The sequence below is a fragment of the Paenibacillus shunpengii genome, from assembly GCF_042684905.1.
GTDB classification, from domain to species: Bacteria; Bacillota; Bacilli; order Paenibacillales; family Paenibacillaceae; genus Paenibacillus; species Paenibacillus shunpengii.
Genome location: NZ_JBHUMJ010000007.1, coordinates 57,672 through 115,342 on the forward strand (window position 1 = coordinate 57,672; position 57,671 = coordinate 115,342).

General features: G+C 46.1%; 49 protein-coding genes (2 of these 49 cut by a window edge). 42 read left to right on the forward strand and 7 right to left on the reverse strand.

Translation table 11 applies throughout. The features are described from left to right. The 4 genes in view from ACFSVM_RS19650 to ACFSVM_RS19665 are tightly spaced (at most 24 nt apart) and all read left to right on the forward strand, a layout consistent with a single transcriptional unit that may run on beyond the window. Positions 1–563, forward strand: partial view of a GerAB/ArcD/ProY family transporter gene (locus ACFSVM_RS19650; RefSeq protein WP_379264033.1) — the 3' portion only. 562 nt of this gene lie to the left of the window's left edge; 563 of the gene's 1,125 nt are visible here — the last part of the coding sequence; its start codon lies off the left edge, out of view; it ends in the stop codon at positions 561–563. Next, the gene (locus tag ACFSVM_RS19655) at positions 547–1,737 is read left to right on the forward strand and encodes a Ger(x)C family spore germination protein (protein ID WP_083656217.1); all 1,191 of its coding nucleotides are present in this window, start codon (positions 547–549) and stop codon (positions 1,735–1,737) included. Before ACFSVM_RS19650 ends, ACFSVM_RS19655 begins: the two co-directional genes overlap by 17 nt. A 24-nt stretch (positions 1,738–1,761) precedes the next feature. After that, entirely contained in the window at positions 1,762–3,351 is a 1,590-nt protein-coding gene (locus tag ACFSVM_RS19660) for a spore germination protein (protein ID WP_379264122.1), read from the forward strand. Between the two features lie 18 nt (positions 3,352–3,369). Continuing rightward, on the forward strand, positions 3,370–4,584 hold the full coding sequence (locus ACFSVM_RS19665; RefSeq protein WP_379264036.1) for a Ger(x)C family spore germination protein: 1,215 nt from the start codon (positions 3,370–3,372) through the stop codon (positions 4,582–4,584). Between the two features lie 19 nt (positions 4,585–4,603). Here the strand turns inward: ACFSVM_RS19665 and ACFSVM_RS19670 are convergent, their stop codons facing one another. Continuing rightward, complete coding sequence (locus ACFSVM_RS19670) at positions 4,604–5,704, reverse strand: GerAB/ArcD/ProY family transporter (RefSeq protein WP_090727447.1); 1,101 nt, start codon at positions 5,702–5,704, stop codon at positions 4,604–4,606. A 129-nt stretch (positions 5,705–5,833) separates the two neighbouring features. Next, complete coding sequence (locus ACFSVM_RS19675) at positions 5,834–7,225, reverse strand: phosphodiester glycosidase family protein (protein ID WP_379264039.1); 1,392 nt, start codon at positions 7,223–7,225, stop codon at positions 5,834–5,836. A 176-nt stretch (positions 7,226–7,401) separates the two neighbouring features. Here ACFSVM_RS19675 and ACFSVM_RS19680 point away from each other — a divergent pair, with 176 nt between their 5' ends. Together ACFSVM_RS19680 and ACFSVM_RS19685 are read left to right on the forward strand one after the other, a co-directional pair. Further along, positions 7,402–8,121 carry a DsbA family oxidoreductase gene (locus ACFSVM_RS19680; RefSeq protein WP_379264041.1) on the forward strand — a complete coding sequence of 240 codons (720 nt, stop codon included), beginning with the start codon at positions 7,402–7,404 and terminating at the stop codon, positions 8,119–8,121. A 224-nt stretch (positions 8,122–8,345) separates the two neighbouring features. Beyond that, on the forward strand, positions 8,346–8,525 hold the full coding sequence (locus ACFSVM_RS19685; protein WP_379264043.1) for a GapA-binding peptide SR1P: 180 nt from the start codon (positions 8,346–8,348) through the stop codon (positions 8,523–8,525). A gap of 91 nt (positions 8,526–8,616) precedes the next feature. On the opposite strand, the gene ACFSVM_RS19690 is transcribed toward ACFSVM_RS19685, so the two are convergent. Beyond that, entirely contained in the window at positions 8,617–9,783 is a 1,167-nt protein-coding gene (locus tag ACFSVM_RS19690; protein WP_076315342.1) for a cation:proton antiporter, read from the reverse strand. Between the two features lie 428 nt (positions 9,784–10,211). On the opposite strand from ACFSVM_RS19690, the gene ACFSVM_RS19695 reads away from it, so the two are divergent. From ACFSVM_RS19695 to ACFSVM_RS19705, 3 genes are all read left to right on the forward strand, one after another. Continuing rightward, positions 10,212–10,775 (forward strand): DUF420 domain-containing protein, encoded by a 564-nt coding sequence (locus tag ACFSVM_RS19695; RefSeq protein ID WP_076315343.1) that lies wholly within the window; start codon positions 10,212–10,214, stop codon positions 10,773–10,775. 129 nt (positions 10,776–10,904) lie between these two features. Next, positions 10,905–11,813: an aldo/keto reductase gene (locus ACFSVM_RS19700; protein ID WP_379264046.1), complete on the forward strand. Its 909-nt coding sequence runs from the start codon at positions 10,905–10,907 to the stop codon at positions 11,811–11,813. Between the two features lie 51 nt (positions 11,814–11,864). Then, positions 11,865–12,191 carry a thioredoxin family protein gene (locus tag ACFSVM_RS19705; protein ID WP_076315345.1) on the forward strand — a complete coding sequence of 109 codons (327 nt, stop codon included), beginning with the start codon at positions 11,865–11,867 and terminating at the stop codon, positions 12,189–12,191. A 69-nt stretch (positions 12,192–12,260) separates the two neighbouring features. Here ACFSVM_RS19705 and ACFSVM_RS19710 read toward each other — a convergent pair whose 3' ends face one another. Next, positions 12,261–13,034 carry an undecaprenyl-diphosphate phosphatase gene (locus tag ACFSVM_RS19710; protein WP_379264124.1) on the reverse strand — a complete coding sequence of 258 codons (774 nt, stop codon included), beginning with the start codon at positions 13,032–13,034 and terminating at the stop codon, positions 12,261–12,263. 299 nt (positions 13,035–13,333) lie between these two features. Here ACFSVM_RS19710 and ACFSVM_RS19715 point away from each other — a divergent pair, with 299 nt between their 5' ends. From ACFSVM_RS19715 to ACFSVM_RS19835, 25 genes are all read left to right on the forward strand, one after another. Next, positions 13,334–15,070 carry a sensor histidine kinase gene (locus ACFSVM_RS19715; RefSeq protein ID WP_379264126.1) on the forward strand — a complete coding sequence of 579 codons (1,737 nt, stop codon included), beginning with the start codon at positions 13,334–13,336 and terminating at the stop codon, positions 15,068–15,070. Continuing rightward, a complete protein-coding gene (locus ACFSVM_RS19720; RefSeq protein WP_076315347.1) occupies positions 15,063–16,601 on the forward strand; it encodes a response regulator transcription factor in 1,539 nt (512 codons plus the stop codon). Before ACFSVM_RS19715 ends, ACFSVM_RS19720 begins: the two co-directional genes overlap by 8 nt. A 207-nt stretch (positions 16,602–16,808) precedes the next feature. Further along, positions 16,809–17,792, forward strand: a complete 984-nt coding sequence (locus ACFSVM_RS19725; protein WP_076315348.1) for an ABC transporter permease — start codon at positions 16,809–16,811, stop codon at positions 17,790–17,792. Positions 17,793–17,808: 16 nt separating this feature from the next. Beyond that, positions 17,809–18,717 (forward strand): carbohydrate ABC transporter permease, encoded by a 909-nt coding sequence (locus ACFSVM_RS19730; protein ID WP_076315349.1) that lies wholly within the window; start codon positions 17,809–17,811, stop codon positions 18,715–18,717. 245 nt (positions 18,718–18,962) lie between these two features. Beyond that, complete coding sequence (locus ACFSVM_RS19735; protein ID WP_379264050.1) at positions 18,963–20,666, forward strand: ABC transporter substrate-binding protein; 1,704 nt, start codon at positions 18,963–18,965, stop codon at positions 20,664–20,666. Positions 20,667–21,298: 632 nt separating this feature from the next. Further along, entirely contained in the window at positions 21,299–22,999 is a 1,701-nt protein-coding gene (locus ACFSVM_RS19740) for an ABC transporter substrate-binding protein (RefSeq protein WP_076315351.1), read from the forward strand. A 271-nt stretch (positions 23,000–23,270) separates the two neighbouring features. Next, positions 23,271–24,620 (forward strand): GH1 family beta-glucosidase, encoded by a 1,350-nt coding sequence (locus tag ACFSVM_RS19745; RefSeq protein WP_076315352.1) that lies wholly within the window; start codon positions 23,271–23,273, stop codon positions 24,618–24,620. Positions 24,621–24,986: 366 nt separating this feature from the next. Beyond that, positions 24,987–25,259, forward strand: coding sequence for a hypothetical protein (locus tag ACFSVM_RS19750; protein WP_047913704.1), 273 nt, complete (start codon positions 24,987–24,989; stop codon positions 25,257–25,259). A gap of 275 nt (positions 25,260–25,534) precedes the next feature. Next, positions 25,535–26,446 (forward strand): COX aromatic rich motif-containing protein, encoded by a 912-nt coding sequence (locus ACFSVM_RS19755; RefSeq protein WP_076315353.1) that lies wholly within the window; start codon positions 25,535–25,537, stop codon positions 26,444–26,446. 29 nt (positions 26,447–26,475) lie between these two features. After that, the gene (locus tag ACFSVM_RS19760; protein ID WP_076315354.1) at positions 26,476–28,458 is read left to right on the forward strand and encodes a cbb3-type cytochrome c oxidase subunit I; all 1,983 of its coding nucleotides are present in this window, start codon (positions 26,476–26,478) and stop codon (positions 28,456–28,458) included. After that, positions 28,458–29,075 (forward strand): cytochrome (ubi)quinol oxidase subunit III, encoded by a 618-nt coding sequence (locus tag ACFSVM_RS19765; protein ID WP_047913707.1) that lies wholly within the window; start codon positions 28,458–28,460, stop codon positions 29,073–29,075. Before ACFSVM_RS19760 ends, ACFSVM_RS19765 begins: the two co-directional genes overlap by 1 nt. Position 29,076: 1 nt before the next feature. Next, on the forward strand, positions 29,077–29,412 hold the full coding sequence (cyoD, locus tag ACFSVM_RS19770; protein ID WP_047913708.1) for a cytochrome o ubiquinol oxidase subunit IV: 336 nt from the start codon (positions 29,077–29,079) through the stop codon (positions 29,410–29,412). Between the two features lie 192 nt (positions 29,413–29,604). Further along, entirely contained in the window at positions 29,605–30,282 is a 678-nt protein-coding gene (deoC, locus tag ACFSVM_RS19775; protein ID WP_379264056.1) for a deoxyribose-phosphate aldolase, read from the forward strand. 168 nt (positions 30,283–30,450) lie between these two features. Then, on the forward strand, positions 30,451–31,281 hold the full coding sequence (kduI, locus tag ACFSVM_RS19780) for a 5-dehydro-4-deoxy-D-glucuronate isomerase (protein WP_047913710.1): 831 nt from the start codon (positions 30,451–30,453) through the stop codon (positions 31,279–31,281). Positions 31,282–31,301: 20 nt separating this feature from the next. Continuing rightward, positions 31,302–32,054, forward strand: a complete 753-nt coding sequence (locus ACFSVM_RS19785; protein ID WP_090727428.1) for a DeoR/GlpR family DNA-binding transcription regulator — start codon at positions 31,302–31,304, stop codon at positions 32,052–32,054. A gap of 18 nt (positions 32,055–32,072) precedes the next feature. Beyond that, positions 32,073–32,825 carry a 2-dehydro-3-deoxy-D-gluconate 5-dehydrogenase KduD gene (gene kduD / locus ACFSVM_RS19790; RefSeq protein WP_076315357.1) on the forward strand — a complete coding sequence of 251 codons (753 nt, stop codon included), beginning with the start codon at positions 32,073–32,075 and terminating at the stop codon, positions 32,823–32,825. A gap of 29 nt (positions 32,826–32,854) precedes the next feature. Beyond that, the gene (locus ACFSVM_RS19795; protein WP_379264059.1) at positions 32,855–33,697 is read left to right on the forward strand and encodes a sugar phosphate isomerase/epimerase family protein; all 843 of its coding nucleotides are present in this window, start codon (positions 32,855–32,857) and stop codon (positions 33,695–33,697) included. A gap of 164 nt (positions 33,698–33,861) precedes the next feature. Next, the gene (locus ACFSVM_RS19800; RefSeq protein ID WP_076315359.1) at positions 33,862–34,728 is read left to right on the forward strand and encodes an ABC transporter ATP-binding protein; all 867 of its coding nucleotides are present in this window, start codon (positions 33,862–33,864) and stop codon (positions 34,726–34,728) included. Next, positions 34,721–36,952 (forward strand): ABC transporter permease, encoded by a 2,232-nt coding sequence (locus ACFSVM_RS19805; protein WP_379264062.1) that lies wholly within the window; start codon positions 34,721–34,723, stop codon positions 36,950–36,952. Before ACFSVM_RS19800 ends, ACFSVM_RS19805 begins: the two co-directional genes overlap by 8 nt. Beyond that, positions 36,945–37,670, forward strand: a complete 726-nt coding sequence (locus tag ACFSVM_RS19810) for a hypothetical protein (RefSeq protein ID WP_076315361.1) — start codon at positions 36,945–36,947, stop codon at positions 37,668–37,670. Before ACFSVM_RS19805 ends, ACFSVM_RS19810 begins: the two co-directional genes overlap by 8 nt. A 28-nt stretch (positions 37,671–37,698) precedes the next feature. Then, entirely contained in the window at positions 37,699–38,319 is a 621-nt protein-coding gene (locus tag ACFSVM_RS19815; protein ID WP_076315362.1) for an RNA polymerase sigma factor, read from the forward strand. Then, a complete protein-coding gene (locus ACFSVM_RS19820) occupies positions 38,303–39,202 on the forward strand; it encodes a hypothetical protein (protein WP_177178837.1) in 900 nt (299 codons plus the stop codon). The genes ACFSVM_RS19815 and ACFSVM_RS19820 overlap by 17 nt, the downstream gene beginning before the upstream one ends. After that, on the forward strand, positions 39,199–40,065 hold the full coding sequence (locus tag ACFSVM_RS19825; protein ID WP_379264065.1) for an ATP-binding cassette domain-containing protein: 867 nt from the start codon (positions 39,199–39,201) through the stop codon (positions 40,063–40,065). Before ACFSVM_RS19820 ends, ACFSVM_RS19825 begins: the two co-directional genes overlap by 4 nt. A gap of 104 nt (positions 40,066–40,169) precedes the next feature. After that, the gene (locus ACFSVM_RS19830) at positions 40,170–41,552 is read left to right on the forward strand and encodes a homocysteine synthase (RefSeq protein ID WP_256703047.1); all 1,383 of its coding nucleotides are present in this window, start codon (positions 40,170–40,172) and stop codon (positions 41,550–41,552) included. A gap of 346 nt (positions 41,553–41,898) precedes the next feature. After that, complete coding sequence (locus ACFSVM_RS19835; RefSeq protein WP_076315366.1) at positions 41,899–43,851, forward strand: heavy metal translocating P-type ATPase; 1,953 nt, start codon at positions 41,899–41,901, stop codon at positions 43,849–43,851. 126 nt (positions 43,852–43,977) lie between these two features. On the opposite strand, the gene ACFSVM_RS19840 is transcribed toward ACFSVM_RS19835, so the two are convergent. Beyond that, complete coding sequence (locus ACFSVM_RS19840; protein WP_076315367.1) at positions 43,978–44,709, reverse strand: ZIP family metal transporter; 732 nt, start codon at positions 44,707–44,709, stop codon at positions 43,978–43,980. Between the two features lie 332 nt (positions 44,710–45,041). Here ACFSVM_RS19840 and trxB point away from each other — a divergent pair, with 332 nt between their 5' ends. The 3 genes from trxB (at position 45,042) to nagZ (ending at position 47,898) form a co-directional block, all read left to right on the forward strand. Then, the gene (trxB, locus tag ACFSVM_RS19845; protein WP_379264068.1) at positions 45,042–45,983 is read left to right on the forward strand and encodes a thioredoxin-disulfide reductase; all 942 of its coding nucleotides are present in this window, start codon (positions 45,042–45,044) and stop codon (positions 45,981–45,983) included. 53 nt (positions 45,984–46,036) lie between these two features. Next, positions 46,037–46,273, forward strand: coding sequence for a glutaredoxin family protein (locus ACFSVM_RS19850; RefSeq protein ID WP_047913722.1), 237 nt, complete (start codon positions 46,037–46,039; stop codon positions 46,271–46,273). Positions 46,274–46,497: 224 nt separating this feature from the next. Then, the gene (gene nagZ, locus ACFSVM_RS19855) at positions 46,498–47,898 is read left to right on the forward strand and encodes a beta-N-acetylhexosaminidase (RefSeq protein ID WP_379264071.1); all 1,401 of its coding nucleotides are present in this window, start codon (positions 46,498–46,500) and stop codon (positions 47,896–47,898) included. 112 nt (positions 47,899–48,010) lie between these two features. Here the strand turns inward: nagZ and ACFSVM_RS19860 are convergent, their stop codons facing one another. Further along, a complete protein-coding gene (locus ACFSVM_RS19860; protein WP_076315368.1) occupies positions 48,011–48,208 on the reverse strand; it encodes a hypothetical protein in 198 nt (65 codons plus the stop codon). A gap of 195 nt (positions 48,209–48,403) precedes the next feature. Then, positions 48,404–49,564 (reverse strand): ROK family transcriptional regulator, encoded by a 1,161-nt coding sequence (locus ACFSVM_RS19865; RefSeq protein ID WP_379264073.1) that lies wholly within the window; start codon positions 49,562–49,564, stop codon positions 48,404–48,406. A 167-nt stretch (positions 49,565–49,731) separates the two neighbouring features. Here ACFSVM_RS19865 and xylA point away from each other — a divergent pair, with 167 nt between their 5' ends. The 5 genes from xylA to ACFSVM_RS19890 form a co-directional block, all read left to right on the forward strand. After that, on the forward strand, positions 49,732–51,048 hold the full coding sequence (gene xylA / locus ACFSVM_RS19870) for a xylose isomerase (RefSeq protein ID WP_379264075.1): 1,317 nt from the start codon (positions 49,732–49,734) through the stop codon (positions 51,046–51,048). Positions 51,049–51,192: 144 nt separating this feature from the next. Beyond that, the gene (xylB, locus tag ACFSVM_RS19875) at positions 51,193–52,689 is read left to right on the forward strand and encodes a xylulokinase (RefSeq protein WP_379264077.1); all 1,497 of its coding nucleotides are present in this window, start codon (positions 51,193–51,195) and stop codon (positions 52,687–52,689) included. Positions 52,690–52,928: 239 nt separating this feature from the next. After that, positions 52,929–53,639: a glycosyltransferase gene (locus tag ACFSVM_RS19880; RefSeq protein ID WP_076315372.1), complete on the forward strand. Its 711-nt coding sequence runs from the start codon at positions 52,929–52,931 to the stop codon at positions 53,637–53,639. Between the two features lie 1,113 nt (positions 53,640–54,752). After that, positions 54,753–55,817, forward strand: coding sequence for a glycosyltransferase (locus tag ACFSVM_RS19885; protein WP_379264129.1), 1,065 nt, complete (start codon positions 54,753–54,755; stop codon positions 55,815–55,817). Positions 55,818–56,067: 250 nt separating this feature from the next. Then, positions 56,068–57,671, forward strand: partial view of a YcdB/YcdC domain-containing protein gene (locus tag ACFSVM_RS19890; protein ID WP_379264080.1) — the 5' portion only. The gene runs 709 nt beyond the window's last position; only the first 1,604 of its 2,313 coding nucleotides appear in the window; its start codon is at positions 56,068–56,070; its stop codon lies off the right edge, out of view.

Sequence of the window (57,671 nt, forward strand, 5' to 3'; positions counted from 1 at the left end):
CGGTCATTAAGGGGATCAAGCCCTCATTGCTTTCATTTACCGGATTTGAAGCCATGTTAGTCGTCGCGGCCTATATGAAGCATCCAAATAAGGGAGTAAAAGCAGTCGTTTATGGCATATCAGTACCGCTGGTCGTATACTTGATTACCGTCATTATGGTCATTGGCGGCTTGTCGCTGGATGGCACTTTAACCAAAACCTGGCCCACGCTTGATCTGCTGCGCAGTTTTGAAACCGAAGGTCTTATCTTTGAGAGGTTCGAATCACTACTGCTCGTTATTTGGATCATGCAGATTTTCTCTACGTTTACCATTACACATTATGCTGCCTCCCTTGGCGGTGCCCAGCTGTTTAAAGGTCGTAAAATTACACCTTTTCTACTGCTGCTTTTGCCCGTCAACTATATCATCGCGATGCTGCCGAAGGACATTAATGAAACGTTCATCCTTGGTGATATTCTGGGCAATTTCTCACTGGTGCTGTTCTGCGGACTTCCGTTAATGCTTCTCATCATAAGTCTCATACGAAAGAAAGGAGGGAAGCGAAGTGAACAACCTGCGTAAAACATTCAAGCTGATGGCCATATTTATCCTGACCGTCTGCTTGTCGGGATGCTGGAGCAGCCGGGAGATCGAGGATTTGAGAGTATACGTTGGGGTCGGACTGGATGTGGCGGATGAAACGAAATTTGAAGAAGAGGTCAACAAGCGCGGAGGACATTATCCTAAGAAGAATGTGATAACAGCTACGGTGCAAATTGTGCCGGGAACGAAATCTCAGACATCTCAGGGACAGAGCGGCCAGGCAGGTGAATCCTACCTTAACGAAAGACTCACGGGAGATTCCCTGCTGCAAATATTCAGGCAATTCTCGCTAAGAAGAGATCGCCCTCTCATCGGCCATCATTTGAAAGTTATCGTCATCTCTAGTGAATTGGCAACGAAATATAGCTTGGAGCAGCTGCTAGATTTTATATTGCGTGATAATGATATCCGGCCCAGTGCCCTAGTCTTGATCAGCCAGCAAAAAGCGATTGATGTGCTGAGTGCCAGTCAGCCAGGTGAAGTTCCAGCCTTTAATTTGAGAGGCCTGGTCCGCAATCGGCAGCGTACGAACCGGATTCTGCCTGCTGTTTCACTTGGGAAGCTGGAAGGATTAATGCAGTCCAGACAAAGCTTTGTATTGCAGAATGTCATCATGGCAGAGAATGAATTGAAATTTGTCGGCGGTGCGCTTTTTGAAGGGGATACGAATAAATATATTGGCAGACTGAATCAAGTAGATATTGAAGCCATTTCCTGGATAGAAGGGAGCCCGGGCGGGTTGCTGAAGACTTATTCGAACAAAGGCGATACGATCGTATATGAGATTGCTTCAATTAGCAGCAAGATTACGCCTAAGCTGGAAGGAGACGAGCTCTCTATTCATCTTGATGTGAGATCAAAGGGAAGATTGATTGAGGATTGGAGTTATCCCGAGGAGCCCACTGATTCAGAATACATTGCAGAGCAGGAAAAGAAATTCAATGAAACTGTAAAAAATGAAATCAAAGTACTGCTGGACAAGCTGCAGCATACATATCATGCCGATGTAGTCGGTTTTGGTAAGGAAGTCCGTATTAAATACCCGGGATATTACAACAAGGTAAAGGAACGATGGGATGAAGTCTTTAGCGAAATTCCTGTCACTTACGATGTGGATTTGGAGATTGTGGATTACGGATCAACACTGGAATGACGAGAAGGAGTGAAGAGGATGAATCTGCTGAAGAAGCTGGTACGAAGGGTCATTTTAGGGAAGGGGTCTCAACACCAACAGCAAACAGGTGCTTCAGATAATACACAAGGGGATAGTTCATCTTATACTCATCAAAAGCTGGAGAGGGAGCTGTTCACGAACGAACAACAGCTTCGCCAGTCCTTCTCCCAATGCTCTGATGTAGTGTTTCGGAAGATTCCTCTTCCGAATATGAGTGAGATCCTAATTGTATTTATTGATGGATTGGTTGATACGAAGATGATCGATGAGAGTGTCTTAAATCCAATCATCCTTGGCGGCTCGAAGGAAGGGGGGGAGGCATCGAACCCGGAACAGCTGATCCTCACCCAGCGAATTCCTGCGTCAAATATGAAGAAGGCAGTCAGCTTTACGGAAGTGGAGAAAGGACTGCTGAGCGGGAATGCCGCCATTTTGGTGGACAAGGTACCTTCAGCACTCATGATTGATATGAAGGGAGGAGCAAGCCGAAGCATTGAAGAGCCGACCTCGGAAGGGGGCATTCGGGGCCCGAGAGAAGGGTTTACGGAAATGCTGAGACAAAATACGGCCATGGTACGGCGCAAGATAAAGAGCCCTAAGCTCAAAATGGAGTCCTTGGTCATCGGTGAATATACACAGACGGATATCGTGATCTCCTACATAGAAGGCATTGCGGAGGAGGCCGTGCTGCAGGAAGTCAGAAGCAGGCTAAAGGATATCCAGATCGACGCCATTCTTGAATCAGGTTATATAGAGGAGTTTATTCAGGATGCGCCATATTCGCCTTTCTCTACGGTTCAGAATACAGAGAGACCGGACACCGTGGCGGCAAGTCTTCTGGAAGGAAGAGTCGCTATCTTTATAGATGGCACACCGTTTGTGCTAATCGTTCCGTTTACCTTTTGGGCCGGCGTGCAGGCAGCAGAGGACTTCTACAATCCTTATCTGTACGCCACGGCTACCCGGCTTATCCGAATTATCTTCTTGATGGCTTCTCTGTTTCTCCCTTCCGTCTTTATTGCGATTGTCAATTTCCATCCGCAGATGCTGCCGACGAGCCTTGCACTCAGCTTTACCCAGGCGAGAGAGGCTTCTCCATTTCCCATGGTGATCGAGGCCTTCATTATGGAAGGCGTATTTGAGGGGCTTAGGGAAGCAGGGATTCGTCTGCCGAAGGCGATCGGTTCAGCGGTCAGCATCGTCGGTGCGCTCGTTATCGGTCAAGCTGCCGTTCAGGCGGGCATCATATCTGCCCCTATTGTTATCGTCGTGGCCGGTACAGGAATTGCCTCCTTTACCGCGCCTCGCTACAATGTCGGGTATGCCTTTCGGATGCTGCGCTTCCCACTTCTTCTCTGTGCGGGGGTGTTCGGATTGTTCGGCATAACCATCGGCACGTTGGCAATTCTGCTTCATATGGTTAGTCTTCGCTCCTTTGGTGTCCCTTATATGAGCCCATTGGCACCGGTTGCTTCGGTGAATATGCAGGATATGATATGGCGCAATCCACACTGGGCGATGAATAAAAGACCGAATCTTATTGGATCTCGGAACCCGACACGTACTCCAAAGGGTCAGAAGCCCAAACCGTAAGCTAGGAGGCAAATTGATATGAGATTAGCATTTAGATGGTCCGCGGTCCTTACGATGCTCATATTGTTAACAGGATGCTGGGACAGCAGAGAGCTGAATGACCAGGCATTTGCTTTGGGTGGAGGCGTAGACTATATCCCGGAGAAGGGGTATAAGGTTACCAACCAGTTCGCGCTGATCTCAGGGGGAGGTGCGGAAGGGGGAGACAAGCAGCAGGACTATACAGAAGAAGGAGAACCCAAGAGCACCATTTACGAAGCTTCCAGCTTTGTCCAGAATAAAGTGTCCCGCATTATTAACAGAGGACATCGAAGGACACTGGTAATGGGTGAAGAGCTTGCCAAGATTGGTGTGAAGGATGTTATTGATATTTATAGCCGATATCCGGAAACGCCACTTCGGTCAGATATATTTGTTGTAAAGGGAGGTCTTGCGTCTGATTTTCTGAAGAGCAAAACTCCGTATGGAAATCAGGCCATTAGAGAGTATTACAAGCTGCATCAATCGCATCGCGAAGTGGCAGATATTACGTTTCTTAATTTGCTCCGATCCGTAAATTCCGACTCCATGGGGGGAGCTGTTCTTCCTGCGGTCGAAAAAGTTGCGGATGCCGAAGGGAAAAAGGAAAAGACAGTGATGCCCTATCAATACATCGGCAATGCGGTGTTTGATAATCAAATGAAGCTAAGAGGATATTTGGACAACAAAGAGGTTGGGTACTTAATGTGGTTTCTCATGAGAGAACGAAGCGTTTCGGTTACGGATTTGACCAGTGACATCGGCGGTGAGGGAGCGATAAGTACAGAGATTAGAAATTTGAAGAGTAAATATCGTCCCAGCTTCGAAAATGACCATGTAGCGATGCATTTCATATTGACAGGGGATGCTCATTTAAATGAGAATAATTCTGGACTTGATCTGTATAATGCCGAAGTCATCCGGCGGATGGAGCGTGAAATTGCGGATGAGATCGTCAAGGATGAACAGCGGGTCATTCGCAAAATACAGAAGGAGTTCAGAGCCGATGTTTTAAATGTTGGAGATTATTTATTTCGCAACCATCCCGGAGAGTGGCGGAAGCTGCAGCCGCGCTGGGAAGAGATTTTTCCTGAGATGAAGATTGATGTAGAAGCACATGTTACCATTAAGAGCTTTGGCGTTACCGGTGCTTCTCCCCAGTTAAAAGAAGAGGAAGTGAAGCAGAAGGGAATCGGAAGCGAGAATGCTTCATAAATAAACATGAAATCGGCCCTTAGCGGGCCGATTTTATTTTATGTCGGATCAGGCTGACGATGAAGAGCAGAAGTGGAAGTCCAATATATAGAGGGATCCAAACATAAGGCGTAACAACCTGAAAACTGACTACACTTATATGCTCCGTCACATTGTTATCCAGTGACATGCCGAGAATAATGATCACAAGTATCGCCGGCAGAATAAGCCTGCGGCCCTTCTTGAGACGCAGCAGGAATTGAATTCCTGTCAGCGCAGCATACATTTTGATGACCAGTTTAAAATACGCTGTGCTGATCATAGTCACAACTGCAAAAGGATTTAGATTCGTAATAAAGCCCTGAATGTTGACCATGCCTGACAGGGAGTAAAAAGGGTAGACCAGACGTTGAAACAACACATCACCAAACACCGTAATTGAGTAAATATCCAGCAGCAGGATCAGAAAGAAGACAAATGCAGTAGAAAATAAAGTCGCCTTCCATACCTTGCTTTTCTTATCCGTCATCACCCATATCATGGCGAGGGCAATACTTTCTCCATAAGTTTGCGTAATGCCTTGAAGAATCGTTGTCTTAAAAACAGGGTCCCATCCCTTCCACAAGACAGGCTTCAGCAATTCCCAGTTGATAATGTCGGAGAACAGAAGGAAGATCAGTTCAAGGAAAAACAGACCCAGTAAGATGGGAAGCAGAATCTGTCCGAGCCTGGAGATGTTTTCTATGCCAAGGATCAACCCATATAGGGCGAGTGCGCTGAACACAAGGATAAGTACGATAGGAGGTGTGTTCGGCAGGATTGTAGCCGGCACCAGATCTCTCAAATCACCGATAATACGAGCGGCATCCAGTAGAAATACACAGGGATACAGCAGAGCGATCGGAATCCCGATCCATTTGCCGAATTGGCGGGGGAACCATTCAACCAGTGTCAGTCCGGGGTTAAGCTGCATAATCCCCAGATACATGGCAATAAGTATGATCCCGATCAGAAAAGAGAGTACGGTAACAATCCAGGCATCTCTCCCAACTGTCGCTTCAAAGGCATAGATGATGGTTGTGCCGAACTGAAACAGAAATGTAATGGAGAACAACTGGTATCCTGAGATTTTAGTCTTCATGTGGTAAGCTCCAGACTTCAAATATATATTTCTATTATGTACATTAGAAGCTGGCTGTAATCTTGTTCTATGAAAAAGAACCCCTTGCCATTTGGCAAGGAGCTACTACGCCTTCATTTGCGTTTAAGGCTACCACTTTAGAGAGCTTCCGAATACGAGACCATTACTAATCAGTCTGCCGGGTGTAGTGATCGTCCTACCATTGGCATACATACCTGAGGAAGTGCCGCCGTCCATATTCATGGCTTGATAAGCTCCCAGCTTCAGCATAATATTGCCCCACTGTTTGATCGTGGCACCAGGCACGGTTGCCAGCACAATCGTTCCGTCCTTCTGGATGGCAATTCCGCTTCTCGCACCGCCATCCGTTAGAATTTTGGAGCTGCTGAATCCTTCCGCTGCCGGATTTACGGCAAGCCTTCCGTCTTTTACAAGTCTCGGACCCGCACCGATAGCCGTATGGACATTGGACCAGTTGATATCTTTGTTATCTTCATTATAATAACTGATGCTGTAGTCTACATAGCTTCCTTTTTTGAAGCGTGCAGCAAGCATGTCCTCCTCCTTGCCTGTAAATACAAGCACATATCCGTCACTTGGAATGGCTGCATTTGTATTTGGAGCGACTTTGGTGACGATTCCCTTGCGAACGGTAATCGCAGTTCCGTAGGAGAAGCCAACATTTGCACCACGCGTTGGTGTAAACATGACAGCGGACGTTTTCCCTTTGGTCGGTGTGCGGTTAACAAAATAAACATACCAGCTCTGTGCTCGCTCCTCGGTAGTCTTGACGGTGCCGCGAACTCGAACACGAAGTGTATCCATAACAGCAGAGCCATCCCACTTGAAACCGATGGTTGTACCTGTATTGCCAATATGCTCAATAATCCCATCCTTGATGATCATGCCATAAGGATCGGGAACACCACCGTAAGCTTCAAAATAAGTTCCATTTATAGCAGCAGATGCGTTATATGCTCCGGCAATGGAAGACAGCGATTTGACCGCGCCTACTCTATGATTGGCAAGACCGGCAGTGACGGGTGTTCCTTTTGGCAAGGTGACGGTCTTCACGCTGAAGGTTCTGCCCGACACACTGACTTTTTTCGTCGCATAGACGGCCTTGGCCTTGGAGGCTCCTTTTGTGATGGTCACAGGCAGCTTGAGCTGACCTTTGTAACCTGGAGTGATGACCTGGATCAGAATATTCGTAGACCCCTGCTTTACAGGGATAACAACACCTTCCTGATTGACAAGGGCAATGGCTTTGTTACCTGAAGCATATACGACCTGCACTTTTTTCGACATGTTAAGCTTAGTTTGAATCGGCTCACGCTTATCCAAGGATAGAGTAATGGATTTGGATGGATAAGTTAGGGTCACAGCTGTTGTCTGACTGCTTACGGCTTGTGCTATTCCCGAATAAGAGATGCCCGAGGAGACGGGCAAAGCCAGAGCAAATGCAGCCGTAAGCAGAATAGCAGCTAATTTTTTGATGTGTGCTTTGGTAAAACTTTTCATGATGCAGATATTTCCCCCTTATGTTGAAAAATAGGTATGCTACTACGTTGTTATCGGTAAAGACCTCCAAAAAACTTACATATTCTTCAAAATGGCAGAAAGTTGTGCATACGACCTCTGTATGCTATGATTTGGTTACCAATAGTAAGTAACAGAATATTAGGAGGTATAACAGCATGATAGTAGAAATTTGGTCGGACTTTATGTGTCCTTTTTGTTATATAGGTAAACGTCGTTTTGAGGAGGCACTTGAGTCTCTTCCGTTCCGTGAATCCGTAGAAGTGGTATATCGCAGCTTCGAACTGAATCCGAATGAAGCAGTGGACACGGATCAGACAACGTATGAATCGCTGGCAAGCAAATATGGAACAACGGTTGAGCAGGCCAAAGCGATGACAGCGAATGTGGTAGAGCAGGCGAGAACAGTAGGATTGGACTATAATTTTGACCGGATTAAACCGACGAATTCATTTGATGCCCATCGTCTGGCCCACTATGCAGCAAGTAAGGGCAAAGATAAGGAAATGGTGGAGCGGCTCCTTGCTGCTTATTTTGTAGAAGCACAGCATGTGGGCAGTAAGGAAGTGCTCGTGAAGCTGGCCGCAGAGATTGGACTGGATGGAGAGGAAGTCAGAGCAGTCCTGGAAGGGAATCAATACAGCGATGAAGTCCGCGCGGACGAGAAAGAAGGGGCGAAGCTTGGCATTCAAGGGGTTCCATTCTTCGTTATTGACCGTAAGTATGGCATCTCCGGCGCACAGCCGCTTTCTGTGTTTAGTCAGGCACTCACTCAGGCTTGGTCCGAAGGCCAGCCGCTGCAGGTGATCGGGAACACCGAGGATGCTGCTGTATGTACCGATGATTCCTGTGTGATGCCTGGAGATGAGAACAAATAAACAAGAACCACTGATCCAGCGATTCGGGCTCTTTCTAGAGCTCGGATCGCTTTTTTTGTGGCTGGTAAAACAGAGTGAACCAAAATTAACAGGCATAAATCCTGATAACGCTTACTATATATAATGGTGTAAGAGGTTATGCTACACTCCGGTAGCTGTCAGGAGCACTTGTTACTTGGAGGAACCGCATCAATCCTCACCTTACAATCAAGGAGGTACTTGTAGTGGAGAACAATAAGGGCTCAATTCCGCTGGGTGTTATTTTATGCCGGGACTGCCACAATGAGCTTGGCGTACAGGAAACAAATCGTGTACAGGTTTTTTATTCGAACTGCGGATCAGTCCACTGTAAGGAGAAGCGATTGAATTCCGAATATGAGCAGTATCTTGACGACAATCCTTAAATCATCATTCATAGTGATCTCACTATAAAATACGCGGGTTATAAAAGAGCAGAGGACGCATAAAATGCGAACCCTCTGCTCTTTTATATTTTTAAACGGAAGAAACTTCTTTTTTGCTCTCTCGTTTCTCTGAGAACATGATTTTAAGCAGCGGCGGAGTTACCAGGGTTGTCACGATCACCATGATAATAACCGAGGTGTAATACTCGGCAGCAAGCAGACCCGAGCTGAGACCTGTTCCTGCGATGATGAGAGCAACTTCTCCCCTGGAGATCATGCCTGTTCCTACAGCAAAGGAAGAATGTCGGTTGAACCCGGTCAGACCAGCACCCAGCGCGCCGCCTAGCAGCTTGGTTATAATCGCAATCACACTGATGACGATAATAAATCCAATCTGAGATCCGACGCCTTCAAAGTTGACATTAAGCCCGATATTTACAAAAAACACAGGGACGAACAAGCTGTAGGCGATGGGCTCCAGTTTGTTCTCCACCGTATGCTTGTAGTCGGTTTGCGAGATGGCGATACCTGCAGCGAAGGCTCCAATAATCCCCGCAACGCCCATCCACTCAGCGAAATAGGAGAAGGCAAGTGCGATAATGACACCGGCAGAGATGACCGTTTCAGCCACCTTCAGCTTCGACAGCCATTTCATAAGAAGTGGAACAGCCCAGATGGATGCTGCAATAATAACGACAAAGAACAGAACCTTCTTGCCGATCAGTGTCCCGATGCTGACGGATTCTCCGGCTCCAAGTACACTCATCATGACAGCTAAGAGGACAACGACGAGAATATCGTCTACAACGGCAGCACCAAGAATCGTCGTACCTTCTCTGGAGTTAAGCTTGTTCATCTCCTTAAGCGTTTGTACAGAAATGCTGACGGAGGTTGCACAGAAGAGCAATCCGAAGAACAGCGCATGATGCTGATCCATGCCGAAGGCGACAGCTGATCCATAGCCGCCAAAGAAGGGGATGATAACCCCGCCGACCGCAACGGCAAACGCCGCCTTCCAGTTTTTTCGCAGCTGATCAAGATCCGTTTCCAGACCTGCGATGAACATGAGGATGAGTACTCCAATCTCCGCAAATTCTTGTATGAATGAAGTCTGATGCACCCATCCAAGTACTGCGGGTCCGAGGATAACCCCGGCGATCAATTCCCCCAGTACAGATGGCTGTCCCAGCTTCACGGACAGATGCCCTGCCAGTTTGGTGAAGATAAGAATGAGTACAAGATGCAGAATAAACTCCATAGTGATCTCCTTTCTAAGTTCAATTGTAGAGTCTGCGAGCGAATCACAACGAAGTTATCATAAAGATATATTGTCCGGACAGCACGGGTTGTAATCCAATCCAGGACAAGAAAAAAGACATATCTGGCGTAAGGAGCCGTTGATATGCCTCAAAAAAGACAGAGAGATACCTGGTGTGCCAGACTCCCCCTATAAATAAAACTACGTATGTGATTGTGAGCAATAACTCAGCTTATTATACTGCTTGCAATCGAGATTGAAAAGACATGTTTTTTCGGAAGGACGATTATATAGTATAAATCTATGCTATGAAACAGAAGCTAGAACCCGTATAGAGTGATTGTTCGAAGTGTTGTCACTTAACACCTAGAGTATGGCAGTATATAATTAGAAATAGCATTTACTCACAGAGGAGGATACACGTAAGTATGGGCAAAAATCTCGGGGAAGGCGGATACGTCCCGACGAGCAAAAAGAATTTCGCGGGAATTATTTTAACCGTTTCCCTTATCGCAAATATTATTATTTTGGTACTATTCTTCGGTCCCGTCGGCTATAGTGGTGAAATCAGCTTTGATTATACGATTCTTCCAAGAATCAATGCGGTCCTGAACAGCTTTACTTTTATTTTTCTGGTCGCAGCCCTGATTGCCATCATGAAGAAGAATATTAGAATTCACAAGGGCTTTATTCTTGCTGCATTTACTTCCACACTATTGTTTTTGGTAACCTATTTAACGTTTCACTATATATCGCCTGAGTCTGCCAAGTTCGGGGGAGAAGGGATCATTCGCCCTATATACTTTACGATTCTGATTACCCACAGCTTCCTGGCGGCTGTAATCGTCCCTCTAGCCTTGTTCTCCCTGGTATGGGGCTGGACGATGCAGGTGGAGAAGCATAAGAAGATTGCACGCTGGACGATGCCGATCTGGCTCTATGTAAGTATTACTGGGGTTATCGTTTATCTGTTTATGGCACCTTACTATTAATAAAGAATATGAAGAGGCCGGAATTTCCTTCTGTCTGGAAGGAGATTCCGGTCCATTTTTTGTTTAATGTTAAGGACATGCTACAATAGAATCTCATTGATATTTCGTCATAGAGGAGGGAAATGCACCGTGAAGAAGAACAGACTCGGTTCATCAGATCTTTTTGTAAGTGAGATTGGACTAGGCTGCATGTCGCTCGGGACAGATGAGAATCAAGCGGTATCGCTTATTCATGAAGCACTCGATCGCGGCGTTAATTTTCTGGATACAGCGGATATTTATGATGATGGACGAAATGAAGAAATCGTAGGCAGTGCACTGAAAGGCCGCAGACAGGATATTATTCTGGCTACCAAGGCAGGGAACGTTCGTGTCCCCGGACAGTCCGGTTTAACCTGGGATCCAAGCAAACAGCACATCCTGTCCGCGGTCAAAGAGAGCCTGCGAAGATTAAAGACGGATTATATCGATTTGTACCAGCTGCACGGAGGTACGTTAGAAGATAACTTGGAAGAAACGATTGAGGCGTTCGAACAATTGAAGCGGGAAGGCGTTATCCGTTATTACGGAATATCCTCGATTCGGCCTAACGTAATCAGAGAGTATGTTCAGCGTGCTCAGATCGTCAGTGTCATGAGCCAATACAGCCTGCTGGATCGCCGTGGTGAAGAGGAGGTATATCCTCTGCTGGATGAACATGAAATCAGCGTAATTGCGAGAGGACCGGTTGCGAGTGGGGCGCTTGCCGATGGCAGAGATGACAAAGCGGCGAAGGGTTTCCTGGATTATTCAGGGGCTCAGATTACCGATATTCGTCATCAGCTTCGTCCTTTAGTGAGTGAACAGCGAAGCATGTCTCAAACGGCTATTCGTTATGCACTTCATCATCCAGCGGTGGCGACTGTCATTCCTGGTGCAAGCTCGCGTACTCAGCTGCTTGAGAATATCGGTGCAGCAGAGGCCCCTTCGCTCACAGAGGCGGAATACGAACTGCTTCGAGAAATGACCAAAGCTAACCTATATACGCAGCACCGTTAAGGGTCAGCTGATATATTATATAACTAGAACCATAAGAGAGGAATTTGCAAAATGGAGAGAATACAAACAGAAGAACAATACAGAGAGCTTATTCAAGGGGATAAGCTGACCGTTATCAAATTTGATACCACATGGTGCCCGGATTGCAAAAATATGGACCGATTCATTGGCGATGTCATCGACCAGCATCAAGATAAAGAATTCTACGCTATAGATGCAGAGAAGCTTATGCCGGTGGCTGACGAGAACCAGGTCCGGGGTATTCCAAGCCTGCTCGTATTCAAGAACGGAGAGAAGATTGCTCATCTGCATAGTAAATGGGCAAAGACCCCTGCCCAAGTGTCGGAATATCTTGAAACACTAGAATCTAAGCTGTAAAATAGCTGATTTTTATGCCCTGACGAGGTGCCCTCCCTGCTGTCCGATTGAACAGCAGGGAGGGCTTTTTTACAATACGAAAACAAAGATGACCAGAGCAAGTCCAAAACGATAATAGGCAAAGGTAGACAGCTTGAGTCTTTTTAATAAATGAAGAAAGGTTCTTATGGCGAGCATACCTACAGCAAAAGAGGTGATCAGTCCGACTGCAAAATAAGGAATATCGCTGACAGCTAAGTAGGATGCGCTCTTCATGAGATCGAGCAGTGTTGCAGCAAACATGATCGGTACAGATACGAGAAAGGTGAACTCAGCGGCCGCCGTATGGCTGACTCTGGCTAGCAGCCCGCCGGATATCGTTGAACCAGATCTTGAGAAACCAGGCCATAATGCGAGAATTTGGAATAATCCGATTGTAAATGCCTGCTTGTAGGTAATATCGTCGATCGTAACCGCAGTGGGCTTTTTGTGCCATTTCTCAGCAGCGATCATCAGCAGTCCCCCGGCAACTAAGCTGTATACGACCGTTTCGGGTCCGAACAAGTACGCTTTGATGACATCGCGCAGGAGCACGGCGGCAACACCAGCAGGCACCATCGCAAGAAAAATATGGAGCAGGTTCAGTCGCGGAACCGTGCGGTCTAACGGTTTGATTTTGAATAAATCAATAAAGGTGTGCCAATATAATACGACAACAGCAAGCACTGCACCAAGCTGGACAACAACCTCGAAGGTTTTTACACTTTCCTCATCGGTAGATAAGCCAAGCAAGTGAGCAGTCAGGATCATATGTCCGGTTGAAGACACAGGTAAGAATTCAGTCAGGCCTTCAATAATCCCCATAATAATGGAAGATAAAATATCCACGGCATGTCCTCCTTAAGTCACTTGGGATGTGTGATTCCGTGCTCCCAGCAGGAATTGATCTTTTATATACTACTCGTCTTACCGGGAAGACAGAACCAGTAGTAATTGTTGAATTATGTCGAAACTAGTCACTTTGCAGGTCGTCTTTTTGTGATATGATAGGTGAAGCAAGCTCTCTTTTGTGTAAGCGCTTAGAATTAGATATAGGGGTGAATCCTTTGCTGTCATGGCTTGTACGGCTTAATAATAATACGAAGCTTAAGCACAAGCTTCTGATGAGTTACGTTCTTGTCGTCATGATTCCTGTGCTGATCATCGGTATAGGGGTGACTTATTATTTTCGGCAGCAGGCGATGGACCAAGCGATAGAGCAAGCTCGAAACAACGTTGACCGGATTAAAAATCAGGCTTCCACATTTCTCAGAGTGCCGACAGATATATCAAATCTCCTGCTGTTCAACAAGGAGCTGGAAACTGTTGTGAATACGGAATACTCCAGCATCCTCGAACTGACAAAGACCTATCATGCCTTCGATCTGTTCAATGAGTATCTTCAGCAATACCGGGAGCTGTCTGCGATCCGATTCTTCACCTATAATCCCACTCTCGTGAACAATCTGGAGTTTATCCCGGTGACGGATCAGATTGAGGAAACCCGGTGGTTTGATCAAGCGATTCATGCAAGAAGCATCGGTTGGTTCTATGTTCCGTCGACACCTGATAATCCGGCAGATGCCCTGGCGTTGGTCAGAAGGGTGCACTTTCCTGAATATCAAAGTCAGGGTGTGCTGATGGTGCTCATTAATCGTTATGAGATCAACAACATATTAAGCCAGGAACCCTTTGACACAATGATTGTAGACAGTCAGGGATACATTGTCGCAGCCAAAGATATAAGCCTGGTGGGACGAACCTTTGACTCTCTGGATATTGGAGTGAATCTTAGCAGCCAAGTGACGGGGATTATTGATACGGATGTAAAGAACGAGCCTTCCAAAATTATAGTCGATGAGCTGCTTCCCGCTTCCAGCATGAACGGATTTCAAATTGTCTCAGTCTTCTCCAACAAGAGCATCGTTAATGATGCGAACAAGATCAGCCTGATTGGTATGCTTTTTATCGGCTTGGTGCTGCTGGTGGCGCTGGCATTTGTCTACGTTATTTCGTTCTTAACGACAAAGCGCATGCTTGGATTAAGCCGACAGATCAACCGGGTCGCCCTTGGGGATTTGAAAGTCGTATCCAACATTGACGGAAATGATGAGATAGGTCAGTTGTCACGACAATTTAATTCCATGGTATCGAGCATTGATCAATTGATGACTCAAGTCGTGGAGACCAGCGAGCAGAACAACCGGCTCGAGATCGCTCAGAAGGAAATCAAGCTCAAAATGATGGCAAGCCAGATCAATCCGCATTTTCTCTTTAATGCGCTGGAGTCCATACGGATGAAAGCCCATATTAAAGGTGAGGTCGAAATCGCGAATATCGTTCGGCTGCTCGGAAAGCTGATGCGCAAAAACTTGGAGATCGGCAGTGGACTTACAACGGTCAAAGCCGAGATGGAGATTGTTCAATCCTATCTGCAGATTCAGAAATTCCGTTATGAAGATCGCCTGGATTTCGAATTGCGGCTGGACAAGTCTGCTGATAAAATATACATCCCTCCGCTGATCATCCAGCCTCTCGTTGAGAATGCGATTGTACATGGACTCGAGAATCAGGAAGAGGGCGTTAAAGTGGAGGTCGAGATTCAAAATTTGGACGAGAAGCTGCTTAGAATATGCGTAAAAGATAATGGCGTCGGCATAACCGAGGAACGGCTTGCGGAAGTACTTACTTCCATTGCAGGTCCTGATGAGGAAGAAAAAAGCCGTATTGGCCTAAGAAATGTTCATCAGCGATTAACATTGTCTTATGGCGAAGAGCACGGATTAAATATTTATAGCGAATATGGAGTAGGTACAGAAATTTATTTTACTGTTCCCAAAGGAGGCAGCCTGAATGTATAGCGTAATACTTGTAGATGACGAACCGATGATCAGGGAAGGGCTGAAGACGATCATTGATTGGGAAGCACAGGGTTATGAAGTCATTGATACGGCTTCTAATGGAAGAGAAGCTGTAGAGAAATATCATGAGCTACAGCCGGATCTGATGATACTTGATATTCGAATGCCTGGAATGACAGGTCTTGAAGTGATAGAACAGCTGTTTGAAGAAGGAAAAAAAGGCCATTTTCTAATCTTAAGCGGTCATGCCGATTTTGATTATGCCAAGAAGGCAATCAGCTTCGGCGTAGATGGCTATTTGCTTAAGCCGGTGGACGAAGAAGAAATGATAGAAGAACTGGAACGAATCAAGAAAATGCTGGACAAAGAGGAGAAGATCAAGCAGCGGACCTCAAACGAAGAGCTGTTCTACAGAGAGCATCTCATTGAGTCTATTATCTTTGATGGACAAGTCTGGGAAGATGAGCAGCTGAAGGAATGGGGGCTTCATTCTCCAAGCTATCAAGTACTTCTCCTTGAACTGTATGACGATTCTACTTTATTCCTAACTGAAGTGAAACGGGAAGTCGCAGAGATGCTGAATGCCTCACAGCGCGGAGTCGTATTTAATGCAGGCAAATATGTCGGGATCTTGCTCCGGGAGCCGGTGCTGTCCAAAGAGGAAGCCCGCCGTTTATATGAAGGGATCGTAACGGTGCTCAAACGCTACGCTGCTATGATATATATTGCTGCGGGCCGCCCTGTCGATCGTGTCCGGGAGCTTGAACAGTCTTACCGTGAGGCATTAATTACGATTGAGCGGCGATTCTTCGCAAAAGAAAGAAGTATAATGCTTCTGTCCGACGTGCATGAGCCGGGTGAGGAATTTGAACAGGCAAGTACGATGAATGAACATGAACTGGCTGATAAGCTGTATTATGCGCTGGACATTAGAAGCATGGATCTTCTTACCCGGGTATTGTCAGAGATAGAAGAGATCGTAACCAAGAGCCGTTTTACCGAAGGTGACATCAAAAAAATTACGGCTCAAATAGCCGCAATAGCTCTGAATAAGCTGTCTTTGAATCATGAAGATGCCAAGAGCATCGCGACAGAGCATACGGCTATGCTGGCGGCTTTATACCGGCAGCCAACGCTATACGATCTGTTAGAGACTTTGAATATTCAGTTTGTAAAAGTCATTTCTCAACTGGGCGGGAACAGCAAAGATACGGTAATTAAGCAAATGATCGATTTCATTAAACGAAATCCAGGAGATCACCTCAAGCTCGAAGTGCTTGCCGAAGTCTTCAATTACAATAGCAGCTATTTAGGCAAGCTGTTCAAAAATTACACAGGAGAATCCTTTAACGTATTTGTCGACAAAGTTCGCATGGAGCGGGCGAAGGAGCTGCTGTCTGAGGGTCTTAAGGTCCATCAAGTGTCTGCTACCATTGGATATGCAAATGTGGATTATTTTCATAGTAAATTCAAAAAGTATGTTGGTGTGTCACCGTCTGCTTACCGGGAGCAATCCAGGGATCAAGGCTAGGCGGCCTTTTCATGAAAACAAAAACGTTTTTGCATGAAATACGGTCGTTCAAGCAGCTTATTTGAATACCCTCATTTTTAGACATTTTATATAACGATTCGACGACACACCTCTAATTTTTATATGAAATTATATTAAATCCATTGGGTATTTCTCTTCAAAATGTTGGAGTATCATTAAGTTATCAAACAGAGGAGGGGTCATTTCATGGAAACGCTAACACAGCCCGCTTCCACGGATTCCAAGGAGTCACCCGCTACGAAAGCGAAGCGGAAAGGGCCTAATAACTTTTGGAAGACAGTGAAAGACCAAAAGTATTTGCTGCTGATGTCCATGCCTTTCGTTGCATGGGTGTTCGTATTCAACTACCTGCCGCTATGGGGATGGACCATGGCATTTCAAGACTTTAAGCCAGCAAAAGGCTTTTTCGAGCAGGATTGGGTAGGGTTCAAACATTTCGTCGAGTTGTTCAGTGACGATCGGTTCTACCTTGTACTAAGAAATACATTAGCCATGAGTTTGATGGGACTAGTTGTCGGTTTCGTATTCCCGATATTCTTCGCTATCCTGCTTAATGAGCTTCGCGGCAAATTTTTCAAGAGAACCGTGCAAACGGTATCATACTTGCCTCACTTTGTATCCTGGGTCGTTGTAGCCGGGATTGTAACGAAAATGCTGTCCACGGACGGCGGTATTATCAATGATATCTTAGTCGCACTTAATATTGTTGATGAGCCGATTCAGTTTATGGCACAGGGGAACCTATTTTGGTACATTGTAACCGCTTCCGACTTGTGGAAGGAAATGGGATGGAACGCAATTATTTATCTGGCAGCGATTACAGGTATCGATCAGGAGCTGTATGAAGCTTCCCGCGTCGATGGTGCAAGCCGCTGGAGACAAATGTGGCATATCACTTTGCCTGGTATCCGTTCTACTATCTCTGTACTATTCATCATGTCGATCGGTCACTTGATCAGTATTGGTTACGAGAAACAATTCTTGCTAGGAAACAGCTTGGTAACGGACTACTCGGAAGTACTCGATCTCTATGCTCTGAATTACGGTTTGCAGATGGGCAGGTACTCATACGGTACAGCAATAGGTATATTCAACTCTGTGGTCAGCGTAATCCTGTTGTTCACTGCAAACGGACTCTTCAAGAAATTCACTAAAGAGAGCATCATGTAGAAAGGGGGAAGGAAGTGTGTCAAAAGCTAACAAAGCATTTAACGCTACAACTTCGGAGAAGGTTTTTGATGTAGCCAACTATGTTGTTATGGCCTTAATTCTTATCGTGACGCTGTATCCGTTCTTGAACGTACTGGCAATCTCACTTAATGAATCGACGGATACCGTTCGTGGCGGGATCTACTTGTGGCCTCGTGAATTTACACTTGAGAATTACACAACGATTTTCCAATATGACGGCTTGATCCAAGGTGCTCAGGTATCCCTGGCTAGAACGATTGTCGGAACCCTGCTTGGTCTCTTGAGTTCATCCATGGTAGCATACACACTCGCTCGTCCTGACTTTAGAGCGAAGAAATTCGTGTCTACGTTCCTGGCACTTACGATGTATTTCTCTGGTGGTTTGATTCCAGGGTACATCTTGATGAGAGATCTTAACCTGATCGGTACGTTCTGGATTTACATTTTCCCAGCTCTGATCAGTGCATTTAACGTATTCGTTATTCGGTCCTTTATTGATGGTCTTCCATACGCGCTTCAAGAATCGGCCAAGCTCGATGGGGCCAATGACTTCAAAATTTATTACAAAATCATTCTTCCGCTCTGTAAGCCGGTACTTGCGACAATTGCATTGTTCCTGGCCGTTGGACAGTGGAACTCCTGGTTTGATACTTACTTGTACAATGGTTCAAAGCCGGAGCTCACGACCCTTCAATACGAGCTTATGAAGGTCCTTCAAAGTACACAGCAAGGCAGTGGCTCTACAGTTAATGCGAATGATATGGCACAGCAAATGGCCAATATTTCACCGGAATCCATCCGGATGGCAATCACTATTGTCGTTACTGTTCCGATCCTTGTGGTCTATCCGTTCCTTCAGAAGTACTTCGTTGGCGGTATGACACTGGGTGCAGTTAAAGCCTAATTTCATTCAATTGGATAGCTTGAAGACAAGAAACGAACAATATGAACTCTAGAATCATAGTGATCGTAGCCGTTAAACCGTAAGTGATACTCATTCGTGGAATCAATTTCATAATTACACAGAGATTTTATGAAATTGATTCCCTTCTATTAGAAAAGATAGAGATAGAGACAAATAGAGACAAATATAACTTGTTGGATTGGATCAAAAAGATATTGCGTAATCAATTGGGGAGGAACTTTGATATGCCTAGCAAAACAACGAAATTTGCAATTGTATCTTTACTTGGAATGTCTCTTCTGGCGGCAGGATGCGGCGGCGGAAGCAATGGCAGTGGTGAATATGAGGATACAAGTAATGATACTTCACCAATTACATTCGATTTCTTCAGTGCTGATGCATCACCAAACTGGAATCAAATGCAGGATGCGGTTGGTAAGAAAATTACAGAAGCTACAGGCGTAACTCTGAATGGTGAGTTTGCTGTAACGGGCGGAGGACAAGACCGGGTTGCACTTATGGCAGCGAGCGGTGAGTATCCAGATATCATTTCTGCCAAAGGTGAAGTGAATAAGCTTGTCGATGCAGGTGCCTTGATCGACCTGACAGACCTTATTGAGGAATACGCACCTAACATTAAAGCTCTATATGGAGAGTACTGGGATCGCTTGAAGTACAGCACTGAAGATGAATCCATCTATGTGCTCCCAACCTATGCAGGTGTAGGTCAACAGTATTTTGATGCGACAGGTGGATTCAAGCTGCAGCACCGTGTGCTTGAAGAACTGGAATATCCTGAAATTCGTACAACAGAAGATTTCGAGAAAGCCTTGAAGGATTATATGAAGCTTCATCCGACAACAGATGGACAGCCTACTATTCCATTGACGCTGGATGCAGACGACTGGAGAATTCAAATTACAGTAACGAACCCGGCATTCTGGGCAACAGGAGCGCATGATGACGGTGAATACTTCATCAATCCAGATACTTTTGAAGCCATGCTGCATGTTAAACGTCCTGAGGAAAGAGAATACTTCCGCTGGTTAAACAAGCTGTATAACGAGGGTCTGATTGATAAAGAAAGCTTTGTACAAAAATCGGATCAGTATAAATCCAAAATTGCCAGTGGTCGTGTACTTGGTCTGATCGACCAAGAGTGGGGTTATGCGGATGCTGAGAACTCACTGAAAACTCAAGGGAAACATGACCAAACTTATGCGACATTCCCTGTAACGATGTCTGAGGACATCTTGGATCATACGTTCCAAGACACAGGTTTCCAATCTGGATGGGGCGTAGGTATCTCTACATCAAATCCGGATCCAGTACGTACAATCAAGTTCTTTGACTATCTGGCTTCTGAAGAAGGTCAAATTCTGATTAACTGGGGTATCGAAGGCGAGCACTACAACGTAGATGAGAATGGACAACGTGTCATTCCTGAAGAAGTGCTGAGTGAGAAGAACAACAATGCAGGACCGTTTACGAAAGAAACGGGGATTGGCTTGTATGGAAATATTGCACCGCACTATGGTGACGGCGTGAAGGATTCTACAGGCAATTATTACACAGCCAACTATCCAGAGCAGATTGTTGCTTCCTATTCAGAAGCAGACAAGAAAACGCTGGAGCAATACGGAGCTGAGACTTACAAGGACCTGTTCCCGAAAGAAGACGAATTCCCTGTAAAACCATGGGGTGCTGCTTATAATATGGCTGTACCATCTGGATCAAGCTACAGTGTTGCATTTCAGAAATCACAAGATATTATCAGAAAACGTATCCCTGAAGCAATCTTGACTTCACCAGACAAGTTTGATTCTGTGTACGATACCATGCTGACTGAGCTGGACAAAGCTGGCGTAACTGAAATGGAAGCAGAGTATACTGAGCTGATTAAGCAAAGAGTAGAGCTGTGGAACGGAAGTAACGCAGCCGCAGAATAATTAGGTCAAATAAACTGAGCTCATAATGCGCAATTGTTAAGAACAAAGAGACTTTTATATTTCTATATAAGTCTCTTTGTTCTATTTTTATTAATAATTTACATTAAAGTCGATAATCTAATTATATTTACATATATAGTAATCGAATATTAATAAAATGAAGAACTATTTAACCGAAAACGTTTAAACATGATGCTCCGGACAGAAATATGTAAAATTCCTGGGTCAAGTGCTTATGCTTCCTAGTTGGATTGACTGAAATATGACCTTTAAAAGCAGCTCTTTGATGTTGATCAACGGACCCAAATGTCTACAAATATCATTCGAAAAAAGTTATTAATAATATGAAAAAATAGATTGACTTATTGAAGGGAATTTCATACAATGAATATATTGAAAGCACTTACATTACCTTGTTTCGAAAACGTTCTCCTCAACTTAGATTAAACTCAATTATTAAACTTTTTTCCTCAAAAGTAACACAATTATTAGCTTATCAACCCATTTTCTACTTTATTTAAGCGCTTTATATGTAATATTTAATAATTCATGTTATTTCTTTTTTCATTATCGGTATATACAGGGAAACCTGTTATGCATATAAAAGATTTTTTTAAGGGGGATTACAGCAAATGAAGCACAAAGCGCCAAAGACAATCGCTATGTTGCTGCTTGCAAGCACAATGTTGTTTACTGCTGCCTGCGGAAATACAAATGAGGGTTCAGGCACAGGAACAGAAGGTACATCTGACTCTACTGAGCCAATCACATTAACATTCTTCGGTGCGGATGCAAGTCCAAACTGGAATAAGATGCAGGATGCAGTTGGACAGAAAATTATCGAAGAAACAGGCGTTACGATCAATGCGGAATATGATATTTCCAGTGGCGGCGGTAATGACAAGATTGCCCTTATGGCAGCGAGTGGAGAATATCCTGACCTGATTTTCCCTAAAGGTAACCTGTCTAAGCTGGTTGATGCAGGTGCAATGATTGACATGACAGATCTGATTGAAGAACATGCACCTAATTTGAAGAAGCTATATGAAGGTCAAATGGACCGACTGAAATACAGCAATGAGGATCCAGCAATCTATGCTATTCCAACGAATGCGGGTGTTGGGCAAACTAACTTTGATGCAGGCGGCGGTTTCAACCTTCAGCATAAAGTAGTTAAAGAACTTGGATACCCTGAGATAAAAACATTGGAAGATTTCGAGAATGCTCTGCGTGAGTATTACAAGAAGCATCCAACAACGGAAGATGGACAGCCAACGATTCCGCTTACACTTAGTGCAGATGGCTGGAGAATCATGATTACAGTTACAAACCCAGCATTTGCTGCAACAGGTGCTCCTGACGACGGCGAATACTACATCAATCCCGAAACTTATGAAGCGATGCTTCATTACAAACGTCCAGAAGAGAAAGAATATTTCCGCTGGTTGAATAAAATGTACAATGAAGGTCTTCTTGATAAAGACAGCTTTATTCAAAAAGATGACCAATACAAAGCGAAAATCGCAAGTGGTCGTGTACTTGGTCTGATTGACCAAGACTGGGCATATGGCGATGCTGAGAATGCTCTGAAATCAGCCGGTAAATATGATGAGACTTATGGTCATTACCCAGTAACTCTTGATGAGACATATAAGCGTGCTGACTTCCAGGACACTGGACTTGATGCTTATGGTATTGGTATTACAGTAAGTAATGAAGACCCTGTACGTACAATCAAATTCCTTGACTGGCTTGCATCTGATGAAGCTCAAGTGCTCCGTAACTGGGGAATTGAAGGAGAACATTATGTTGTAGAAGATGGGGTTCGTAAGATCCCAGCTGATGTTCAGGAACGCAAGAACAATGACAACTCAAACTTTACAAAAGAAACAGGAATCGGTCTTTACAGCATATTTAGTGCACGCTATGGTGACGGAGTGAAAGATCCATCCGGCAACTATTACACAACAAACTTCCCAGAAGAGATTATCAAAAATTACAACGAAGTTGAGAAGGAAACACTTGCTGGATATGGTGTAGACACATGGAAGGATCTGTTCCCATCTAAGGATGATTTCCCAGTTAAAGAGTGGGGAGCAGCTTACAATATGCCGGTACCATCGGGTACGGATTACGAAGTAACTTTCCAGAAGACACAAGACATTATTCAGAAGCGTATTCCTGAAGCAATTGTATCTACACCGGATAAATTTGACCAAATCTATGACACTATGCTGCAAGAGATTGATAAAGCAGGCGCTGTAGAAATGGAAAAACAATACACAGAGTGGGTTAAGGCTCGTGTAGAATTGTGGACAGGAAAAGACCTTTAATTATTTCACACATTAAAAGGTAACACCTCAATGGAGCGAAGATTAGTTGATAATCTTCGCTCCATTTTTATACTCGTAATTAGGTTATCTCATTGACCTTCGGGTGATTATGAACTATAATTTTTATGAATATGTGTAAGCACTTTCATTCAAGGGGTTAATTGATATCAAGATCAGTTAGCTTTCATTTTTTCAAGTAATCGAAAACGTTTTAGAATTTGAAGTGTATATTTTGAAACAGAATTAATCTGATGGGTTGGGGGAGCTCAAAATGACAATTTTTCAATTTCCTAAAGATTTTCAATGGGGTACGGCTACAGCGGCGTATCAGATCGAGGGAGCGGCTGCAGAAGACGGCAGAGGACCGTCCATATGGGATACCTTCGCTAAAACACCAGGTAAAGTATTTAATGGAGATAACGGCGATATCGCCTGCGACAGCTATCATCGTTATGAAGAAGATATTGCACTAATGAAGCAGCTAGGTATTCAGAGCTACCGATTCTCGGTATCTTGGTCACGTATTCTCCCAGATGGGGACGGAGAGATCAACCAAGCGGGTCTTGATTATTACCACCGCTTCGTAGACAAACTGCTTGAGAATGGTATTGAGCCGTTTTGTACCTTGTATCACTGGGACTTGCCTCAAACCCTTCAAGACGCTGGCGGCTGGGAGAGCGATATAACGGTCGAGGCTTTTGTGAAGTTCTCAGAGATTATGTATCGTGAGTTTAATGGTAAGATCAAGAGCTGGCTCACGTTTAATGAGCCATGGTGTATCGCGTTTCTATCCAACCTACTGGGTGCCCACGCGCCAGGCAATCGAGATCTGCAAACAGCACTAAATGTTGGGCATGGTCTGCTGCTGGCTCACGGCAAATCCGTTAAGAAGTTCCGTGAGCTGGGTATAGAAGGCAAGATCGGTATCGCTCCAAATATGGAATGGGCTGTCCCTTACAGTAAGTCTGAAGCGGATAAAGCCGCAAGCGAACGCCATATCGCATGGTTTGCGGACTGGTTCCTTGATCCGGTCTTCAAGGGGGAATACCCTCAATTTATGGTCGACTGGTTTGAACAAGCTGGCGCTAAGGTAGACGTTAAGCCAGGAGACATGGAAATCATTTCTCAGCCGATTGATCATCTCGGAATCAACTACTATACCATGAGTGTGGATCGTTACAATCCGGATGCCGGTGTACTCGGATTTGAACAGATCGATATGGGACTCGTTCAAACCGATATCGGCTGGCCGGTGGAGTCCCGTGGATTGTATGAAGCACTGCATCATTTGCAGAAGTACGGTAACATCGATATTTACATTACGGAAAATGGTGCATGCATCAATGATGAAGTGGAGAACGGACAGGTAAAAGACTTCCGCCGTATTTCATATTTGCAGCAGCACATCGCACAAATCCACCGTGCTATAACCGATGGTATACAGGTTAAAGGATACATGGCTTGGTCCATGATGGATAACTTCGAGTGGGCAGAGGGGTATCGTATGAGATTTGGGCTCGTACATGTGGATTATCGCTCGCTGGTAAGAACACCTAAAGAGAGCTTCTACTGGTATCAAAATGTGATCAGAAACAACTGGCTCGAAACGAGACCTTTATAATGAAATAGAGCTAACCTAAGGCTCATTTATTGCGAAAACCGCTGCAGATTCTAATTGCAGCGGTTTTTCTTTTTCACCGGTTTACTATTCATCAATAACTATAAAATATATAGGCAAAATAAAGGTTTATTCTGGATTATATAGGGTGCAGATACCAGCAAAGTGTCCAAAAAATAAGTCGGAAATGTGAAGTGTCAATGAAGAAATTCCAGATATGGATTGTAAAAATAAGGTTATTGACCTTAAATTTCAAAAATAATGAAATATTTTTGACTAAATTTTGAACAAATAGTGAACAATTCTTGTTGAAGTGTGATATATTAAATGTAGTAAGCACTTACAAAATTTAGAAGGAGTTGACTTCCGATGATTGTGAACAAACCTGCACGTGTCAGCGCTGCCCGAGAGAAGGATGACCGAGCTGTACGCATGGTGTTCATGATGACGGTAATGGCCTGGGTAGCCTTAATTACAGGTGTAGTCATCTGTTTGTTTAATCTTCATGCACTGACGAACAGCAACATGGGAATTATGGTAGGCATAGGCTTTTTGGTGGGTAGTGTCTACATTTACTTTATAGGAAAAGCGATGGGCCTTCTCGATCTCCATAGAAAAGATCAAGAGACCGAAGATCAATAAAGTGAGGCGTATGAGGGAGAGGGAAATGACTGTTTCAAACCGCTGTATATTTGGTAAAGAGCCTTAGCCGACAAACCCAAATGGTTTGAGTGGCAAAGGCTCTTTTTGTTGTGGAATGCAAGGAAATAGATCATTTGTGAGAAAAAATTCACAAAATTTGTGATCAAATTCGACAAATTTGTTAACACCCGTTTTATTGTCATGAATTTCTGATATCTTTAGGGGGAAGATAATAGCATCGTTTGTAATTGCGCATTAAAGGAGAGGGGATCAAGATGGATAAAAAACCTAGATCGCTTTCCAAAATCATTCTTGCAGTAGTGATTACGCTGGTTACCTTGGGCGTTATGATATGGTCACTGTTTGCAGATGAGAACGGAAAATACGTTGTACTCGATCCAAGTGGACCGATCGGCGAGGCACAAAGGGATTTGATCATAATTTCAACCATTTTGTGTGCGATCATCATTGTACCTACATTAATACTGGTTGGTGTTATTGTATGGAAATATCGTGACACACCTGGAAACAAAGCGAAATATTCACCGAACTGGGCGCACAGCACAGTTGCCGAGGCGATATGGTGGGGACTTCCTATTCTAATCATTATTGTACTTGGTGCAGTCACTGTGCGCTATACGTATGCAACAGAGCCTTCGAAACCGCTCGTGTCTGATAAGGAGCCGATTACGATTCAAGTAACCTCCCTGGACTGGAAATGGTTGTTTATGTATCCGGATTCGAATGTAGCAACTGTAAATACACTGACGATTCCTGAAGATACACCGATTCGTTTCGAGCTGACTTCGGATGCACCGATGAACTCGTTCTGGATTCCGGAACTTGGCGGACAAATGTACACGATGTCGGGTATGGCCATGGTTCTTCATCTTCAAGCCGATGAGCAGGGAACCTTTATGGGTTCAGGAGCTAACTTCTCTGGAGAGCATTACACAGATATGAAATTTGATGTAAATGCGGTTTCCGAGGAAGACTACAACAACTGGATTAACGAAGTGAAGCTGAACTCTCAGCCGCTTACGGCTGAAGGTTATGATCAGCTCTCTGATCCAAGTGTTGAGGAAGTTCAATATTTCTCAGCATTTCCTGAAGGACTGTTTAACGATATCGTTACTAAATACGTAGTGGATCAAGACGAATCTGCTGAAGCAACAACGCACGAATAAACATTAGCTCGAAAGGAGGCCCTTCATTCATGTTTAGTGATTTGTGGGAGTTCCTGACGACAGAGTTTTTGGTAACAGGCGATCCCCTTATTTTGGGGGCACAGGTATCTATCGGCCTAGCATCACTTGCGATTGTCGTCGGACTCACTTATTTTAAAAAATGGGGCTGGCTCTGGAAAAACTGGTTGACAACGGTTGACCACAAAAAAATCGGTATCATGTACATCTTGGCCGCGATTCTAATGATGTTCCGCGGCGGCGTGGACGCGCTTATGATGAGATTCCAGCTGGCTTTACCAGGTATGGAATTCTTGCATGCGGATCACTATAACCAGGTCTTTACTACACACGGAACGATCATGATTCTGTTTATGGCGATGCCATTTATGTTCGGTCTGTTTAATGTGGTTGTACCTCTTCAGATCGGGGCGCGAGATGTCGCTTTCCCTTATCTGAATGCTGTCAGCTTCTGGCTGTTCTTCCTAGGTGCAATGCTGTTTAACCTTTCATTCGTAATCGGGGGTTCACCTGCAGCCGGATGGCTCAGTTATCCACCTTTATCAGGGCTCGAATTTAGTCCGGGGGTAGGACAGAACTTCTATATATGGGGGATACAGATATCCGGTATCGGTTCCCTCGCCACAGGGATTAACTTCCTTGTAACAATCATTAAGATGCGTGCTCCAGGCATGACTTGGATGAAAATGCCGATGTTTACCTGGTCCGTATTTGCTACCAATATTATTATTTTGTTTGCATTTCCAATTCTGACGGTTACTTTGTTCTTGCTATTCATGGATCGTTTTGCAGGAACACATTTCTTTACGCTGGATCTCGGGGGCAACCCGATGATGTATATCAACCTCATCTGGATGTGGGGTCACCCAGAGGTTTATATCGTTGTTCTGCCAGCCTTTGGTATCTTCTCCGAGGTTGTGGCGACATTCTCAAGAAAGAGATTGTTTGGATATAAATCAATGGTATTTGCAATGCTGATTATCAGCGTACTGTCCTTCTTCACGTGGGTCCATCACTTCTTTACGATGGGATCAGGCGCCGATGTCAATGCATTCTTCGCGATTACGACCATGTTGATTTCGATACCTACGGGTGTCAAGGTCTTTAACTGGCTGTTTACCATGTATCGCGGACGAATTCGTTTTACGCTTCCAATGATGTGGACCATTGCGTTCCTGCCGTGCTTTATTATCGGGGGGATGACAGGCGTTATGCTGTCCGTTGCGCCGGCTGACTTCCAGTTCCATAACAGTTACTTCTTGATCGCTCACTTCCACCAGGTTCTGATCGGTGGTGTCGTGTTCGGTTACTTTGCTGGTATGTACTACTGGTGGCCGAAGCTGTTCGGATTCAATTTGCCGAACCGCTGGGGACATTGGGCATTCTGGACATGGAACATTGGTTTCTATATCACATTTATGCCGCAATACGCACTCGGTCTAATGGGTATGACTCGTCGTCTGTACACATACGGATGGGATACAGGCTGGGCAACGCTGAACGTGGTATCTTCTGTCGGGGCATTCCTGATGGGGGCCGGCTTCTTGTTCCAGCTCTTGCAAATTGCAGATGGTATTCGAAAATACAAAGAAAACAAGGTCGGAGCGGATCCATGGGATGCTCGTACACTCGAATGGTCTATTCCTTCTCCGGTACCTGAATATAACTTTGCTTTCGTTCCAAAAGTCGATACTGTCGATCAATTTTGGGAGGATAAACAACGTAAAGCTACGGGCGCTCATCAAACGCAAACAGCTGAGCCAACATATGAGCCAATTCATATGCCGAAAAACACAGGTATTCCAATCGTGATGTCTGTCTTCTTCTTTATCGCAGGCTTCGGGTTTGTATGGGATTGGTGGTGGATGTATATCCCTGGACTGCTTGGCGTGGTGGCGACTCTGTTCGCACGCTCGTTCCAGTACGACACGGATTATTACATTCCGGCTGAAGAAGTTAGACGTACCGAAGCAGCCTTGAGGGGGTCGGTATAATGGCACACACAGCAGTAAATAATCATCATGATGATCACGGTCACGATCATGGTCATCATGATCCACAGGAACTAAAGACTTTAGGATTCTGGCTGTTCCTAATCTCTGACTTGATTCTGTTCTCTGTATTCTTTGCGACCTATATCGTGTTGAAGGATAATACGGCAGGCGGACCAGAAGGGCCGGATCTGTTTAACATGACGATCATTATTATCAACACATTCGTCTTGTTGACGAGCAGCTTCACGAGTGGACTTGCTATTCTGGCAATGAACCGCGGAGATAAGAAGGGATTAACGATCTGGCTGATTGTTACAGCCGTACTGGGTCTGACATTCCTGGGTCTTGAAATTTACGAGTTCACTGAAATGGTTCACCACGGAGCACTGATTACAACGAGCGCATTCACCGGTGCTTTCTATACTTTGGTTGGTACTCACGGCGCTCACGTAACGTTTGGTCTGTTCTGGATGTTCGGTCTGCTTCTTCAATTGAAGAAGCGCGGAATTACTCCTGAGATTCGTGGTAAAGTAATGAACTTAAGCTTATTCTGGCACTTTTTGGACGTCGTATGGATCTTCCTCCTTACGATCGTCTATCTGATGGGGGTGATGTAAGATGGCGGAACAGCATAATCATGCACATGAATCTCATGAGGAGCATGGATCACTTAAATCTTACACCATTGGATATGTCATCTCGATTATCCTGACCATCATTCCGCTTGTTGTCGTTCTGAATGACATGTTCAGTAGAACCGTAAACATGGTTATCATTTTGATCATGGCGGTACTGCAGTTTGGGGTACAGCTCCTATTCTTCATGCACATTCGTGATGGAGAAGCAGGTAAGCCAAAATGGAACGTTATGGGTCTGATTCTGGGTATCCTGCTCGTGCTTACAATCGTTGTAGGTTCGATTTGGATCATGATGAACAATCAAGTGGCTCACTGATCCTGATTAGTGAACCAGTCTTAGCAAGTTAATCTATAATGAATGAGCACCTTGCCTTTCTAACCATCGAGCAAGGTGCTTTTTTTTTGATCATGCACACGAATAGATCTAGCCTGCCTTTGCAAACCTAGTTAGTATTGGTATGATTAGATGTGGAGCAACAGAAATATACAAATAGTGAGGACGATAATAATGAATCAAACAGCAATTTCTCCTTTGGTTGATCATACACTGCTTAAGGCAGATGCCCGCAAAGAGGATATTATCAAGCTGGCAGAGGAAGCAAAGACTTACGGGTTTGCATCCGTATGCGTCAATCCGGCTTTTGTAGCGGCTGCTTATGAAGTGCTGAAAGACACTCCTGAGGTTAAAGTATGCACTGTTATTGGTTTTCCTCTCGGTGCAACAACTTCTGTAGTGAAAGCTTACGAAACAACGGATGCTATTAATAATGGAGCTACCGAAGTGGATATGGTGATTAACATCAGTGCGCTCAAAGATGGCAATGATGATTACGTTCGCGAGGATATCGCAGCTGTCGTCAACGCAGCTAAAGGGAAAGCACTGACCAAAGTCATTATCGAGACTTGTCTCTTAACGGATGAAGAGAAAGTACGTGCATGTGAGCTGGCTGTACAAGCCGGTGCTGATTTTGTGAAGACTTCCACGGGCTTCTCTACAGGTGGAGCGACGAAGGAAGATATCGCGCTCATGCGCAAAACGGTAGGGCCTGATGTAGGCGTCAAGGCCTCTGGAGGGGTCCGCAGCAGTGAGGATGCATTAACGATGATTCAAGCGGGAGCTACCCGTATTGGAACAAGCGGCGGCGTTGCGATTGCAAAAGGTGAGCGTTCTGACAGCAGCTACTAATCGGATATAGGATTTGAATGGTAAGCGATCCCGAGAGGGGTCGCTTTTTTGACATAGTTTTAATTTTTCATTAATAAAGGGTACACAAATCGACTTAAATAAACTAAAATAAACCTATATGAACTTCCTTCTAATATAATCTATGACATACGAAAGGATTGATATCAAATGCAAAACCGTTATGCTGCTCATCCCAATGAAGTGAAGAACTATGATACCAGCCGTTTACGCGAGGAATTTCTGATCGATCACTTATTTGCCAAAGATGAACTTGTTACCGTATATTCTCATGTGGATCGCTACATCGTAGGATCTGCGGTGCCAGAGTCTCAAGATATCAAGCTGGAAGTGAATTTGAAGGATATTGGGACGGATTTTTTCCTGGCTCGTCGTGAAATCGGTATCATTAACATCGGTGGTCATGGAACGGTATCTGCCGATGGGGTACGGTATGAGATTGGAAGCAAGGAGTGTCTGTATATCGGCCTTGGTGTGAAGGAAGTGATCTTCCATTCAGGCTCAGGAGAAGCTCCACAGTTTTATTTTGTATCCACACCTGCCCATCATGCTTACCCGACAACGAAGGCAACACAGCAGGAGGCTACGCCGGCTCACTTAGGCAGTATTCAAACCTCGAATGAAAGAACCATATATAAATACATTCATGAAGGCGGAATCAAGAGCTGTCAGCTGGTCATGGGAATTACAGAGCTTGATCCGGGGAACATGTGGAATACGATGCCTGCGCATACACATAATCGTCGTTCTGAAGTGTACTTGTACTTCAACCTTCCGGAGGATGGAGTCGTATTCCATATGATGGGTGAGCCTGAAGAAACGAGACATCTGGTTGTTCGTCAGGGTCAGGCTGTTATCTCACCGAGCTGGTCGATCCATAGCGGTGTAGGAACGAGCAATTACACGTTCTGCTGGGCTATGGCTGGAGAGAATCAAACCTTTGATGATATGGACGGCGTGAAGATGACGGAGCTGAAATAACACAGAAAGTTGAATGAAATATGAACTCAATGAAACGACATGAAAAAATAATGGAGCTGCTCATTGCCAAGCAGGAAGTGACCGTGAATGAGTTAAGTGAGCTCCTTGAAGTGACTGGAAAGACCATCAGAGAGGATCTGGACAAGCTGGAGAGCATGGGTCTCCTCGTGCGGGTGCACGGGGGAGCCATGCTGGCCCAGAATGATCAATATGGCATTCTGACCAGTATGGGTGCGCTGGAGAAGCACAATCCCGAGAAGATCGAAATCGCAGAGCGGGCAATGACTTACATCGAGCCGTATGATGTCATTGCTCTTGATGGAGGAAGCACGACACTGGAGATGGCACGACTGCTGGAGAATATTCCGCTGACGGTCATCACCAATGATCTGTTCATCATTTCCGAGCTGACCCGTAAGGATCAGATTCGGCTGGTGGTGCCAGGCGGGTCCAGGGTCAGAAATATGCTGGTCAGTGATGAGACGGAGCAGTTTATATCCAGCTTGAACATCCACAAGGCATTTATTTCGACGACGGCTCTGCATCCTGAATTCGGTTTTTCTATATACACGGGTGATCTTGTTCCTCTCAAAAAGGCACTGATCCACACAGCGCAGCATGTCTATGCTGTAGTGGATCATTACAAATTCGGTCGATTTGCACTGCGTACTTTTGCAGCTTGCGGAGAGGTCGATGTGATTATCAGCGACAAAGCACTTACGGATGAAATGAAGACTCCATACGAAACCATGGGAGTGAAGATTGATAATTAGCGGGAGGCATAGAGAAGTATGAACTATTTTGATCTAAGTGGTAAAGTAGCACTGGTTACCGGTACCTCCGGTGGATTAGGTCAAGGCATGGCCATAGGGCTTGCAGAAGCAGGTGCGGATATCATTGCTGTATCCCATTCCATGCCGACAGAGACGGTGCAAGCGATTGAGCAGCTAGGCCGTAAGGCATTGGGAATTCAGGCTGATCTGAGCAAAGAAGAAGAGCTTTCATCCATATTCGAACAGGCACTTCAGTTTCAGGGAAGAATCGATGTGCTTGTCAATAATGCGGGAATTATCCGCCGTACGCCGGCAGCTGATCACGGAGCCTCGGACTGGCATGATGTCATTGACCTTAACCTAAACACTGTATTTTTCTTAAGCCAGCTGGCTGGAAGACATATGATTGAGCGGGGAAGCGGCAAGATTATCAGCATTGCTTCCATGCTGTCTTATCAAGGCGGTATTAATGTGCCGGGGTATACAGCCAGCAAGCATGCGGTAGCAGGCTTAACCAAAGCACTGGCTAACGAATGGGCAGGTAAAGGAATACAGGTCAATGCAATTGCTCCGGGATACATGGTAACGAACAACACCCAGCAGATCAGGGACGATGAGAATCGCTACAAGGATATTACAGCTCGGATTCCAGCTGGACGTTGGGGGACACCGGAGGATCTGAAGGGACCAGTGGTATTTTTGGCTTCCTCCGCTTCAGATTATTTGAATGGACACGTTCTGAATGTAGACGGAGGCTGGCTCGCTCGTTAATGCTCATTTAAGAAGGAGGATACGAGAACATGAAACTGGGAGTTCTGGCGCATACGTTTGGTAAACAGCCCACTTCAAGTCTGGCAGCTCGCATCGCCGGCAGCGGGTTTACATCGGTTCAGCTTGCACTGGCCAAGGCGTTGTCAGATATCGATTCTTCAACTGGTAAACTGAGCCCGGGTCTGGCCAATTGGGTAGGTGAGCAGTTCCACAAGGAAGGCATACGGATAGCGGTGCTGGGCTGTTATATTAACCCGGTTCATCCGGATACGGCCGCGAGGAAGTCTGAGCTGGCACGCTTCAAAGAACATTTGCGTTATGCTCGTGATTTTGGCTGCAGTATCGTAGCCACAGAAACAGGAAGTGTAACCACGTACAAAGAGACTCATCCGACTTCCTACGAGGAGCAGGGATTTGAGGTGCTGCGTGAGTCAGTGCTTGAGCTCGCAGAGGAAGCGGACAAATGGGGCGTTCATGTGGCCATTGAGCCCGTGTCTGTCCATACCTTACATACAAGAGAGCATATGCAGCGCTTGTTCGAGGAGGTTCCTTCATCGAGCGTTGGGCTGCTGTTTGACCCATGCAATTTGATCAAGGTAGAGCATGTCGTGAACCAGGCAGATTTTCTGCGAGATGTGTTTGAACAGCTGTACGATCGAATGATTGCCATCCATGCGAAGGATGTTGCTTTTGATGTGAGCGGCAAAAAGTACAATCCTGTACCTGGCGAAGGGATATTGGATTATCCTTTATTCTTTGAACTGCTCAAAGCGTATAAGCCTCATATCGACATCTCTCTGGAAGGTGTAACCGCGGAGCAGGCAGATGATGCGGCAGCCTATTTACGTCGCTTATGGCATGCGGACAACTAGTTCCTTAGCAGATATCAAGGTTTTCCCGAATTCATAAAATCTCTTCTCATGTAACAAAATGAGAGGAGATTTTTTTTTGTGAGTTCAAACTTTTTCTTGGACCATCTCGTTACAGCATCGAAACCGCGCGGAAATACCATAACGAATGGGGAACAACGAAACATATGATCACGACTCAGAATTTAACCAAATCATATAAAGGGCATCTGGCATTGGATGATGTGACCTTAACCTTCAACGAGGGCATGGTCGGCCTGCTAGGACCTAACGGTGCAGGTAAAACGACTTTTTTGAGAGTTATGGCTACATTACAGAAACCGACATCAGGAAGTGCAAGCATCTTCGGGGTTCCACTGTCACAGCCGGAGGAGGTGCGCAGACAGATCGGCTACCTTCCGCAGCATTTCAGTGTGTATCCACAGCTTACAGGCAGAGAGTTTCTTGATTATGTGGGCGTATTGAAAGGGATCCACGCTGCAAAGGCCCGTCAGGAGGAGATTGAACGCATACTTGATCAGGTGAATCTTACCGACAAGGCTGACAAGAAGGTGCGGACTTATTCAGGTGGCATGCGGCAACGTCTCGGGATTGCACAAGCGCTGTTGGGTTCTCCTAAGATGCTGATCGTTGATGAACCAACTGCTGGTTTAGATCCGGAGGAAAGAGTTCGATTTCGCAATATACTCACCCGGTTCAGCGTTGGGAGAATCGTACTCTTGTCAACACATATCGTTGCAGATATTGAAAGTAATTGCAGGCAGATCGCCGTACTGTCCAGAGGACAGCTTGTGTTATCTGGTAATTTGTCCGATCTGGCTGATGTTGGTGACGGCAAGGTGTGGCAGGCCGTGCTGAACGATGAGGAATTGCGCCAGATAAACCCCATGGCGATCGTATCGACTCAAAGATTAGAAGAGGGAGTCTCCTGCCGCATCATTAGTGATGACGCTCCGCATCCAGCGGCTGTGGCGGTTAAGCCAACACTTGAAGATGGCTACCTTGCTCTGATTGGGAGAGAACGTCATGCATAAGTGGGCGAAGCAGTATGTGCTGGAATGCCGTTTATTGTCCCGAAGGGTCGTACTCATGTCCCTGCCTATTGTGTATGCCGCATTTTTTTGGCTGGTGATGTATTTCAACTTCAAGAATCCAATGCAAAATCTGTATTACAGCATAGACCGTATTCAATCAGTCGGGCATACGATGACGCTTGGGGTGGCGATCTTTCTGGGTATATCGCTTGCACGCCGTGATCTGGCAAGACTTGCATATGAGTGGGTGAAGAGCTATCCGATATCATCTGCTGTCCAGCTTACAGCCAAGTATGCTGCCATTCTCAGTTATCTAACGATATTTACGATCCTCATTGCTGCAAGTATGCTCATCGCTGGGCAGATCAGTGGGCTGGAAGTAAAGATCGTTTGGCCTCGCATGCTGTATTTTACTATACAGTACGAAGTGTCCTATGCCGTCACGGTCGCACTCGGGATGCTGCTTGGCGTCATCATCAGTAACCGGGCTGTGTATTTGATCGGGTTCAGCGCCTGGATGTTTGGCACCTTTTTCATGGAAATCTTCGTACTGGAACGCTATGGCTGGCATCTGCTGAAGACATTTCATCTCAGCCAGCTGTTCATCGAGAGCGGAAAATGGTATCAGACCTGGAGTGTAGCATTGTTTGCCGATGAAAGGAATGCTTCGAGAGTATTTGTTCTTATGTTTGCCATGCTCTTACTTGCGGCTTCTATTCTTGTTCTGAATTATAAGCGTCCTGTTCGAAAGACGGCCAAGTCCTGGATAGCTTCTGTATGCGTACTCGCTGTGTGCAGCGCAGCGTTCATCCCATACTCGTCTATATGGGCGGAGAAGAATAACCAGATCCAAGCCATATTGCATGACCCGAATGTACAAATGGAAGGTGAGTCAAGTGCTGAGCATCAGAATATCTTTGCCCTTTCCTCATATGACCTCTCCATCACTCAGAACGAACAGGATATCCTTGAAGGCTATGCGGTGATGCAGCTGGAAGCAAAGGCAGTGGATAGAGAGGCTGATGCGCTGAAGTTTACACTGAATCGTGCTTTTGTAATCAAAGAGCTGCATATTAATGACGAGCCTGTCAACTATGTTCGCGAGGGGGATTGGATAACGGTTCATGTCCCAGAGTATACGAAGAAGCCGGCTGACTATGAGCTTGTGATTCGTTACCAAGGGAAGCTTGTCATCCCTTCGAACAGCAATTTTGACGTATATTACTCTTTCAGTTCGGGGGAAAATACGTATCTGGGCGGTATGATCGGATGGTACCCTATACCGGGCAAGCAGAGCATCTATGAATACCGAATGGGTGCAACGGAAGAGGATCGAACTTTGCTCCTTGCTAATAAGCTGCAAGTTGAACCAGTTAATATGCAGGTTACCTTCCGCAATTTTAAGAACGAGATGTATACGACACTGGGCAAGACGGAATTAAAGAGCAGGGCAGGAGCAGGGGATCTGGCGGCGGCTGACGAGGATCAGGTAATTGCGGGGCGTGTGACGTCACCTCTGACAGCCATCGGAGCGTCGTTTACGGAGACGACAAGTGCAGTCGTACCACTTAAAGTGTACTCGACTCCTTTTGCACAGCGTTCTGTATTGCATGTGATGTCATTGGTGGAAGAGCAGTTTGCTTATTTCAAATCATGGCTTCCAAGTCTTGAACCGCAATATAAGCAGTTGTATATGTATGGTGATCCGCTCTACCTGAGCAGCTTATCTGATATTCAAAATGCGAGCTATATTCATAATGATCTTAATTCTTCTTATGACGCTTTTACGGCCAGAAATTGGATGAATGCTCTGATATTTGGTGATCAAGCCGGTGCAGATATGCTTTTGGCTGGGCTGAGTGAGCGCAATCAATTAACAGAGACGACTGCTGATATCAGACATCTGATTGGAATGCTCTGCTGGTATGTCTATTACCTTGACTACGAGCATGAGCCGCAGCATGAGGCCATGAGTAACTCAATGCTGTCTTACTACTTAATGAGATATGATGCGCTGAGCAGTGATCTGTATCATATGGCAGCTCAGATGATCAGCGAAGTTGATCAAGCTATAGAAGCAGGACAGACAGAGCAAGTGAAGCAGGTGCTTCATCATTTTTATAAACAGGATCTCAGTGTGCCGCCAGTGAAGCCGAATGAAGCTGATTTTATTACACCGCAGCAGTGGAATAAGGTATGGGACCAGGTGATGTCTGATGAATAATCGCTATACATCTTGGCTGCGAATGGAGCTGAAGGGGATGCGCAGCGGAACATTCTGGCTGGTTGTCGCCATATATCTGCTGCTGCTTACCACGATCCTGTTCCGAACCTTTGAGGATGGGGCTGCCCCAAATCCAATGCAATATAATGAAATGCTGTCTTTCTTATTGTGTACGATGGCAGCGATCCTGTTCTTTCAGCGTGAATGGGGAGCTGGGAGTATGGAAACCATCGCTTCCTATCCGATGAGTCTGACTGCAATGACCATAAGAAAATGGGGCTTGGCCATCATTCTTATGCTGATTGCCCAAGCAGGCTGGATGACCTTGTATGTACTAAGATTCGGACAGATGTCAGCTCGAGTGTATCCTTGGGATGGTGGCGAAGCAATAACAGACACGGTTCATATGATCGAGCTGCTCATTCAGCCCCTACCGGCGATGCTGTTCATGATCTCCATAACGATCTTCGGGATGGTGCTGAGCCAAAAACTGTATGGAGGCCTGGCGCTCGGTTTTGCCTGGTGGCTGCTTGATACGATGACGATGGGTGCTATATTCCGCCATTTTACTCTTTATACAACGTATTTAGACATGCGAGAGGTGCCATTTGTGCTTAATCGCGGGTTGCTAGTGGGTGCGTCGTTGATCCTTTTGATTATAAGTATCTTCGTAATCAATCGCCGGCATCGATATACCAAAGAATCGGAGCTAGAGTAATTGTTATAGCATTGGAAGGAGGGGTGCTGTGCTTACGGATGAACAATTGGCACGAAAAATGAGCGAAGGAGATCAGGAGGCGTTTGAAATGCTGGTGAACCGGTTTCATGGTCCTCTCCTTCTATACGCTGCAAGGCTGGTTGGAGACCGAGAGAAGGCTAAGGATCTGGTTCAGGAAACGTTCATTAAGCTGATTCGCCATCTGCGAGAACAAGACGGTCTTGATCATGTGAAAGCCTGGCTATATCGTGTATTGATGAATCTTTGCCGGGATTACTGGAAGAGTGCTGCCGCGGTACGTGAACGAGCAGCAGGAGAACAGATGCCTGACAAGGAGGACCCTCAAGTAAATGCGGAGGAACAATATCTCAAGGGAGAGACCGCTGACGAGATCCGAATGCTGCTCGGTGAACTGACAATGATGCAGCAGCAGGTCATAACTCTGCGTTTCTATGAGGATATGAAGCTGCAGGATATTGCGGAGCTCCTGAATATTCCGCTAAGTACAGCAAAAAGCAGTCTATACGCAGGTCTACGTCGTCTAAAAGTAAAAATATTGGAAAAGCCGGAGCTTTATGCGTCGATGCCGAATCTGATGACGGATACGTTTACAGAAAACGAGGTGTATGCCCATGAATCAAAAAGCTGATACAGGTCTCGAAATGCTGGAAAAGGAGCTTCGTTCTGTGCTTCCGCGTAAGGATGTTGCGCCCCCTTCTCAAGAAGAGACCTTGATGCTTCTGTCTTCGCTGCAAGGGGAGTTTGAGCTTCTGAAAGAAAACAAGGCACTTATAACAACATTTAGCAGTGATCCGGAAGTTCAACGAATGAAGCACCAAAGTGAACAGTCCACTGATGCTTGGGCAGAGGGTTCTATTCCTAAGCCTTCTCTGCGAAATCTGTTAAAAAGCCAGATGCGTAGAAATCAAGCAGCGATCTTCGGTACAGGGGCAATTCTGTTTATGCTGCTCGCCGTCCTTATTGATCCCTATCGCCCTAATCAACTTTATGGTGATTCAAGCTTGACAATATACTCCATAACGACACCGCTGCTGTTACTGGTGGCGATGCTGTTTACACTGCGTTCAGGCGATCGGGGGTTAAGATCCGTGGAGAGAATTACGCCTTACCCACTGGCATTGATTGCATATAGCCGGGTTCTGCTGACCTTCCTAACTGTTCTTGTGCTTGCGCTTGTCAGTAATGTGATTGTCTATTTGAGAGTGGCGACGGTGGGTGGCGATGTATCCCACTTCGGACATTTTGTCCTTATGTGGCTGGGGGTAACATTAATAACTGGCGGGACAGCAATGTCGCTTTTATTCTACAAAGGAGTGAAGGCAGCCATACTAGGCTCTTCTGTCGTCTATCTAGTATGGCTGGTGGTTCAACAGCAGCTGTCCATAACGGAGAGTCCCGGTTCCATCATCTTGTTATGGATCGACAGCCTTGTATTTGTTGCCGGAGTTGCCTTGATCTTATTTGCATACTACAGAAGCCGGTCACTTATAGCTGGGGCGAGGAAGGCATGATTACGCTAAGTCAAATTCAGCAGCAAATGGGCAGTTTTGTATTGGATATTGAATCATTAACTCTGCATAATGGACTAACTATGCTTGTCGGAGAGAACGGAGCGGGAAAGACGACGCTGCTAGAGCTTCTCGCTACCGTGAGCGAAGTGCAGAAAAAGGGTGAGATCCACTATGAAGGCAAGAGCGCAGAAGGTTATAATCTATTGCTTGTTCGAAGCAGGATGGGATATGTACCTTCTTCCATGGAATTGTACGGGAGTATGACGGTATATCATCAGCTGCGTTATTTCGGAGAATTGAAAGGCATATACGATGATGCAGTGATTAGAAAGCTGCTATTGGAATTTGACCTCGAGAACTATGCTCCTGTCAAGATTCGCAAACTATCAAGTGGCATTGTCCGCAGAATTCATATTGCTCAAGCGATGCTCACGAATCCCCGATTCCTAATGCTCGATGAGCCTATGAACGGCCTTGATGCCGGTTTTCGTAGAAGAACCATTGCATATTTGTCCCATTTGGCTCAGCATCGCACCGTAGTAGCAGCTTCTCACGAGCTGCAGGAATGGGATCGAAGTGCCGATTATGTTCTATGGCTGGATTGCGGCAGGGTTGCTTTCTACGGCTCTGCTCGTGAATGGATTCAGAGTGTGCCAGGTGAAGTGTACGAAGGAGAGGTCAGTGATAAAGAGTTAGCTCACATCCCTGAGGCCAGTATCATTGCGCGAAGGACAAATTCAGACGGGCATGTGGTTCGGCTGTTCAAATCAGGCCAGTTGAATACATCTTTCTATAAAGTAACTCCAAGTATAGAGGATGCTTATTATATTAGAAAAAGACTACAATCCCCTCGTAATGATTAAAGCGGGAGTTTGTGGTCTTTTTTTTGGTGTTCGTTGTTAGCAAAATTAAAATGAATAAATATTATAGGAAAAGTAGGAATTAGTCTTTTCAAAGTTAACAAATTATGAGAGAATATGGTAAAAAAGAAGCGTGCTTTTGCCCCGCTCAAGAGGAGGAAAACAGAAATATGTCTAATGAACAAAAAGATTACGCATTTGAGACTCTTGCTGTCCATGCTGGCCAGGAGATTGATCCAACAACGTTATCGCGGGCTGTTCCTTTGTACCAGACAACTTCGTATGCCTTTCGTGACAGTGAGCATGCGGCCAAACTGTTCTCTCTTCAAGAATTCGGTAACATCTATACTCGAATTAACAACCCAACCACAGACGTATTTGAACAGCGAATTGCTGCCCTTGAGGGCGGGGTAGGGGCACTCGCTACAGCCTCGGGCCAAGCAGCCATTACTTTTTCTATTTTGAATATCGCTGGAAGCGGAGACGAAATTGTGTCAGCTTCAAGCCTGTACGGAGGCACGTACAATTTATTCTCTTCGACGCTTGCAAAGCTTGGAATTACAGTCAAATTCGTTGACTCGGAAGATCCGGCAAACTTTGAATCGGCTATTACAGACAAGACCAAAGCCATATATGCCGAGACGATCGGCAACCCACAAGGTAATGTGTTAGATATAGAAGCGGTAGCTGCAATTGCCCATAACCATGGAATTCCGCTAATTGTAGATAATACGTTTCCCAGTCCATATCTGCTGCGTCCGATTGAGCATGGAGCAGATATTGTCGTCCACTCAGCAACCAAATTTATTGGCGGACATGGAACCTCAATCGGCGGCGTGATTGTCGACAGCGGTAAGTTCGATTGGGAGGCAAGCGGCAGGTTTCCAGGATTGACAGAACCAGACCCAAGTTATCACGGGGTTGTATATACTGAGGCTGTTGGACCCCAAGCCTATATAATTAAGGCTAGAGTTCAGCTGCTGAGGGATCTCGGATCAGCGATTTCACCTTTTAATTCATGGTTGCTGCTGCAAGGACTAGAGACCCTGCACTTAAGACTTGAGCGTCACAGTGCTAATGCACTTGAAGTTGCAAAATATCTAGAGCAGCACCCGGACGTTCTATGGGTGAGCTATGCGGGGCTTCCGAGCCACCCGTCTTACAGCCTTGCACAGAAGTATCTGCCTCGGGGTCAGGGGGCCATACTGACTTTCGGAATTAAAGGCGGAGCGGCTGCAGGCAGCAAGCTGATTGAGAATGTTAAACTGTTCTCTCACTTGGCGAATGTAGGGGATTCCAAGTCGCTTATCATCCATCCGGCAAGCACGACGCATCAGCAGCTCTCAGAAGAAGAGCAGATCGCAGCAGGTGTGAATCCAGAACTGCTTCGCTTGTCGATTGGAACCGAGAACATTAAGGATATACTGGCTGACCTGAAGCAGGCCATCGAAGCCAGTCAGTTAGATCTGAGCATAGCTAATCCATCCTAAACGAAGCTCTTGCTTTGAACCCCAAGCCCTTATTGACAGGGTTTGGGGTTATTTTTACATTACCTCAATTCAGATTCTGTTCCTCTTGTTCATGCTCAAATGAAATTTCTAACATTACTATTTACAATTTCTGTGGGCCAGGTATATAATACATTAAAAGTTGCACAAAACAAAAATAATTGTATAAATGCAAAAATGATTATCATTCTCAATGATGTCACCATGCTATTTTTACGAAAAACCATGCTGCTTCGGGATTCCCGAAGCAGCATGTGTCATTTTAAGGCCATTAACAATGGCTCTCATTCTCAATTAGACCAAGCAAGAAGAAAGGATAGTGAAGAATATGGAGGCTATTCAGCAGCGAATAAGTACTGCAGCACAAGTGGATGAACAAGGGCTTTCACCTCAGCGTCCTGGACGCAAAAGAGGTCCGAATTTTAAGATGATGCTTAAGAACCGGGAGATGCAGGCGGCTCTCGGCAGCGGGGTCATGATGCTGGCAGCATGGGGGATCTCAGGAAGCTATGAGCTTGTTTCGATCGTGCTGTATATTGCAGCTTATACGATAGGAGGCTGGGCCAAAGCGAAGGAAGGTGTGGAGACGCTCGTCAAGGAGAAGGATTTGGACGTGAACCTTCTCATGATCGCTGCAGCTATGGGAGCTGCGGCGATCGGATATTGGAATGAAGGGGCGATGCTCATCTTCATCTTTGCGCTCAGTGGTGCGCTTGAGAGCTATAGTACGGAAAGAAGTCATAAAGATATCTCCTCCTTGATTGGGTTAAAGCCAGAGACAGCGCTTCGGTTAAAGGATGGAACAGTGGAGCAGGTCGCAATTGATCTGCTTCAGCCTGGAGATTTACTGCTGGTTAAGCCGGGCGAAATAATGCCCTCCGATGGTAATGTATACAAGGGCTACTCTGCCGTGAACCAGGCTTCCATTACAGGAGAATCAATTCCAGTGGAGAAGAGCGCAGGAGATGAGGTTTATGCCGGCACAATGAACGGTGAAGGGGCCTTATATATTGAAGTGACTCAGCCGGCCGATAATACATTGTTCTCGAAGATTATCAAATTGGTAGAGGAGGCCCAATCCGAGGTACCGGCTTCTCAGCGGTTTATCGAGAAATTTGAAGGGATTTATGCCAAACTGGTTGTTTTGATTACGCTTGTTCTTGTTCTAGCGATGCCGCTGCTGTTTGGTATCACCTGGGGAGATGCTTTTTATAAGGCGATGGTATTCCTGGTTGTTGCTTCTCCTTGTGCTTTGGTTGCTTCCATTATGCCCGTTATGCTGTCTTCGATCTCAAGCAGTGCGAGAAGAGGGCTATTATTTAAGGGCGGAGCACATGTAGAGAATATGGCAAAGACGGCTGTGGTAGCCTTTGACAAGACGGGGACCTTGACGAGAGGCGTTCCGGAAGTTACTGATTTGATCGCTGCCGCCGGGTATGACGAGATGACCCTTCTATCTCACGCGGCGGCAGTGGAAAGTCAGTCTACACATCCACTGGCAGAGGCGATTGCAGCAAGGGCGATTGCAGCTGGAGCACAGCTGATCCAAGCTGACGATGTCCAAAATATCACGGGCTGGGGGATCAAGGGCAGAGTTGCCGGCCAGTTATGGAAGGTAGGCAAAACAGATGTACTGGATGAGAATGATGCGGATCCGGCTTGGATACAGCGCAGGTCAGAACTTGAGCGTGAGGGCAAGACGGTTTCCGTCATTATGCAAGGAGATCACATTGCGGGTCTGATCGCGATGCGGGATACGATTCGTCCACAAGCGGTGAAGGCAGTGAAACGGCTGCAAGAGCTCGGTATCAAGGTAGCCATGCTGACGGGCGATCGACAAGCTACCGCTGATGTCATTGCGAAGGAAACGGGAGTTGATCTCGTTTATGCCGGACTGCTCCCAGAGCAAAAAGTAGAGAGAGTTCGCTCCCTGCGTGAGCAATATGGCCATGTCGTCATGGTTGGCGACGGCGTTAATGATGCACCCGCACTGGCTGCAGCAACGGTTGGAATGGGCATGGGAATGTCGGGCAGCGGAACGGCCATAGAGGTCGCAGATGTGGTGCTGATGAACGATAACATTGAAGAGATCGCCTGGAGTGTCACACAGGCAAGACGTGCGGCAAGAGTAGTGAAGCAGAACATCGTCTTTGCCATTAGCGTAATCACCATTTTGATCGCAGGAAATTTCATTTCTGAGTTAGCGCTTCCTCTCGGTGTGATCGGACATGAGGGCAGTACAATTCTCGTGATTCTCAATGGACTTCGATTATTAAAGTAAATGGATCACATAGACACGAGCACCATAATAAAAGCGTCGTTTGCTCCTGCAGGCTTTAAGCCTTGGGCAAGCGACGCTTTTTGCTGCTATATAACGTAAGCTCTGTGAGGAAGAACTACTGTCGAGTCAGAATACCTCGGTGAGTGTAATCATCGTAATCAATCCCAGGATAAAAGAGATCGTCGCCACTCGCTGGTTGCCGTCTCCATGGCTTTCCGGAATAAGCTCCTTATATACGATGAACATCATGGCTCCGGCTGCGAAGGCAAGACCATAAGGCACAAGTCCATCAACGACACTACTAAGCGAATAACCGATAATGCTGGTTACAATTTCTACTGCACCCGTTAAGGTGGCAATACCCAGTGCTTTGAACCGGCCGATGTTTTGATTGACGAGGAAGAGAGCAACGAGAAACCCCTCCGGCGCATTTTGCAGACCGATCGACAGCGCGATCAGATTGCCTAAGCTGTCATCTCCACTGGCATAGCTGACGCCGACAGACAGGCCCTCAGGCAAGTTGTGCATCGTAATTGCAGCAATGATAAGAAACGCTTTGCCTTCAATATTGAAGGGACGCGATTCTGGATTTTCCAGATCAATATGCGGTATATACATTTCCAGGACCAAGAGAACGATACTGCCCGCAAGGATCCCGATGAACAGGACCAATAGATTAGATTGACCCAGTGCTTCCGGGATAAGACTATAGAGTGAAGCTGAGGTCATAATTCCAGCCGCATAGGCCAGCAAGATGTCCCGGAGCCGGTGTGTGACCTTGCGCATAAACAAGATCGGGATGGCTCCAAGCCCTGTAGACAGAGCGGATATAACACTTCCTATTAATGCTTCAACCATAACGTTTTATACTCCCTCCTCTAATGCAGCACATCTATAATTCAGGTGACATCAACCGACAAATGAGCATTGACATCGACTTTGAAATTGCTCATAATGATGACTAGATTAGAATTATTATAAATTATGTATTCCATTTCCGTAAAGTTGACGATTTCTTGAACAGGTGGAGCCATTCAATACATTATTCATGATCCTTTTTCTGGTGACAACTCTTTTTGAGTTTATGTTGTGCTTCAGGTTCTAATACATATTGTATGTTTGCTTGACACCAGTTCATTCAAAGTATGTATATTACAGCAATTTACGGATAGCAGCGGGAGGTTATTTAAATGTATAAATCAGTCATTATCGGTACAGGCCCTGCGGGTCTGACAGCAGCGATTTATCTCGCTCGTGCCAATCTGAGTCCACTTGTTATTGAAGGCCCGGAACCGGGTGGTCAATTGACAACGACGACTGAAGTAGAGAATTTCCCTGGCTTCCCGGAAGGTATTATGGGACCAGAGCTTATGGATAATATGCGTAAACAAGCCGAGCGTTTCGGTGCTGAATTCCGCACAGGTTGGGTGAACAGCATTGATATGGCTCAGCGTCCTTTCAAGATTCAAGTTGAGGGACAGGGCGAGATCGTGTCCGAAACCGTTATCTTGTCTACAGGAGCTTCTGCTAAATATCTCGGTATTCCTGGGGAGCAGGAGAACGTGGGTTATGGTGTCAGCACTTGCGCGACTTGCGACGGCTTCTTCTTCCGTGGCAAAGAAATCGTAGTGATTGGCGGCGGTGACTCTGCTCTGGAAGAAGCAAACTTCCTGACTCGTTTCGCTTCCAAAGTAACGCTGGTACATCGTCGTGAAGAGCTTCGTGCATCGAAGATCATGCAGGACCGTGCACGCAGCAACGAGAAGATCGAGTGGGCGCTTAATCGTACACCGATTGAGATTGTTGCTGGTGAAGGCGGAGTTAAGGGCGTTAAAGTTCTTAACAATGCTACTGGAGAAGAAGAGATGATTGAAGTTAGCGGCGTATTCGTAGCGATTGGTCACAATCCGAACACAGGCTTCCTGAACGGTCAAGTAACGATCGACTCCAATGGTTATATCGTAGTGAATCCTGGAACGAGCGAAACGAACGTTCCTGGCGTATTCGCTTGCGGTGACGTACAGGATACACGTTATAGACAAGCCATTACAGCAGCAGGCAGCGGATGTAAAGCAGCGATTGATGCTGAGAAGTTCATCGAAAGCCTGGAGCATAGCGCGGTTGCTAACTAATAGAGTTCTAGCTTAACTTATAAATTTAAATTTCTTCTTACGAGGTGAATATTATGGATAAAGCAATAGTATATACTTCTACCAATTGTCCACATTGCCGTCAGGTGAAGAGCTATCTCACAGAGAACGGCATTGAGTATGAAGAGCGCAACATTGAACAGAGCGACGAATTTGCACAGCAAGTATGGGATATGGGTCTTCGTGCAGTACCTGTAACCGTGCTTGGCGAGCACCGTATCGTTGGCATGAACAAATTGCAGTTCCACAAAGCGCTTAATCCGCAAGGATAAGATATCAAGTCATAGCATAACCGCACCCTGTGTGGTAGTTGTTCCCTTACCTAATAGAGAAACAGAGACATCGATAAGATGAATTTGTTCTCGGTTACATGAGTGTAAGGGACACAGCCGCTAATGGGTGCGGTTTTTCTTTTTGCTGATAGATGGGTAGTATAGTGGTGTGACTAAAATGAATAATCTGAAATGTATTCAAGCGAGAATGGGGCGAAGTCGGATTGAGAAAAGAATCCTTTGGATATAGAAAATTGGCTTACTATATTTTAATAATGCTGGCAATCGTCCTGCTCACCTCTTGCAATGCAGCGGATACAGGTACTTCTTTACCAGATCCGCCGAAGGAGCAAGGACAGGAACAGCCTGGAGGAGAATCGGGCTCGGATCACGGACCTGATGAAGAAGGAGCAGACTCCGACTCCGAGTCACCATCAGATGCGGGCAGCGAATCGGAATCGGATGCCGATGATGGCCAAGCATCCATACCGCCGGAGCATGATGATCTATTGCCTGCGCAGGAGGCGGCCATGGAGCAGCTCGCGAACCTGTCAATTGAGGACAAGATTGGACAAATGATTATATCCGGTTTCCCTGGAACAGAGCTGGACATGGAAGCCGAGGAATTAATTCGTAATGGACAACTGGGCGGTGTCATCTTGTTTGGGCCGAATATCCGCGATCAGAAGCAGCTTCAAGCCTTGATCAATGAAGTCAAGAAGAGCAATGGAGAAGGACAGCAGCCCATGTTCATTTCTGTGGATGAGGAAGGGGGACGTGTCTCCAGGCTTCCTGAAGGGAAGACAGAATTCCCATCGAATCAACAGATAGGGAAGTATAAAAATGCTGAAATATCTGCTCAAATCGGAAATGTCATTGGAGAAGAGCTCGGTGCGTTCGGTTTTAATCTCAATTTTGCACCTGTACTCGATATTTTCAGCAATCCGGAAAATACGGTGATAGGAGATCGTTCGTTTGGAGATTCGGCAGAAACGGTCTCCGAGCTCGGCATAGCCACTATGAAAGGGATGCAGGAAGCCGGCGTCATTCCGGCTGTGAAGCATTTCCCGGGCCATGGAGATACGAAGGTGGATTCTCACGTTGGCTTGCCCGTTGTTCAGAAGACGAAGGAAGAGCTTGCTGAGCTGGAGCTGGTCCCTTTTCAGGCAGCAATAGAAGCTGGAGCAGACATGATGATGGCTGCGCACATTCAATATCCGAAGATCGATGCTTCACTCCGGCCTGCTTCCTTGTCTAAGGTCATGCTCAGTACTCTGCTCCGTGAGGAAATGGGATATGATGGGGTTGTCATTACCGATGATCTAGAAATGGGTGCGATTCAGCAAAATTATGGATCCGGTGAGGCGGCACTGATGGCAATTCAGGCGGGAGCTGACATCGTACTGTTCGGCCATACACCAGCCAAAGCGGAGAAGGCGTATAACACGCTTTTACAGGCTGTGCGGAAGGGAGAGCTCTCGGCTGCAGATATTGATCGGAAGGTGCTCCGGATTCTAACTCTTAAATACAAATACGAACTAACGAATGAGCCGGTGGAGGAATCGGCCTTGCAGGTCGTTGGATCAAGCGAACATCAGCAGATTGCGGACCAGCTGAAAAAATAATACCCGTATAAAGTAAAGGCATCATACGTGAAAATACCCTGCGGGCTGGACTTTACTTAAGAGTCATAGCCAACAGGGTACATATAACGTGCTGATGCCTTTATTGCTGTTTTTAAAAGAAATACCACATAAACCACTGGAATATACCGTAGACCGCTACTCCGGATACGATATACCATAGGGCTTGTTTCTTTCTGCCTTGAAACAGTCTGAGGATACCTAGACTAGCCAAAGGTGCGATTACAATTAGGAACAGTAAAACAGCAATAAACATCGCGGCTGAAATATCTGATGTATCCACATAAGTCACACGAATTCTCTCCATTTCGTACGTAAGGTATACACACAAAGGTAAGACTCTGCTGTGATAAATGACACACAATTAGTTTCATTATACCTTGAAATAGAGGGCGTGCGACGATAAAATGGGACGATTTTTTGTCTGAATTAGTAAATATTTAACAGTCCAATGGATCACACATCATTAAATCACCTGGTGTACAGCTTACGCACTTACTCGAATGTGACCTAGAAATTGAGAGATTGCTCCGTATGCCGAACCGATGAGGGTCGATTTGCTTCCGAGCTGGGCGAAGCTGATCTGCAGACTGCGCATGTGATACGGCAGCGTCCTCTTTGCGACGACCTGCTGGAGCGAGTCTTCCATATAATCTCTAGCCTCGGACAGCGGTCCCCCCACAATAATTCGCTCTGGGTTAAAGCTGTTGACGATATTTGTAATGCCGATGCCCAGCCGATGTCCGATGCTTCGATACAGCTCAAGCACAGCGGGATCCCCCTGTTCAGCATAAGCTACCAGCTCAGCCGTTGTCGCTGCCGGAAGCTGAAGTTTCGTTTCATCATATGCCTTCTCTGAAGCATAGAGCTCCCAGCAGCCTCGATTACCGCAAGTACACTGTTTTCCTTCTGCATCAATGGACATATGCCCCGTCTCACCTGCATATCCCCAAGCTCCTTTATACAAACCGCCGTCAATCATGATCCCCGAGCCGATCCCTGAGCCTGCACTAATATAGATGAGATGCCGCATTCCCTTGCCTGCTCCAAAGTGAAGCTCGCCGGAAGCACCGGCATTCGCTTCATTGTCTATCGTTACAGGAAGCCCAAGCTCTTCCTCCAGCATGTTCGCCAGCGGCACCGTATTCCAGCCAAGGTTCGGTGCGAAGAGGATCGTACCCTCCTCGTCTACCATTCCCGGCACGCCAACACCTATGCCTATGACCCCATGCGGCGATAAGGGAGCCTCGGTCTGCAGTTGCTTGGTCATTGTGATGATCCTGGCAGTGACGGATGGAATATCGTGATCGGTCAGTGGGAGAGAGGTTTCATGCACAATATTTCCTGCAAGATCAGTAAGTACACCGCGAAGCTTCGCAACGGTCAGCTCAATACCGATGGCATAACCTGCCGTATTATTAAAAAGCAGCATAAGCGGCTTGCGTCCGCCGCTGGATTGACCTGGACCGATCTCCGTGACGAGATGATTCTCAATTAACTCTGTTACCAGATTAGAGACGGTCGCCTTATTCAGTCCGGTGAGCTCCGATACTCTTGCTCTGGAGAGCGGGGCGTGTTCCCGGATCGTGCTCAGAATAATGGACTTATTTATTTTCTTGACCAGAGCCTGATCTCCGGTAATCGCCATGGATAAAGCACTTCCCTTGTGATGATATAAAGACTATTGTAACGAAAATTACTTCAAAAAACAAACTTTGTTTAACCAATAGACAAAGTATTTGGAGTGTGATAGTATAACGGTGTAAACGATTTCGCGAAACAGTTTTAAACTAATTTTGAGGAGGGCTTTGTCACATGGCCTATTTTGAATCCGTTAATAAAATTGCTTATGAAGGTAAAGATTCCAAGAATCCTTTCGCATTTAAATTCTATAATCCCGAAGAAGTTGTAGCCGGCAAAACAATGGAAGAGCATTTCCGTTTCGGTATGGCTTACTGGCACACACTTACAGCTGGCGGTTCTGACCCGTTTGGTACAGATACGGCAGTTCGCTCTTATGATAAATATTCCGGTATGGATCTGGCTAAAGTCCGCGTAGAGGCTGCTTTTGAATTCATGGAGAAAATGAACCTTCCATACTTCTGCTTCCATGACGTGGATATTGCTCCAGAAGGAAGCACACTTCGTGAGTTCTACAGCAACATCGATACGATTGTTGATCTGATCGAAGAGCAAATGAAAGCAACAGGCAAGAAGCTGCTCTGGAACACAGCTAACATGTTTACGAACCCGCGCTTCATGCACGGTGCTGCTTCCACTTGCAACGCTGATGTATATGCGCATGCAGCAGCTCAAGTGAAGAAAGGTCTTGAAGTGGGTAAACGCCTTGGCGCTGAGAACTATGTATTCTGGGGCGGTCGCGAAGGTTATGATACTCTCTTGAACACTGATATGCAGCTGGAGCAAGACAACATTGCTCGCATGTTCCACATGGCTGTTGATTATGCCAAAGAAATCGGCTTTGACGCTCAATTCTTGATCGAGCCTAAACCAAAAGAGCCAACAAAACATCAATATGACTTTGATGCAGCTACATCCATTGCGTTCTTGCAAAAGTACGGCTTGGACAAGCACTTCAAGCTGAATCTTGAAGCAAACCATGCAACACTCGCTGGTCATACATTTGACCATGAAATCCGTGTTGCCCGCATCAACGGCATGCTCGGATCCCTGGATGCGAACCAAGGCGATCTGCTGATCGGATGGGATACAGATGAATTCCCTGTAGACATCTACGATGCAACACTTACAATGTACGAAGTTCTGAAGAACGGTGGTCTTGGCAAAGGCGGCGTAAACTTTGATGCAAAAGTACGTCGTGCTTCCTTCGAAGCAGAAGATCTGTTCCTCGCTCACATCGCAGGTATGGACACTTATGCGAAAGGTCTTAAGGTTGCAGCAAAACTGATCGAAGACCGCGTATTCGATGATTTCATCGAGAAACGCTACTCCAGCTTCAAAGAAGGCGTCGGTGCTGAGGTTGTTGAAGGCAAAGCAACTCTTGCTTCCCTGGCAGAATATGCACTGAACAATGAAACACCTCGCAAAAATGAATCCGGCCGTCAAGAGCTGCTCAAAGCGACTCTTAACCAATACATCTTGGCTGACTAATCGTCCCTCCGGATTTAGCAATACAAGCATGATTTGAGAGCCAATAGGACGTTTTAAGAGAGCCTTTCGGATCGTCCCCGGCCTTTGGCGTAAGCGAAAGGCATGGGGACGGTTCTTTTTTTACAAGAAGAGGAGGAGAATGAGATGAGTTATGTCATTGGTGTAGATTTGGGAACCAGTGCGGTAAAGACGGTTCTGGTCGATCGCAGCGGCCATGTATTGTATGAAGCATCCGAGGCCTACCCGCTGTATCAGCCCAAGGCTGGTTATAGTGAGCAGAATCCCGAGGATTGGGTACAGCAAACCATTGTATCCTTGCGCAAATTGATGGAGATATCGGGTATTAATCCGGCTGAAGTGGAAGGTCTCAGCTTCTCGGGACAAATGCACGGACTTGTACTTGTAGATGCAGAAGGAAGCGTTCTTCGCCCGGCTATTCTGTGGAATGATACACGTACGACCGCTCAGTGCCGCAAGATTGAAAATACACTGGGTCAGGATTTGCTGTCCATTGCACGCAATCGTGCGCTTGAAGGCTTTACACTGCCGAAAATTTTGTGGGTGCAGGAGAATGAGCCTGAAATTCTGGACCAAGCAGCGCTGTTCCTGCTGCCTAAGGATTATGTACGCTACCGGTTGACCGGCGATTATGCGATGGATTATTCGGATGCAGCTGGAACGCTGCTCTTGGATCCTGCAGCGAAATCCTGGAGCGAACAGATCGCGAATGCATTCTCCTTACCGCTCTCCCTATGCCCGAAATTGGTGGAGTCCTTTGATCTGGTTGGCACCTTGCTGCCAGAAGTTGCTGAGGAAGCTGGACTTACCCCTCAAACCAAAGTATTTGCCGGTGGAGCTGACAATGCTTGCGGCGCCATTGGTGCAGGGATCTTGAGTGAAGGGAAAACGATGAGCAGTATTGGAACTTCCGGAGTTGTTCTTTCCTACGAGGAACGCAAGAACCTTGATTTTGAAGGGAAGGTCCACTTCTTCAATCACTCTGAGAAGGATGCCTACTATATTATGGGCGTTACCTTGGCAGCGGGCTATAGCCTGACCTGGTTCAAGGATACCTTCGCCAAAGACTTGTCATTTGATCTGCTGCTGCAGGGCATCGACCAAATTCCTGCAGGAAGCGGCGGTTTGTTGTTTACTCCATACATCGTTGGCGAGCGTACCCCGCATCCTGATGCAAATATCCGCGGCAGCTTTATCGGTATGGATGCAAGTCATACGCTTCAGCATTTTGGACGTGCGGTGCTTGAGGGAATTACATTCTCTCTTCGTGAGTCGATTGATATTATCCGCGGTGCCGGCAAGACGATCAGCGAAGTCATCTCTATTGGAGGCGGCGCCAAGAATGAGACCTGGCTGCAAATGCAGGCGGACATCTTCAATGCGAAGATTATCAAGCTTGAAAGTGAACAGGGTCCTGCTATGGGTGCTGCAATTCTCGCAGCATATGGCTGCGGTTGGTTTGGTTCGCTGCAGGAAGTTGCCGCAGCATTTATTCGTCCAGCCAAGACCTATGAGCCGAACCCGGAAACAGCGGCATCCTACGACAAACTGTTTGCACTGTACCAGGAAGTATATGGTCAAACTCGCGAGTTGAATGAGAAGCTGACAGAGTATAGATCATAAATTTTTGAATACTTTGCACAAGCCATCTGTCTTTATATAAGACGGATGGCTTTTTTGTAATGTAAACCGGAATTACATTCTCTACTAAGCTCTGGCTCATCTTAAGGTTTAAAGGACTCTACTTGCCGTTTCCTTCGAATCCTAGTTATAACAGTCAAAATTCACGAATAAATTGAAGATGGAGGCTGCCGACTGTTTCAGGACAAATAACAGGCAGTTCGGCGGGGTAGGAGGAGAACATGGCAGATTCGGCAAGTAGCAAAATTACGTTGTCCATGATCGTGAAAAATGAGACAGGTCGGTACCTCGAACGTGCTTTGATCAAGCACCGCCCCTGGATCGATCAAGCGGTCATTATTGATGATGGAAGCAATGATGGAACGCCTGAATTGTGTGAAGAGCTGCTTCAGGGAGTGGAGCATGTGCTCATCCGTAATAAGCAGTCTCAATTCTCCGATGAAGTATCCCTCCGCAAGCAGCAGTGGGAAGCAGCAGCACAGGCAGGAGCTGATTGGATTCTTAATCTGGATGCGGATGAAATATTGGAGGACGGATGGGGAGAGGACCTGCACGCGATGACGACAGGACCGCATGAGGCCGTTTATTTTCGATTATTTGATATGTGGAGCGAGACGCATTACCGCGAAGACCTGTATTGGCGTGCACACCAGATCTATCGGCCTTTCCTAGTTAAATTTGACCCCCATCAGACGTATAGGTGGAAAGAAACTCCGCAGCACTGTGGAAGATTCCCGCTGAACATCTTCGAGTTCCCCTACATATGCCATCAAGCTCGCATACAGCATTTCGGCTGGGCTAGACGGGAAGACCGATTACATAAATATGTCCGTTACAGACAGCTGGACCCTGAGGCGAAATATGGATGGAAGGAGCAGTATGAATCTATTCTGGATACGGCCCCTTCCCTGGTAGCATGGAAATCCCATTAAAAGGAGGACGAGGGCACTATGACAGCTCTGCAGCGTATCCTGATCGCAAGTCCTGTGCGTCAATCACCAGATGTGTTAAAGGCCTTTCTAGAATCGTTGTCTTTACTCTCCATCCGGGAGGAAGAGATCGAGGTAAGCTATGTATTTATTGATGATAATGAGGCTCAGGACTCGTCCAAGCAGCTGAGAGCTTTTGTAAGGAAGCATGGAGGAAAAGTGGTAAAGGCCGCGGCAATTGAGAAGCCCAAGAAACCACTGATCAAGCGGAGCCGAGCGGGAGCCAGATCTGCAGCAGCAAACGCAGAAAATGCAGTAAATGAAGCAAATGCGGCAGATCCGGCAGAAGCGCTGAAGACGTCGAAGGCAGATCCATCACGGAGAGAATCGTCCAAGTCGGAAGCTTCGATCTCCAGTGTGAAGCCATCTCTTACTACAGGTCAGCCTACTGAAGCAGACTCGGACCCTAAGCCGGTTTACAGCCGGAATGAATACGGTCATTATTGGCCTGAAGAATATATATGGCGGGTCGCAGCCTTGAAGGATTGGATCCTTTCCTATGCAATAGAAGGAGGCTTTGATGCTCTCTTCCTGCTCGATTCCGATCTAGTGCTGCATCCGGCCACCCTGACACAGCTCTTGAACGGGGAAGAAGAAATCGTGGCAAACCTCTTCTGGACCCGCTGGCAGCCGGGGACGATTGAGATGCCGCAGGTATGGCTGAGAGATGAATATACATTATATGAAGAGAGACGAAATGAGCAGCTTACGGAAGAAGAGAAGCAGAGACGAAGTGCGGAGTTCATGCGAAAACTGCGCAAGAAAGGAAGATACGAGGTAGGAGGGCTTGGAGCCTGTACTTTGATTCGCAGATCTGCGCTTGAGAAGGGGGTTCGTTTTGCCCGGATCGATAATCTTACTCTGTGGGGCGAGGACCGACACTTCTGTGTGAGAGCCCAGGCGCTAGGGATTCGGCTGCACGTGGATACACATTACCCAGCTTATCATATTTATCGGGATTCGGATTTGGACGGAGTCGCAGCCTTTCTTCAATCAGCTTCTAGGCATACGATAGAGGGCACAGAGGCAAGCAAGTACATTCTTATTAGTCTGTGCATGATCGTGAAGAACGAGGAAAAATCGCTGGCGCGGTGTCTCGATTCAGTGCGGGAGATTGCGGATGAAATTGTCATTGTGGATACGGGGTCAACGGATCGTACTCGTGAAGTTGCGAAGGAATATGATTGCCGAATTGTAGATTATGAGTGGAAGGATCATTTCGCCGATGCCCGAAATTTTGCCTTCAGCCAGGCTGAGGGAGAATATATTTTATGGCTTGATGCAGATGATGTGTTTGAGGAGAAGGACCGGCAGCAGCTGCTGGATTGGAGGGAAAGGCTGGATTTGTCCATTGACGGGCTGTCGATGGAATATCATCTGGCCTTTGATGGATCGGGCAATGTAAGCCATAAGCTGAGAAGGAATCGGCTGGTCCGTAGGGATAAGGGCTTTGAGTGGCATGGTGCTGTGCACGAATATTTGGCTGTTTCCGGCAATATTGTCCATACGAACATTGCAGTAACACACAAGAAAGACAAGGAATATACAGACCGTAATTTACGAATATACAAAAGACTTGAAGAACAGGGAGAGGTTTTTACTGCCCGGGATCAGTATTATTATGCGAATGAGCTACGAGATCATGGTTTGAATGAGGAAGCCGTTCAATGGTATACGAGGTTCCTCGATTCGGGTCACGGCTGGATTGAGGATAATTTGTCCGCTAGCTTGAAGCTGGCCGAATGTATGGGAAGACTTGGGATGAAAGAGCAGGAGCTAGCAGCCTTGTTTAGGTCATTTACCTATGCGCCCCCGCGCGCAGAAGCATGCTGCAGGATAGGCGCATGGTTTGCAGAGCGTGCGGAGTGGAATACAGCCATTCATTGGTTTGAGACAGCTGTAGCGCTGAAGCGGCCGGAAGACCCGTTAGCGAACATCGATGAGCCATCATGGACATGGATTCCGCATCTGCAGCTCTGTGTCTGCTATGACCGTCTTGGTAATCACAAGCAGGCCAATTACCATAATGAGCTGGCTCTCCGTTATCATCCCACGCATCCAAGCATGCTCTATAATCAGCAGTATTTGAAAGAAAAATTGCAGAATGGGGTTTTGCGTTAGAAAAAGATATGATAGAGTGAAATCAGTTGTATGTTACAGTAAAGATGATGAGATCGTATCTATAGAGCCATGTTTAAGGGAGAAGGGCTGCTGTTCAGCCTTTTTTCTTTTTTAGCTGGCTTTTCTTTTTTGCAAGGAACGTTCTATAGCCCGAAAAGTTTGAATTTTAATTTTGGGTAAATCAGGAATTTAATAGATTGTATTATGATATAATGGCACAGATTGGAAAAAAGAAAGGAGCGTTAGAGGATTGAAGCAAAATAAAAATAAAAAATCACCCTCAATGAAGAGAGTGGCCGCAGCGCTTGCTGCTGTGATGCTGGGTGTACATACGCAAGGAGCCATTCAGGAAGTATCGGCTGCCCAAGTATCCGCTGGGGAAGAGCCGGCAGTGACTATAACGGACAGCACCATTCCCAAGGGAGCAAAAATCTCTTCTGAAACAGCGCATAAGAACATCCTTAAACTATTTCCCGAGCTATCCAAGGCAACGCTTACTTCGGTTCAATTGGGGTCCAATGGATCGTACCCTCCTGCAGAAGAGAAGGTATGGGATCTCTCTTATAGCATAACTAGAGGGAATTCTACATCGAGCTTCAGTGCTTCTGTATCCAGCCAGACGGGTGAGGTATTGTCAGCACATCTACCTGAGTATCTCATTCAGAGAGGGGATGCCGAAGAGCGCATATCAGAAGAGGAGGCAGCCAAGATCAGCGCCGCATTCCTGCATGAAGCTATACCTGATCTTAAGGAAGGAGAATACTCATCTCTTGAAGTTATGGATCAGGGAATGAATCCTCTATTTGGACGAACGGAATATTCATTCTCCTATCAATTGAAAGTAAATGGCCTGCCTGCTGTGGGCAACATCGTTTATGTCAGTGTAAACGACAGCGGAGAGGTGACCAGTTACACTCGAATGACTGGACATAGCAATTATCCTTCTCCGGTTCCTAAGGTGACGAAGGAGGAAGCTAAGAAACGCTTTGAAGAAGGTCTTGACCTTCAGCTGGCTTATGTTCCCGTAAATTATGCTTATAATAATGGCAGCAAAGAGTACTATTTGGCGTATGTGCCTTCTAACACGTGGGAAGTTGTTGTCGATGCAATAACGGGTAAGGCTGTCGATGTGTATGCTTCTGAAGAATCAGATATAGCTTTATTAGATGAACCGCTGCCTGAGACAAATGTAAGCTTTGAGCCTGCAGCGAAGCCGCCAGCCCGCGATGAGGTGGTTGCCCTTATTAAGAATAAATTTCCTTCATTGAAAGATTATCAGACGACAGATATAAGTCTCAACCGAACTTCGCAGCGCGGTGCTGTGAAGAAAGTGTGGAATGTAAGATTTTCGCATCAAAAGGGTAATGAAGTAAGCGACATTAGTACTCAAGTTGACGCAGAAACAGGTCAAGTGATGGACTATTCTGAATGGTATCATAGCAGCAGAGAGAACGGGGACAGGGCGATCAAAGAGATTTCAAAGCAAGCGGCCAAAGATCAAGCTGCCGAACTGATATCATCCCTCGTTCCTAATGCAGTAACCGAGCTTCGATTAAGTCAGATGATCTCGATGGAAGATGGATATAACTTTGTTTATAGCCGATATTTGAATGGTCTTCGGGTCATAGGAGATAACGTGAATATATCGATGACCAAGTCCGGTCAGGTGAATACATTTTATACAAGCTTAAGTGCGGAAATTGCGCAGCTGCCAGAGGTGAAGGAGGCCAGCATTACTCAAGAAGAGGCACAAGCAGCCTATTTGGACTCCACTGAAATGGTGCTTAGTTACCAAGAATCTAATCAATACTATAATACGGGCGAAGAGATCCCTCCGGTAAAGCTGGTATACAT

What these genes read in the sequence shown, in the direction of transcription:
- ACFSVM_RS19825 (WP_379264065.1), top strand. Translation starts at nt 39,199, where the DNA reads ATGATTACGCTAAGTCAAATTCAGCAGCAAATGGGCAGTTTTGTATTG.
- deoC (WP_379264056.1), top strand. Translation starts at nt 29,605, where the DNA reads ATGAATCAAACAGCAATTTCTCCTTTGGTTGATCATACACTGCTTAAG.
- ACFSVM_RS19715 (WP_379264126.1), top strand. Translation starts at nt 13,334, where the DNA reads ATGAGTTACGTTCTTGTCGTCATGATTCCTGTGCTGATCATCGGTATA.
- ACFSVM_RS19735 (WP_379264050.1), top strand. Translation starts at nt 18,963, where the DNA reads ATGCCTAGCAAAACAACGAAATTTGCAATTGTATCTTTACTTGGAATG.
- ACFSVM_RS19800 (WP_076315359.1), top strand. Translation starts at nt 33,862, where the DNA reads ATGATCACGACTCAGAATTTAACCAAATCATATAAAGGGCATCTGGCA.
- ACFSVM_RS19710 (WP_379264124.1), bottom strand. Translation starts at nt 13,034, where the DNA reads ATGGGGATTATTGAAGGCCTGACTGAATTCTTACCTGTGTCTTCAACC.
- ACFSVM_RS19830 (WP_256703047.1), top strand. Translation starts at nt 40,170, where the DNA reads ATGAGAGAATATGGTAAAAAAGAAGCGTGCTTTTGCCCCGCTCAAGAG.
- ACFSVM_RS19695 (WP_076315343.1), top strand. Translation starts at nt 10,212, where the DNA reads ATGGGCAAAAATCTCGGGGAAGGCGGATACGTCCCGACGAGCAAAAAG.
- ACFSVM_RS19765 (WP_047913707.1), top strand. Translation starts at nt 28,458, where the DNA reads ATGGCACACACAGCAGTAAATAATCATCATGATGATCACGGTCACGAT.
- ACFSVM_RS19760 (WP_076315354.1), top strand. Translation starts at nt 26,476, where the DNA reads ATGTTTAGTGATTTGTGGGAGTTCCTGACGACAGAGTTTTTGGTAACA.
- ACFSVM_RS19705 (WP_076315345.1), top strand. Translation starts at nt 11,865, where the DNA reads ATGGAGAGAATACAAACAGAAGAACAATACAGAGAGCTTATTCAAGGG.
- cyoD (WP_047913708.1), top strand. Translation starts at nt 29,077, where the DNA reads ATGGCGGAACAGCATAATCATGCACATGAATCTCATGAGGAGCATGGA.
- ACFSVM_RS19850 (WP_047913722.1), top strand. Translation starts at nt 46,037, where the DNA reads ATGGATAAAGCAATAGTATATACTTCTACCAATTGTCCACATTGCCGT.
- ACFSVM_RS19805 (WP_379264062.1), top strand. Translation starts at nt 34,721, where the DNA reads ATGCATAAGTGGGCGAAGCAGTATGTGCTGGAATGCCGTTTATTGTCC.
- ACFSVM_RS19670 (WP_090727447.1), bottom strand. Translation starts at nt 5,704, where the DNA reads ATGAAGACTAAAATCTCAGGATACCAGTTGTTCTCCATTACATTTCTG.
- ACFSVM_RS19750 (WP_047913704.1), top strand. Translation starts at nt 24,987, where the DNA reads ATGATTGTGAACAAACCTGCACGTGTCAGCGCTGCCCGAGAGAAGGAT.
- ACFSVM_RS19840 (WP_076315367.1), bottom strand. Translation starts at nt 44,709, where the DNA reads ATGGTTGAAGCATTAATAGGAAGTGTTATATCCGCTCTGTCTACAGGG.
- ACFSVM_RS19690 (WP_076315342.1), bottom strand. Translation starts at nt 9,783, where the DNA reads ATGGAGTTTATTCTGCATCTTGTACTCATTCTTATCTTCACCAAACTG.
- ACFSVM_RS19680 (WP_379264041.1), top strand. Translation starts at nt 7,402, where the DNA reads ATGATAGTAGAAATTTGGTCGGACTTTATGTGTCCTTTTTGTTATATA.
- kduD (WP_076315357.1), top strand. Translation starts at nt 32,073, where the DNA reads ATGAACTATTTTGATCTAAGTGGTAAAGTAGCACTGGTTACCGGTACC.
- ACFSVM_RS19745 (WP_076315352.1), top strand. Translation starts at nt 23,271, where the DNA reads ATGACAATTTTTCAATTTCCTAAAGATTTTCAATGGGGTACGGCTACA.
- trxB (WP_379264068.1), top strand. Translation starts at nt 45,042, where the DNA reads ATGTATAAATCAGTCATTATCGGTACAGGCCCTGCGGGTCTGACAGCA.
- ACFSVM_RS19820 (WP_177178837.1), top strand. Translation starts at nt 38,303, where the DNA reads ATGAATCAAAAAGCTGATACAGGTCTCGAAATGCTGGAAAAGGAGCTT.
- kduI (WP_047913710.1), top strand. Translation starts at nt 30,451, where the DNA reads ATGCAAAACCGTTATGCTGCTCATCCCAATGAAGTGAAGAACTATGAT.
- ACFSVM_RS19865 (WP_379264073.1), bottom strand. Translation starts at nt 49,564, where the DNA reads ATGGCGATTACCGGAGATCAGGCTCTGGTCAAGAAAATAAATAAGTCC.
- ACFSVM_RS19665 (WP_379264036.1), top strand. Translation starts at nt 3,370, where the DNA reads ATGAGATTAGCATTTAGATGGTCCGCGGTCCTTACGATGCTCATATTG.
- ACFSVM_RS19785 (WP_090727428.1), top strand. Translation starts at nt 31,302, where the DNA reads ATGAACTCAATGAAACGACATGAAAAAATAATGGAGCTGCTCATTGCC.
- ACFSVM_RS19740 (WP_076315351.1), top strand. Translation starts at nt 21,299, where the DNA reads ATGAAGCACAAAGCGCCAAAGACAATCGCTATGTTGCTGCTTGCAAGC.
- ACFSVM_RS19725 (WP_076315348.1), top strand. Translation starts at nt 16,809, where the DNA reads ATGGAAACGCTAACACAGCCCGCTTCCACGGATTCCAAGGAGTCACCC.
- ACFSVM_RS19885 (WP_379264129.1), top strand. Translation starts at nt 54,753, where the DNA reads ATGATCGTGAAGAACGAGGAAAAATCGCTGGCGCGGTGTCTCGATTCA.
- xylA (WP_379264075.1), top strand. Translation starts at nt 49,732, where the DNA reads ATGGCCTATTTTGAATCCGTTAATAAAATTGCTTATGAAGGTAAAGAT.
- ACFSVM_RS19880 (WP_076315372.1), top strand. Translation starts at nt 52,929, where the DNA reads ATGGCAGATTCGGCAAGTAGCAAAATTACGTTGTCCATGATCGTGAAA.
- ACFSVM_RS19720 (WP_076315347.1), top strand. Translation starts at nt 15,063, where the DNA reads ATGTATAGCGTAATACTTGTAGATGACGAACCGATGATCAGGGAAGGG.
- ACFSVM_RS19755 (WP_076315353.1), top strand. Translation starts at nt 25,535, where the DNA reads ATGGATAAAAAACCTAGATCGCTTTCCAAAATCATTCTTGCAGTAGTG.
- ACFSVM_RS19675 (WP_379264039.1), bottom strand. Translation starts at nt 7,225, where the DNA reads ATGAAAAGTTTTACCAAAGCACACATCAAAAAATTAGCTGCTATTCTG.
- ACFSVM_RS19810 (WP_076315361.1), top strand. Translation starts at nt 36,945, where the DNA reads ATGAATAATCGCTATACATCTTGGCTGCGAATGGAGCTGAAGGGGATG.
- ACFSVM_RS19795 (WP_379264059.1), top strand. Translation starts at nt 32,855, where the DNA reads ATGAAACTGGGAGTTCTGGCGCATACGTTTGGTAAACAGCCCACTTCA.
- xylB (WP_379264077.1), top strand. Translation starts at nt 51,193, where the DNA reads ATGAGTTATGTCATTGGTGTAGATTTGGGAACCAGTGCGGTAAAGACG.
- ACFSVM_RS19835 (WP_076315366.1), top strand. Translation starts at nt 41,899, where the DNA reads ATGGAGGCTATTCAGCAGCGAATAAGTACTGCAGCACAAGTGGATGAA.